Below are 57,231 nucleotides of genomic sequence, written 5' to 3'. Positions count from 1 at the left end.
CCATCGTGGAGACGCATCATCAATCTCGTCCCTTCCGACTTTTCGAGCGCAATTCCCCGCAGGACGACAGCAAGCGTCGTATCGCCGAACATGAAGCTGCGTGGCGCATTTGATTTCGACAGCAGGCCGTTGTCATCGTCGCAGATTTCCTGCGCCAGCCTAGGCCAGAAAAGATCGCCCCAATCTTCGCCCTCACAGGCGGCGACATCGGCGATATTGACGATTTCGATCAGCACGAGAGCGTGCGGAACGGCTGGGTCGAGCCGCGTCGCCGTCTCGATATGATCCTTGAGGGCGCGCCTGTTGGGCAGGCCTGTCAATGAATCCGTACGGGCTGCGGTTTCGCGGTTTTTCACCTCTTCACGCGCCCGCGCTTCGCTGCGGAGCAAAATGAAGAGGCAGGCGATCATCGGCAGGCCTACGGCGACCGCACCGATAGTGCGGCGGCCGATCGCGGTCAGAAACAGCGACTGGTCGATCAGGCCCAGACCGAATGACAGGGAAATGGCAAGTAGTACGGCAACGAACCGGACCGCGAAAACACCGAGAATATCCAGAATCCCGAGATCGCTGAGGCGGCGTTTGCTCATCCAGCCATACATCAGGATCCCGCAAGCCGATATGACCACCATATCCTGGAAGGCGGCGAAAAACAGAACGGGGCCGCCGAAAACGAAGCGCCCGGCGGCGACAAGTACAAGACTGATCAATCCGCCCTGCCAGGATCCCAGCACCCCCGCCATGAACAGGAGGTCCGAGCGGATATAGGGTTTGGAGGGCAGCTTGATGAATTCGGAGACCAGCAGCGTCAGCAAAAAACCGGCAGCGCCGAATATGATGCCGTAATAGACTTTGTAACGTGGGTCATCGAGGGCTATTTCTCGCCGCAAAAGGATCAGCACTGACACCATGCCGACGACGGCGGCGGCCTGGAGCAGCAGAAATGGAAGCTCGGCGGCGGATGCCGCCGCCTGGGTGGCGATCAATTCCATCATCTGCATATCCCCCGGTCATTATTGTTATGGCGCCGGCGTTCCGGCACTTGGCCTTCACAAATCCCGCTTTTGGCGGGACCATATTCAAATACACCGCAGACCGATCCGGCCGGCCTATGTTACCGGGGCGGATTCGGCACCGGCGAAGTCTTTCGAGCTCGCAATCGCCCCACTATGCCCGGTGGCCAGAACCAGCCGGTCACGGCCCTGACGCTTCGCCTCGTAAAGCGCAACATCTGCCCGGTTCAACATTTCCGATGTTATTTCCCTGCCATCGATCGAAACTGCTATTCCCAGACTGACAGTGACGATGGCGAGCCCGTCGGGACGGCTCGGATGCCTTATGGCCTCGTCGGACACGGCCAGTCTCAGCCTTTCCCCGACGGCAAGCGCTGCGGGCGCGGCGCAATTGTCGAGCAAAACCACGAATTCCTCGCCGCCATAACGCGCGACGAAACTTCTGTCGTCATCATCCTTGCGGAGCGCTCCGCGCAGTCTGCCGGCAATCATTCGCAGACAATCATCTCCCGCCACATGCCCCTCTGAATCATTGTAATTCTTGAAATAGTCGACATCGAGAAGGATGAGCGCCCGTGGCCTGCCGCCATTGCCGGAAGCGTTATCCGCCGCCTCATCAAAACTGCGACGGTTGCGGATTCCGGTTAGCTGATCGGTATGCGAAAGCTGCTTAAGCTCATGATTGGCATTTTGAATACGTTGCAGCAGCGTCTTTTCACGTAGTGACGCCAGATAATCCCGCCGATCAACTTCTTCGATGCGATAGGCCGCGAATAATGAAACAATGCTGATGCCGACCGAACACATGATCGCCGGCATTTTGGCCACCTCGCTCGTCACCGTCACATATTGCATGCCGATGATAAAAACGGCCATGCATCCGACCGTTCCCATAGCGGCAAACTGAAACGGTCCACGATGGATCGTATTCATGTAAAGGACGACCGTGACGATGCCCATGTAATATTCGCTCGCCGCCGCGGTCTGCGCATTAGCATATATGAACATCAGCGATCCGACGACGATAACACAACCCAGCGCGTGAAGCGCTTCATGGGTGATCGCATCGGGTCGTGACCGTACCGCATAATAGCGCGCGGGAAAATAAAGGAACAGGAGCGGCGTGATAATGAACAACCGGACGACGAGATCCAGCCAGATGATCTCGGGCACCAGCGTCATGTCGACGAATATGTACAGATTATAGAGGAGGATGCCGAAAACCAAACCATATGTATTGAATTGGCGATTGCTTTCGTTGACTTTCTGAACGAAACCGGACGAACGGTCATCATCAATTAAAAATGACATACACTTGCTCTTTTGAATCTATTCAAGAGAAATCTAAAATTCATAAAGTCATCATCGAATATTTACTGAATATACATTAAATCATTCCCATTAAAAACAAAAAATCAAAACTTCATACTTCGAGATAATATTTGCAAAATTTGGACATCATCCAATATAAATTCGCAATAACTGCTATTTGTGCTGCAAGTGCAAAGAACTGAAAAAACACTGACCCTGCGAGGCCGATCACCTTGCTCCTTTGATTGTTTCTGCTAAAAACTTGTAAAGTCACACTTTATCCCATGACGTACTCAAACAGGTTCCAGTCCATGTCAGCCACCAAGCTTGCCATTGTCGGCGTCGGCAAAATCGTTCGCGACCAGCATCTTCCAGCCATTGCAGGCAATCCGGATTTCGAATTGATCGCCACGGCGAGCCGCCACGGCACGGTGGATGGCGTGGCTTCCTACGGCACCATCGAGGCGATGCTGGAAGCTGTTCCGCAGATCGAGGCGGTATCGCTGTGCATGCCACCGCAATATCGTTACGAGGCCGCCTATGCCGCACTGAATGCGGGCAAGCATGTCTTTCTTGAAAAGCCGCCGGGTGCGACCCTTTCGGAGGTTCAGGACCTTGTCCGCCTTGCGGATTCCAAAGGCCTCTCGCTGTTTGCAAGCTGGCACTCGCGTTATGCGCCAGCGGTGGAAGCCGCAAAGGCGTTTCTCGCCTCGACGACAATCGACAATGTGCATGTGATCTGGAAAGAGGATGTGCGCCACTGGCACCCGAACCAGGCATGGATCTGGCAGGCGGGCGGTCTTGGCGTGTTCGACCCCGGCATCAATGCGCTGTCGATCATCACCCACATCCTGCCGCGCGCGCTGTTCCTGACCAAGGCCACCCTTGAGTTCCCGGAGAACCGTGACGCGCCCATCGCCGCCGACCTGCATTTTTCAGACGTGACGAAAATGCCGGTGCACGCCGAATTCGACTGGCGCCAGACCGGCAAGCAAAGCTGGGATATCGTTGCCGAAACCGCAGCCGGACGGATGGTTCTGTCGGAAGGCGGCGCGAAGCTTTCGATCAACGGCGAAGAGAAACTGTCGCAGCCGGAACGGGAATATCCGGCGCTTTACGAGCGCTTCGCGGAGATCATCAAGGCCGGCCGCTCGGACGTCGACCTTGCACCGCTAACCCATGTGGCTGACGCCTTCCTGCTCGGCCGCCACAAATTCGTGGATTCCTTCTACGACTGAGAAGGCCAAGGGGTTGCCGGAACCCAGATATATCAAAGGGCGCGGCTGACGAAGCGGTCGCGCCCTGATTTTTTGGCCTGATACAGCGCCTCGTCGACACTGCGCAAAAGCGTGGCACGGTCCGAACCCGCCTGCGGAGCGATTGCGCCGCCGATGCTGAGACGGGCGCCGACCGCCTGCCCGTCGACATCGAAGGGTTCGCGGAAAGCGGCCAGAAGCCGATCGGCCAGCCCGTTCATCACCTCAGATGTGCTGGGACGGGGGATGAAAATGGCGAATTCGTCACCGCCCATGCGCACCACCGTATCCTCGGCGCGGATCGCATTGCGAATGCGTGCGGCAGCGGCGGTCAGCACCCGGTCACCCGCCGGGTGGCCGAATGTGTCGTTGATCGTCTTGAAGCCATCCAGATCGAGATAAAGCACACCGAAGGCCTCGTTCTCCCGCAGGGCCGCGCCGAGCTGGCTGTCGACAATCGCCTCCAGCGCCTTGCGATTGTAAAAACCGGTCAGCGGATCGGTCATCGCCGCATCCCGCAATTCGCGCTCCGCCAGGCTCATCGTGAAATTGGCTTTCTGAAGACGCAGGAGTGCAGCCGCCAGCAATGCGAAATGCTTCAGATTGTCGATTTCGCCGTGGGAGAATTTTCTCGGCACCGTATCGACAAGGCAAAAGGCACCGACGACCAGCCCGGGTTCCAGCTCGATCGGAGCGCCGGCATAGGAACGCAATTCCGGACCGCCTTTTACATAGGACATGAAGCGGAAATCCGGGTGCTGGGTCAGATCGGAGATGACCACGACATCCTGCCTGGCGATGACGCGATTGCAGATAGACAGATCGCGCGGGCATTCCGAAAGCTGCATCCCCGCCTGTTCGGCAATATGGAGCCAATCTTCGTCGACGATATGCACGGCTGCGCGCGGTACGTCAAAAACCCCCTGCCCCAGTTGCGACAGCACTTCCAGTTCCGGCATTTCCGCATTCTTGAAGGACATGATTGATCGAACCGCGACCAAACGCTCGGTTTCTCTCTCCGGTCGCGATATCGCCTGTCCCATGCTCATGTCCTTCTGCTGTTTCACCCGTGGCAGCCGCCCTCGATCAGGGCATACGGATCAACCGGAACGCCTCGATCAAATCGGGCGCCCGTTTAAGGTGCGCTCCCTTTTGGCGCATAATGCAAAAACCGGCAGTTGACGCCACATGCGAATTTTCGCCGGTCTGTTTGCATATGGAACCAATTGCGCGGAAGCCCGATGCCACGCGATCAGGCCTTCTTCTGCCAGCGCCCTTCCGGCGATTGCTGCCAATAGGTCAAAGCATGACCTTCGGTCTTCAGCCTTTTCCAGTGATTTCTCGCCATTTCGAGTTGATAGGCATCATATCCGTCGAACATGAAAACGATGCGCTCATAGGCCTCCACCGCCGGCGGTTCGGCGCCATCGACCAGAAAACGCACGCTCGCCCCGTTGGCGTTGCCGACAGACGCCGTCAAAAGAATCGGCTGGCTTTGTGCTGCGGATGAGCTGTCCGTCGCGTGCGGCAGAAAACTGTCGTCACGGAAGGTCCAGAGATGGGTGTCGAGGAAATCGCGCCGCTCCTCGTCCACCGTCTGGATCGCGACCTTCCAGCCGCGTTCCAGCGATTTCTCGAGCAAAGGCGGCAGCGCATCCTCCAGCTTCGATTCCGTCAGATGGTAGAACAGAATTTCAGTCATCCGCAGACGTGCCGCTCCGCTCGCTTCAATCTTCGTAATGGGCGCGAACGAGCTCGTTCAGCAGACGCACGCCATAACCCGATCCCCAGGACTGGTTGATCTCCGTCAGCGGCGATCCCATGGCGGTGCCGGCGATGTCGAGATGCGCCCATGGCGTTTCGCCCACAAAGCGCTTGAGGAACTGCGCGGCGGTGACGGAACCTGCCAGACGACCCGAGCTGTTCTTCATGTCGGCGAACTTGGAATCGATGATCTTGTCGTAATCCTTGCCGAGCGGCATGCGCCATAGTTTTTCCGCCGTGACCTCGCCCGCCTGCGCAAGGCGCGTTGCAAGCTCGTCGTCATTGGAGAAAAGGCCGGCCTGAAGATTGCCGAGCGCAACCGTGATCGCGCCTGTCAAGGTGGCGAGGTTGATCATGAATTTCGGCTTGAACTGCTCCTTGGTGTACCAGAGCGCATCGGCCAGAACCAAACGGCCTTCGGCATCGGTGTTGATGATCTCGATGGTCTGGCCGGACATGGAGGTGACAATGTCGCCGGGGCGCTGGGCGTTACCATCAGGCATGTTTTCGACGAGACCGATCACACCGATCACATTCGCCTTCGCCTTGCGGGCCGCCAGCGCATGCATGAGGCCGGTGACAGCGGCGGCGCCACCCATATCGCCCTTCATATCTTCCATGTTGAGGCCGGGCTTCAGCGAAATGCCGCCGGTATCGAAAACGACGCCCTTGCCGACAAAGGCGATCGGCTCGTCCTTCTTGGAGCCGCCATTCCACTGCATGACCGCAAGACGGGGCGGACGCGCAGAGCCCTGCGCCACGCCGAGAAGCGCGTTCATGCCGAGCTTCTTCAATTCCTTCTCGCCGAGAATTTCGACTTCGACACCAAGCTTGCGCAGTTCTTCCGCCTTTTCGGCAAACTCAACCGGGCCGAGAACGTTCGGCGGCAGGTTGACGAGGTCGCGCGCCAGAATCACGCCGCCAGCAACGGCTTCGGACACGGCAAAGGCCTTTTCCGCTTCCTGGTGGGAGGCTGTGACGATGACGACCTCGACTTTCTTCGGGGTCTTTTCGTCGTCGGATTTCTTCTTGGTCTTGTAGGCATCGAAGCTGTAGGCGCGCAAAAGAATGCCAAGCGCGAAATCCGCAGCCGCCTGCGCGCCAACCTCGACGCCCGGAGCATCGAGGTAGATCGCAACCTTGTCGGCCTTTTTGAAGTTGGCGGCGGCGGTGCCGCCTGCGCGCAGCCAGTCATGCGCGACCAGTTTCGCGGGCTTGCCGAGACCGATGACGAGAAGTCGGTCGGCGCTCGAGCCCTGCGGCGCGATCACATCGAGTGTTGCCATCGATTTTGCGGAAAAGCCCGAAATCTTTGCCGCCCGGGCAATCACGCCGCCCGGATCGGCTTCGGATGCGCCGGCAGCAGCCTGTGCGTCACCCGACGCCTGCAACGTAACGGCAAGGGCGTTTTCAAGCGAGGCGGAATTGGCGAAAGAAATATCGAATTTGGCGGACATGTTTTCCTGCTCTTCGTGGACGACTTGCGTGGTGCGCCTGATCATGGCCTTTTCGGCCCGTGGCGCAACCCCGCATTTTTAAAGGCCTGGCTTCTTTAAAGGTCCATATTCTTTAAAGGAAAGGTATTTTTGTGGAATGCACGGTCACGTCATGAAACCGACAGCTTGTTCCACAAAAAGACACAGGCTGCGGAAAAATCGTCGCGCAAAACATATTTGTGAGCATGTCGGAATAGCCAATTGCAAATGATGCGATTAGATAAGCGGAAATCCGGCGGGCGATCGCACGGGAAAACAATGTCGAACAGGGCCGTATGAAGCTTCTCGAGAACTATATCCTGCGGCGGACAACGCAGATGTTTCTGGTCGCGCTGCTGCCAGTGCTCGCGATCATATGGACCATCCAGGTTCTCCAGAGAATCAATCTCGTCACCGATACCGGCCAGTCGATGGGCTCCTTCATGGCGCTCGCGACAATGATTCTCCCGACGCTGATTCCCGTTGTCCTGCCTTTCGCCCTCGTCATCGGCATCACCCAGATATTCACGGCGATGAACAATGATTCCGAGCTTGCCATCATCGATGCGGCAGGTGCGCCGCGTTCGATCATGTTTCGCCCGGTTCTCATTCTGGCCGCCGTTCTGAGCGCGCTTTCCTTTACCATCACCAATTTCATCGAGCCGCCTGCGCGAAGCTCCGCACGACAGATGGTGGCCGCGGCCTATGCCGACCTCCTGTCCTCGGTGATCGAGGAAAAGACCTTCCGCACCATTCAGGACGGCCTTTACGTGCAGATCGCCCAGCGCCAGGGCCGTATCCTCAAAGGCCTGTTCGTCGCCGACCGTCGCGATCCGAATTTCGACCTCATCTATTACGCCAAGGAAGGCATGATCGATGAAAGCGGTACGTCGCTGACCATGCGCGACGGCGAAGTGCAGCAGAAGACGCCGGACGGCAAGGTTTCGATCGTCAAGTTCCTGTCTTATGCTTTCGATCTTTCGACGATGTCGGAAAAGCAGGATTCGGAACCCTCGCTTTCTCCCGGCGATGCGAGCCTCGGTTTCCTTCTCTCGCCCGACGAAAACAATGCGAGTTACAAGCGCTCACCGGAAAACTTCCGCAGTGAATTGCACAAGCGGTTGTCGGACTGGATGTTCGCATTCGCTTTCGCGCTGATCTCGCTGGTCATCGCCGCCGATGCCCGTTCGCATCGCGAGGCGCGCATGCACCCGATGGTCGCTGCGCTGGTGACGGCATTCATGCTTCGCTGGCTGGGCTTTTATGTTACCAATCAGGTCAAGCAGAGTGCGGCCTTTATTCCGCTGGTCTATGCCGTGCCGGGTCTCAGCGGCGCCGCTGCCGCCTTCATTCTCATTACGGGCCGCAAGCCGAAAATGCCGAAGGTCATCGCCGATGCGGCTGGTCGTCTGCGCCGTCTTTTCTCCAGCCGGCTGGCACGAAGCTCGGGGAGCGGTAACGCATGATTTTCAACACGCTGGCCCGCTATTTCCTGAAACGATATCTGATGACGGCCGTCTGGTTCGTGCTCGGTGTATCGTCGATCATCTATCTTGCAGACTTCAGCGAAACGGCCCGGCGCATGTCCGGCCTGCCCGGCTATACCGTTCCGGCAGCGCTCGGCCTGACCGCGCTTCGCCTGCCGCTGATCCTGCAGCAGACCGTTCCCTTCATTGCGCTCTTCGTCGGCATGACGACGCTGATTTCGCTCAACCGGCGTTACGAGTTGGTTGTCACGCGCGCAGCCGGCATTTCCGCCTGGCAATTCATCCTTCCCTTCGTCCTCGGCTCCGTCCTGATCGGCATTCTGTCCGTCGTCGTCCTCAATCCCATTGCCGCCTGGGGCCAGAACCGGTCGCTGGCGATGGAGGCGGGCCTGCGCAACGAAGCCAATGGCGGACGCCAGCAGGAGATCGTTCCGTGGATGCGCCAGGCAAGCGGCGGCCAGGACACGATCATCGGCGCCAAGAGCTTCGAGGACAACGGAACCCTGCTTCTCGACGTGGTTCTCATCCACCTCGACAAGGACGGAAACATCGTCTCGCGGCAGGATGCCAAGTCGGCAAAGTTGGAAGATGGTTACTGGCTTCTTAACGGCGTTACGGAAACGCGCGCCGGGCATGTGCCAGTTCGGCAAGAGAGCGTGCGGATCAGTACCAATCTGAGACGGGAATTCGTCCAGGAACGGATGACACAGACGGAAACCGTTGCTTTCTTTGACCTTTCTCACAAGATCGAAGTTGCAAAGTCTTTTGGACTATCTTCAAAGGCGCTTGAGACGCAGTATCATTTCCTGCTATCGACGCCCCTGCTTCTGGTTGCGATGACCTTGATCGCCGCGACCGTTTCATTAAAGTTCAGCCGCTTCGCCCAGTCGCGCTCCGTGATTCTGGGTGGAATCGTTTCCGGCTTCGTGCTTTATGTAGTAACCGTGCTCGTAAGGGCATTCGGGAGTGGTGGTGTTGTCCCTCCCACCGTCGCGGTCTGGGTTCCAGTTATCGTGGCGTTGGCTTTGGGGGCAACCATTCTGCTTCATCAGGAGGACGGCTAGTGGCGGTATATGACCGCGGGAATATCAGGCGGCTTTGGACGGCCCTTCTGACAGGTGCCGCTGTGTGCGCGTATTTGGCATCCAGCCCGGTCGCTTTCGGCCAGGATGGATTGCTCGCGTCGGCAAGCCAAGACGATTCGAAACTCCTGCTTACAGCAAATGAACTGACCTATAATCGCGATTCCCAGCGCGTGATCGCGAAGGGCGTGGTTCGCATGAAGTATTCGGGCTACCGCATGGTGGCCCAGCAAGTGGAATACAATCAGCAGACCGGCCGCGTGATCGCCCATGGCAACATCGAATTGATCGAGCCCGGCGGTAACAAGATTTATGCCGACGAGATGGATGTCACTGACGATTTCGGTCAGGGCTTCGTTAATGCGCTGCGCGTCGAGACCCCGGACAATACCCGTATCGCGGGCGAAAGCGCCGAGCGCCTCGAAGGCGATCTGATGGTCCTCAACAACGGCGTTTATACGGCCTGTCTGCCTTGCGCCGCCAAGCCTGAGAAAGCGCCGCTGTGGCAGGTCAAGGCCGAGCGCGTCGTTCAGGATGGAAAGACCCATACGATCCGGCTCGAAAAGGCGCGCCTGCAGCTTTTCGGCCATTCGATCGCCTATGTGCCGTTCCTGACGGTTCCCGATAATACGGTGAAGCGGAAGTCCGGCTTCCTGTTCCCGCAGATGAGCATCACCGACAATCTCGGTTTCGGCATCGGCGTGCCCTATTTCCAGGTCCTTTCCGACACATCGGATGTCACTGTCACGCCGACCTATTACACGACGCAGGGTCTGCTTTTGCAGGCGGAATTGCGTCAGCGTTTCGAAACCGGCATGCACACGCTCACGATTGCCGGCATCAGCCAGCAGAAGTCCGATACTTTCACGGCCGGAACCAGCGACGCGCTCAACGATAATCGTGGCATGATCGCCAGCAAGGGTGACTTCACCATCAATCCCCGCTGGGCATTCGGCTGGGATGCAATGGTGCAGACCGACAATAACTTTTCGCGCACTTACGGGCTGAAGGGTTACAAAAACGACGTTCAGACCAATCAGATCTATTTGACGGGCACGGGTGAGCGGAACAGCTTCGACGCACGTGGCTACTATTTTAATGTTCAGGATACGGACAATACCGAATCCCTGGAGCGCAAGCAGGCTATCGTTCATCCGGTCGTCGACTACCGCTATTTCGTGCCGGATCCGATCTATGGCGGCGAGCTTTCGCTGACGACAAACCTGACCAGCATCACCCGTCTCAAACAGGATGCCTACGCGCTCGGAGGCTATTCACGCTTCAACGGGCTTGAAGGTGATTACACGCGTCTTTCCACCGAAGCCGAGTGGAAACGCACCTTCACGATGGATAGCGGCCTGCAGATCACGCCAATTCTGGCCGCACGCGGTGATGCGATGTGGACAGACATGTCACCGGCAAGCTTCACCTCCGGTGGCACATCCTATGCCTATCAGGGCATGATGCATGACGACGCAGCGTTTCGCGGCATGGTTACCGGTGGTCTGGAAGTGCGTTATCCCTGGCTCTTCACGGCGCTCAACAGCAGCCACGTAATCGAACCGATTGCGCAGATTTTCGTGCGTCCGAATGAGCAATATGCCGGCCGGCTTCCCAACGAGGATGCGCAGGCCTTCGTGTTTGACGCGACCAACCTGTTCGAGCGCGACAAGTTCTCCGGTTTCGACCGGATCGAAGGCGGCACGCGCGCCAATATCGGTTTCCGTTATAACGGCACCTTCGACAATGGCTACGGCGTTCGCGCTATTGCCGGCCAGTCCTTCCATCTGGCAGGCGACAATTCTTTCGCCTCCTACGATCTCGTCAATGCAGGCGCCGATTCCGGCCTCGAATCCGACCGTTCGGACTACGTCGCCATGGCGGCTTTCGATGCGCCGATCGGCCTTTCGCTGTCGTCGAGCCTGCGTCTCGACAAGGACGATCTCGACATCAACCGGTCGGAAACGGGCATCAGCTATTCGGACCGCCGCCTCACAGGCAAGCTCAGCTATACGCAGGTCAAGGCACAGCCGAAATATGGCTATAACGAAGACCGCGATATCATCCAGGCGTCAGGTACATTGCGCATGGACGACAACTGGTCGCTGTTCGGCTCGATCAATTACGATCTGAACGGAAAGTTTGCCGCCGAACGCCGCATCGGCATTGCCTATCAGGATGAGTGCACGATCCTGACGGTCAGCTATTCCGACGAGGGCAATATCAATTCCAGCCGGCAGGCCGCCAATGACTGGTCGATCAATGCCCGCCTGGCTTTCCGTACGCTTGGCGATGTCAGCATCGGTTCTGCAAACGAAGACTGGGCCGATATGGATATCGGCTGGAAGCCGAACAATTACTGAGTTTAAAGGCAGATCGCACAGCATTGCGGTCTGCCTTTTTGCCATTTGGCCAGTAAAAGTCACGGTTTTGCCGCAACAACACGCCAGTGTCGGCTTGGCATAAGACCATATCGGGTTTTCTTTCAACAACCGACACATTGCCGTTTTGCGGATCACGATGGTATATACGTGGCAAATTCGCGGTGCGGATGCACAGGTGCAGGTCTGAAAGGCCGGGGTGCAGAATTACCCCATCGTCAGACAGAACAGATTGGCGGGACGGGAAACAGGACCCTGACCGACGAAAGGGAGAAGGACATGATGAATTTCGGAAAGACGGCTTTGCGTGGCGCTGCTTTTGCCTTTGCGATATTCGCCGTTCCCATGGCCGCTGTGCCCTATGCTGGCCAGGCCTTCGCCGATAACACCGTCAAGATCGTCGTCAACAAGACCCCGATTACCAATGACGATATTGCCAAGCGCGTCGCCTTCCTGAAGCTGCAGCGCCAGTCCGGCAATCTCAATGAAAAAGCCCGTGAGCAGCTCGTCGACGAAGCGCTGAAACGCGAGGAAATCGGCCGCGTGAAAATGTCGGTCAGCACCGAAGACGTCGATGCCGCTTTTGCGCGTTTTGCCGGCAACAACAAGATGACCCCGCAGCAATTGACCAAGGTGCTGTCGCAGGCTGGCGTCGGCGCCGACCATTTCAAATCCTTCATTGCCGTACAGATGAGCTGGCCGCGCCTCGTCAACGCCCGCTACGGTGCACGTGGCAAGATGTCGACGCAGGATCTCGTCACCCGCCTGAAGGAACGTGGCGACAAGCCGGTCACAACGGAATATTTCCTGCAGCAGGTGATCTTCGTCATCCCGGAATCAAAGCGCAACTCCATCACCGGCAAGCGCAAGTCCGAAGCCGAAGCCTCGCGCAAGCGTTATCCCGGCTGCGATCAGGCCATGACCTTCGCTGCGACCATGCGGGACGTGGCGATCAAGGATCTTGGACGGATTCTTGCGCCCGAACTGCCGGAAGACTGGAAGGCGCTGGTGGAAAAAACCAAGGAAGGTGGCACCACCGGCACGCGCGTGACCGAAAAGGGCGTCGAATATCTGGCGATCTGCAAGCAGCGTCAGGTTTCCGACGATTATGCTGCGGAAATGGTGTTCAAGTCCGAAGACCTGATGAAGGCCAAGGAAGGCGAGAACCCGAACGAAAAGAAATATATGGATGAGCTGCGCAAGAAGGCGCAGATCGTCAACACCTGATACGAGAGCCGGTCTTTCCGTGACACATGCATCCCTGCCGCTTGCCCTGACACAGGGAGACCCAGCCGGTATCGGCCCCGATATCGCCATCACCGCCTGGGCCAGGCGCCGGGAAAACGGCGTAGCGCCCTTCGTCTTCATCGGCGATCCGAATGTGGTGGCGAGCCGCGCGGCGCTGATAGGCATCCCGGTCAAAATCGAGACCTGCGATGCCGCGAATGCCGTCAGCCTGTTCGATGACGCTTTTCCCGTGCTTCCTCTTCCCGTCGGCTTCGAGGTTCAGGCAGGCCAACCGCATGTCGGTGCGGCCCATGCAACGATCAAGGCCATCGAGACCGCCGTTTCCCTGACGGTCGAGGGCAAGGCTTCAGCCGTGGTTACCAATCCGATTGCCAAGTCCGTGCTTTACGAGGCGGGTTTCGGTTTCCCCGGCCATACGGAATTTCTCGCCGATCTTGCCTTGCGTCTTACCGGCAAGCAGGTGACACCGGTCATGATGATCGCCGGACCCAAAGTCCGTGTCGTGCCGGTGACGATCCATATTCCGGTCAAAGATGTGCCGGTGGCGCTGACCGAAGAGCTTATCGTCACGACCTGCCGAATCATCGATGCGGACCTCCGGCAGAAATTCGGCATCGAGGCGCCGCGTCTGGCGGTTGCCGGTCTCAACCCGCATGCGGGCGAGGACGGTGCGCTCGGCACCGAGGATCGCGACGTGGTTCATCCCGCGACCATTCGGTTGCGGAAGGACGGGATCGATGCTTTTGGCCCCCTGCCCGCCGATACGATGTTCCACGATGCCGCCCGCCGGCGCTATGATGTCGCCGTGTGCATGTATCATGATCAGGCGCTCATTCCGGCCAAGGCGCTCGGCTTTGACGATTCCGTCAATGTCACGCTCGGCCTGCCCTTCATCCGCACTTCGCCCGACCATGGCACAGCCTTCGGCATTGCCGGTCAGGGTATTGCCAATGAGGCGAGCCTGGTTGCGGCACTGAAGATGGCGGCGGAGATTTCCGCCCGCAGCCGGGTCAGCGCATAATGGCGGCCATAGACGGACTGCCGCCGCTGCGCGATGTCATTCAGCGGCATGGACTGGATGCGAAGAAATCGCTTGGGCAGAATTTCCTGTTCGATCTCAACCTCACCCAGAAGATCGCCAGAACGGCAGGACCGCTTGAGGGCGTGACGGTCATCGAGGTCGGCCCCGGACCGGGCGGCCTTACCCGCGCCATTCTTTCGCTCGGCGCCAAGAAGGTCATTGCCGTCGAACGTGACAGCCGCTGCCTGCCGGCGCTCGCCGAAATCGAAGCGCATTATCCCGGACGTCTCGAAGTCATTGAGGGCGATGCTCTCAAGACCGATTTCGAGACGATGGTTCCTGCCGGTGAACCCGTGCGGATCATCGCCAATCTGCCTTACAATGTCGGCACGCAATTGCTCGTCAACTGGCTTCTGCCGAAAGAATGGCCGCCCTTCTGGCTTTCCATGACGCTGATGTTCCAGAAGGAAGTCGGCCAGCGCATCGTGGCGGAAGAAGGCGACAACCATTATGGCCGCCTCGGCGTTCTCGCCGGCTGGCGCACGGTATCGGAAATGGCCTTCGACGTTCCGCCGCAGGCCTTCAGCCCGCCGCCAAAGGTCACCTCCACCGTTGTGCACCTGCTGCCGAAGGAAAAGCCGCTTCCCTGCGATGTCGCAAAGCTCGAAAAGGTAACCGAGGCCGCCTTCGGCCAGCGTCGCAAGATGCTGCGCCAGAGCGTAAAAAGTCTTGGTGGCGAGGCGCTGCTGGAAAAGGCGGGCATTGATCCGACACGCCGGGCGGAAACGCTGTCGGTCGAGGAATTCGTGATATTGGCGAATAGCCTGTAAGTTCCAATGCCATGCGAAGCGTTGGCGACGCGCGGTAGGGAAGTCGAATAGAGGGACGAGCGCATGGAGAATGCCGGCTTTCGCTACAAGCTCGACCCTCCTGCCAACGATCCTGATTGCGCGGTCGTGTTACTGCATGGGTCTGGCCGGACGGAAGATGATCTTGTTTCGTTTGGCCGCTCTGTCTTTCCCAATGGAATTCTCTTTGCACCGAGAGGCGCGATCCCCTGGGAAGACGGGTTCGCATTTTTCCGCAGGACGCCCGACAGGCGGCTGGATCTCGACGATCTGAAACATCAGGCCGAGAGCCTTTGTCGGTTCGTCGACGTCGTGTTTCAGAAGACGGGAGAGCGTCCCTTCCTCGTTGGATATTCGAACGGGGCGATCATCGCGGCTGAAACGCTTTATCAAAATCACCGTCTGTCGAGAGGCGCCATTCTGCTTCGACCGCTATCGCCGCGGCATGGCCAGCATTTTCCGGCCCTGACCGGATATCCCACGCTTCTGCTTGCGGGCACCCATGACGAGCGGCGGCACCCTTCGGATGCGCCGTATCTGGCAGATCAGCTTGAAAAAGCAGAGGCCACTGTTGTGCTGGAGACGATCACCACGGGTCATGGCTGGGCGCCAGATGCGGCAGACGAACGCCTGTCCCGTCAATGGCTATATGATCATCAAACAGGCTAGGTATTGCGGCCTGAGCGCAGCGATCAGAGCTGCGGCTCTTCCTCCAGCAACGCGCGCACGAAATCGAACATGCCGTGGCGGCGGTCGCGGCGGACGCGTTCAGCCTTGACGATCGCCTCGATCGCCTCGAAGGCGGCCTGCAGGTCATCATTGAGGATGACATAGTCATAATCGCGCCAGTGCTCTATTTCGGAGCGAGAATTGAGGAGCCGGGTCTTTATCACTTCTTCGGTATCTTCGGCGCGGCGGTGCAGGCGCGATTGCAGCTCTGTCATGGTCGGCGGCAGGATGAAGATGGACACGACATCCGCCTTCATCTTGTCCTGCAGCTGTTCGGCACCCTGCCAGTCGATATCGAACAGCATGTCGCGTCCGGCAGCCATTGCCACTTCCACCGGCTCGCGCGGCGTGCCGTAAAAATTGCCGTGAACTTCCGCCCACTCCAGCAGTTCTTCGTTATCGCGCATGCGCTCAAAATCGCGCTTGGAGATGAAGTGGTAGTGGATGCCTTCTATCTCGCTATGACGGCGCGCGCGCGTGGTGACGCTGACGGACAGGCTGATATTCTTGTCCTTTTCGAGCAGGTTGCGGGCGATCGTGGATTTGCCTGCGCCCGATGGCGACGAAATCACCAGCATCAGCCCGCGGCGAGCAATCGTGACGGGGGAATCGTTCATCGGGACCATGGGTCTACTCCAGATTTTGGACCTGCTCGCGGAACTGGTCGATAACCACTTTCAGCTCTATGCCTGCTGCGGTTACCGCACTGGCGTTCGATTTGGAACAGATTGTATTCGACTCGCGGTTAAATTCCTGTGCAAGAAAATCGAGCTTGCGGCCGACAGGCCCGCCATTTTTCAAAAGCTCGCGTGATGCCTGTACATGGGAATGCAGCCGGTCGATCTCTTCACGCAGATCGGCCTTGGTGGCGATCAGCGCCGCCTCCGCGTGAAGACGGTCACGATCAAGCCCGTGCATGCCCTCGCCGATCAGGGCGATCTGCTGGGCAAGCCGTGCGGCGATCTGTTCGGGCTGGCGGGAAGGATCGTTTTCAATGATGGCGGCAAGCTGTTCGATCCTGTCGATATGGCCGGAGAGGATGGCAAACAGGGAAGCACCTTCCCGCTCGCGCATGTCCTTCAGCTTTTCGACGGCGGCGGCAAAACCGGCAAGTACATCACTGTTGCGCGCCGCCTGCGCCTCGGCGTCATCTTCCGCCTCGCGAAAATCGACCAGACCGCGCAGCGACAGCAACGTATCGAAGCTCAATGGCTTGTCGTCAACGACATCACCAAGCTCTTTCTTCAGGGCGAGAACCGCCGCAAGGGCATCGCGGTTTATCACCGCTTCCAGCCGGTTTTCCGCAATAGACAGCGTCAATCCCGCCTGGATATTGCCGCGGGACAGATGCGCACCGGCGATCTCCCGCAGGCTCGTTTCCAGCGCTTCCAGACCGGTCGGCAGACGCAGGCGCACATCCAGACCCTTGCCATTGACCGAACGCAGCTCCCACGCCCAGCGGTAACGGCCGAATGTTCCCTCGCTGCGCGCGAAACCGGTCATCGATTGCAATGTCATCGTTGGAAAGCCCCCATCATGCCTTTAAAAAACCGGGCCTTGCGATCACAGGGCCCGGTCAGGATTATCAGTTGTTAGCGGGTTTTTCCGCCTCTGCGCCGCCGGGCTGACCATCCACGGCAACATCGGGATTGGCGCCGGCGGCCGCCTTTTCCGCTTCGATCTTACGCCAGCGGCGCACATTGGCGTTGTGCTCGTCCAGCGTCTTGGCAAAGACGTGACCGCCCGTGCCATCAGCCACGAAATAGAGGTCGTCGGTACGCCATGGATTGGCGACAGCCTCAAGTGCGGCACGTCCCGGATTGGCGATAGGAGACGGTGGCAAGCCCTTGATAACATAGGTATTGAACGGCGTCTGCTTCTGCAGGTCCGACTGGTAGATCGGCCTGTCGGACGGCTTGCCGTCACCGCCGAACAGACCATAGATGATCGTCGGGTCGGATTGCAGGCGCATGCCCTTCTTCAGACGGTTGTAGAAGACGGAAGCCACATGGGCGCGCTCGTCATCCTTGCCGGTTTCCTTTTCCACGATAGAGGCGAGCGTCACGAATTCCTCGACCGTCTTGATCGGCAAATCGGGGTCGCGCCGCTCCCAGATCATGTCGATCAGCTTGTCCTGCGCGGCACTCATCTGGTTGATGATTTCCTCGCGCTTGGTGCCGCGGGTGAAGCGGTAGGTATCGGGGCGCAGGCTGCCTTCCGGCGGCAGGGCCGAGGGCAATTCGCCGTCCAGCACTTCATCTGCTCCAAGACGCGCGAACATCTGCTTGACGGTGAGGCCTTCGGGAAGGGAGACGGAGTAAAGAATCGACTTGCCGGATTCCAGCAGCATCATGATGTCTTTCATCGATGCGCCGGCCTTGATCTCGTATTCACCCGCCTTAAGGGTCTGGTCCTTTTGCAGGTAGCTGCCGGTCATCAGGCGGAAGACACGGGCGTTCGAGACGACATCGTTACGCTCGAGATTATTGGCGATCTCGATGAGACCGGCGCCGTTGCGCACCGTGAAATGCGTGTTCGTCTGCAGCGGGCCTGGCTCCTGGAACGCATTGATCATGTAATAGAAGGCTGCAATGGCCAGAACGCAGACGGCAACCGCAAGCGTCATCAGGAAATTCAGGAAGATCACCAGCTGGCCATGGGCCTTGCGGGAGCGCTTCGGCGGCGCCGGCACCTTTTCCGGCCGCAGCGCTTCCGTCGGGGATTTCGGAATGATCGGGCCGCGATTGCCTTCGCCCGCACCGTTTTGTCCCTGGCTGTTCTGGTTCGTGTCGCTCACCGTCGGTCCTTTTCAGTTCGGCGTTGTCAGCGCTTTTTGCGCAGGTAATGCGGCAAAAACAGGTTCGGAATGTCTTCCTGCACCACATAGAGATATCGTGAAGTCGTCTTTGTCTTGCTTCACGAATCGTCGTTTCGGGCAAAGCCGGTCAAGGGAAGCTGTTTGCAGCGGCAGATCACCCTGAAACGGCAACCAACTTTCCATAAACGACTACAATATCGGCGCGAAAATCGAAATGGCTTTCGCAGGCCGCAATGCGTTCTTCAAATGAAAGAGCGCGCCTCATGCGCCCGGCGGGAGGGAGCCGCACCCGCTTGAAACGGTCTGCGGCACCGGGTCGCAACCGCGACGGCAAGAGCCGCCGCGATTAATCTTCTGGTCCCCGCATGTCCTTACCCCAAAACCGCTGCGCATTTTTGGGAGACATGGTCTAGGCTTCGTAACGGCGCAGTACGAGGGAGGCGTTGGTGCCGCCGAAACCGAAGGAATTCGAGAGCGCCACATTGACCTGACGCTTGCGCGCCTTGTGCGGCACCAGATCGATCTTCGTTTCCACATCGGGATTATCGAGGTTCAATGTCGGCGGTACGATGTTGTCGCGGATCGCAAGCGTCGCGAAAATGGCTTCGATCGCACCCGCCGCACCGAGAAGATGGCCGGTGGCCGATTTGGTTGACGACATCGAGATCTTCGGGGCCGAATCGCCCACGAGCCGCTCGACGGCGCCAAGCTCGATCGTGTCGGCCATGGTGGAGGTGCCGTGGGCGTTGATATAGTCGATATCGTCAGGCGTGAGACCTGCGCGCTTCAGCGCCATCGCCATGCAGCGATAGGCACCCTCGCCGTCCTCGGACGGAGCCGTGATGTGGTAGGCGTCACCGGAAAGGCCATAACCGACGACTTCGGCATAAATCTTCGCGCCGCGCGCCTTGGCATGTTCCAGCTCTTCCAGAACGACGATGCCCGCACCTTCACCCATGACGAAACCATCGCGGTCACGGTCATAGGGGCGCGAGGCCTTTTCCGGATTGTCATTGTGCTGGGTGGAGAGCGCCTTGCAGGCGGCGAAACCGGCAAGCGCAATGCGGCAGACCGGCGATTCGGCGCCACCCGCGACCATGACGTCGGCATCGCCGAAAGCGATCAGCCGGGCGGCATCGCCAATGGCGTGCGCGCCGGTCGAGCAGGCCGTCACAACGGCATGGTTCGGTCCGCGCAGCTTGTGGCGGATGGAGACCTGGCCGGAAACGAGGTTGATCAGACGGCCGGGAATGAAGAATGGAGAAATGCGGCGCGGACCCTTGTCGCGCAACGTATAACCCGCCTCGACAATGCCTTCCAGACCACCAATGCCGGAACCGATCAGAACGCCTGTCGCGATCTGGTCCTCGTCCGTTTCGGGATGCCAGCCGGCATCGGCAAGCGCCATGTCGGCGGCGGCCACGCCATAAAGGATGAACGGATCGATCTTGCGCTGTTCTTTGACTTCCATCCAGTCGTCGGCATTGAAAGTGCCGTTGGAGCCATCGCCGACGGGAATGCGGCAGGCGATCTTGGCTGGCAAGTCTTCGACTTCGAATTCAGTCACGAGACGGGCGCCATTCTGGCCGGCCAGCAGCCGCTCCCAGGTCACTTCCGTTCCGCATCCAAGAGGAGATACCATGCCGGTACCGGTGATAACGACACGCCTCATCGCCAACGCTCCGCCCTTATCCAAATCATCGGTCTTTTGCAGCGCCTGGCGCCATGGAACGCGGCGCAAGCGACGATGCAATATTTTTCAGTTTTCGCATGACACCCGCCGCAGACCGGTTGCGGTCGAAAGGTCGGATATCAGCCAGTACGCGCACCATTGTCGGCGCGTGCCGTCTCACGATAAAATATTGGCCCGGACAAGCCGGGCCAAGACGGGAGGGTATTTCACCTCCCCACGAAGGTCGATCAGGCCTGTGCCTTCTCGATGAACTTGACGGCGTCGCCGACAGTCAGGATCGAGTCAGCTGCGTCGTCGGGAATTTCGACGCCGAATTCTTCTTCGAAAGCCATGACCAGTTCAACGGTATCGAGCGAATCAGCGCCCAGATCGTCAATGAAGCTGGCGCCTTCAACAACCTTGTCGGCGTCAACGCCAAGATGATCAATTACAATTTTCTTTACGCGTTCTGCGATATCGCTCATGTCGGTTTCCTCGACCTTTATTTTGAAGGGAATGCCTCGCGGCACCCTGCCCTGTTAGAGCCCTCATGCGCCGTTCAAATCCGGCACTGCGGGCAAACCCGTTCAACCCGGTCCAAGCTAGACATCGTCACGCAAAATCGCAACGGCTTCCTGTCTCTCCGGGACGACTGTTCACAGTCTTGGCCCGCTTAACACGGTTTCAACCGGTCGAAAAGCCTGAAAACGCGCTAAGCACAGCGTATGACAGGCAATTTCGCCGGAAACCGGCCGGCGGGGCCTTGCGGCGCCATGCACCCAAGAAGGTGCTTAAACAGCGCCGCAATCCTTTTAACGACGGCCTTGAGCGCCGTCAGATCATCGCCATGCCGCCGTTGACGTGCAGGGTCTGGCCGGTCATGTAGGCGGCTTCATTGGAAGCCAGATAAAGAACGGCCGAAGCGACTTCGGCACCGGTTCCCATACGCTTCATGGGAATGGCGCCCATGATGGCGTCTTTCTGCTTGTCGTTCAGCTTGCCGGTCATGGCGCTTTCGATAAAGCCCGGCGCCACGCAGTTGACGGTGACGTTGCGGGTGGCGATTTCCTGCGCCAGCGACTTCGAAAAACCGATCATGCCGGCCTTGGAGGCGCAATAGTTTGCCTGACCGGGATTGCCGGTGACGCCGACGATGGAGGTGATGTTGATGATGCGGCCGAAACGACGGCGCATCATCGGATGCGTCAGCTCGCGCGTCAGGCGGAACATCGCCGTCAGGTTCACCTCGATGACACTGTCCCAGTCCTCGTCGCTCATGCGTACGAAGAGGCCGTCCTTGGTGATGCCGGCATTGTTGACGAGGATATCGACGCCTTCCAGCTCGGCTTCGGCCTTTTCGCCGAGCGCCTTGACCTCGGCGCGGTCGGCAAGGTTCGCCGGGAAAATTTTGACGCGTTCGCCAAGTTCCGCCGCCAGCGCTTCGAGCTTTTCAACGCGCGTGCCGTGCAGGCCGACGGTTGCGCCCTGGCTGTGCAGAAGGCGGGCGATTTCTTCGCCGATGCCGCCGGTCGCGCCGGTTACGAGAGCCTTGCGGCCTGTCAGATCAAACATGGTCCGTTCCTTCTTTAGAGCAATTCCGCAAAAAGCCTTTTAGCGGTTTTGCATCGGGAATTATCGTAAAACAGAAAGCCGTTACGGGCGTAAGCCTGTTCTCAGCCGATGAGAGTGGCAAGCAGCTGATCGATATCGGCGGCGCCGTTGACGGCCACGCCGTTCACCGTCTTGTCGATGCGGCGGGCAAGGCCCGTCAGCACCTTGCCGGAGCCGATCTCATAAAGCTGCGTCACATTGTTGGCGGCGAACCATTCAACCGTTTCGCGCCAGCGCACCTGGCCCGTCACCTGCTCAACCAGCAAGGCGGCGATCTCATTGGCGTCGGAAACGGGAGCGGCGCGCACATTGGCGATAACCGGCACGACCGGGTTGTTCTTTTCGACGCTCGCCAGCGCCTCGCGCATCGCTTCTGCGGCAGGCGCCATCAGCGCCGAGTGGAAGGGCGCGGAAACCGGCAGCATGATGGCGCGCTTAGCGCCCTTTTCGGAAGCGATGGCCGCAGCCTTTTCAACCGCAGCCTTGGATCCGGAAATGACCAGCTGGCCGCCGCCATTGTCATTGGCGATCTGGCAGATGCCAAGAATGGCGGCCTCCCCGCAGATCGCCGAAACCGCATCATGCTCCAGCCCGATGATCGCCGCCATGGCGCCCTCGCCAACCGGAACGGCGGCCTGCATGGCATTGCCGCGGATGCGAAGAAGACGGGCGGTGTCTGCAATCGAGAAGGTGCCGGCGGCACAGAGCGCCGAATATTCGCCAAGCGAATGGCCCGCAACAAAAGAGACGGCGTCGGAGAGCTTCAGGCCGCGCGCTTCCAGAACCCGCATGACCGCCATGGACACCGCCATGAGCGCCGGCTGGGCATTCGCCGTCAGCGTCAGCGTTTCCTCCGGGCCATTCCACATGATGTCGGAAAGCTTCTGGCCAAGCGCCTCATCGACTTCCTCGAAGACGGCGCGCGCCTCTACATAAGTGTCGGCGAGTTCCTTGCCCATGCCGACGGCCTGGCTTCCCTGACCGGGAAATGTGAATGCAATACCCATGGGATGTGGTCCTTCTTGTCTGGCCTTGCCTTTATTCTTTCGGACTTCCATTCACATTCCCGCCCGCGAAGTCAAGGCTTGAAGCCCTCGGACAGCCCCACTCGCGGGGTTTTGCCGACCTATTTTCCGCATTCTTTTCATCATATTTTTTCTTGCACTGCGGCAATTCCCCATTACTTTCATGCCACTTTTCAAAACATCTCGCCAGGTACCGGGACATTTCCATGAAACAGAGACTATTGGGCCGCACGGGTATTTCCGTGTCCGAAATTTGCCTTGGCACGATGACGTGGGGCACGCAGAACACCGAAGCCGACGCGCATGCGCAGATGGATTATGCCGTTGAGAACGGTGTCAATTTCTTCGATACGGCCGAACTTTACCCCACCACGCCGGTTTCCGCCGAAACCCAGGGGCGCACAGAAGACTATATCGGCACATGGTTTGAAAAGACCGGCAAGCGCGACCAGGTCGTGCTCGCCACCAAGGTTGCCGGCTCCGGTCGCGACTATATTCGCGGCGGCCGCGACATCGACGCCGCAGCCATTCGCGAGGCGGTGGATACAAGCCTCAAGCGCCTGAAGACTGACTATATCGACCTCTACCAGATCCACTGGCCGAACCGCGGCACCTATCATTTCCGCGGCGCCTGGAGCTTCGACGCCTCGGGTCAGGAAAAGCAGCGCACGCTCGCCGAAATCACCGAGAAGCTCGAGACGCTCGGCGAACTGGTGAAAGCCGGCAAGATCCGCGCCATCGGCCTTTCCAACGAGAGCGCCTGGGGCACCCAGAAATATATCGACATCGCCGAGGCCCACGGCCTGCCGCGCGTCGCCACCATCCAGAACGAATATAACCTTCTCTATCGCAGCTTCGATCTCGACATGGCGGAAGTCGCCCATCACGAGGATGTCGGCCTGCTCGCCTATTCGCCGCTGGCGGCGGGGCTGCTTACCGGCAAGTACCAGAACGGCGCACGCCCGGCGGGTTCGCGCGCCACCATCAACAAGGACCTCGGCGGTCGGCTGCAGCCGTTTCAGGAAGCACCGGTCAAGGCCTATCTGGAGCTTGCGGCCCAGCATGGCATCGATCCGGCAAAGCTCGCCATCGCCTTCTGCCTCACGCGCCCCTTCATGGCCTCGGCCATCATCGGCGCCACCACGATCGAGCAGCTGAAGGTGGATATTGCGGCGGCCGACGTGACGCTGTCGGACGAGGTGCTGAAGGGGATCGCGGCGATCCACCGGCAATATCCGATGCCAATCTGACAGGATAATGGCGCGCTTTTTCGCCCCTTGCCCTTGCATTCCGGGCAAAATTGCGTATAAGCGCGCTGTTCACAACACCCGGTCCAATTGGCTGGTGGCTGAACGGAGGGCTGGTTTCGGTAACGAAACAGCAGGAACCATAAGGTTTTTCCGGCCTCCCGTGTCTCCGCTCTCGACCGTCTCGAACAACGCTTTTCTTGCTTTAAGGCTTTACCGCCTACCCAAGAGCAGTCGTTGAGGCTTAGCGCCGTTGCCGGGTGAAGGACGAAACGCAAGAAAGGCAAAGCTTAAATGGCTCTTTACGAACACATCTTCCTTGCCCGGCAGGATATTTCTGCCCAGCAGGTCGACGCACTTGTCGAGCAGTACAAGGGCGTTATCGAATCGTTCGGCGGTAAAGTCGGACGCGTCGAGAACTGGGGTCTGAAGTCCCTCACCTACCGCATCAAGAAGAACCGCAAGGCTCACTACGCTCTCATGGACATCGACGCTCCGGCGGCTGCAGTTCATGAAGTCGAGCGCCAGATGCGCATCAACGAAGACGTTCTTCGCTACATGACCATCGCCGTCGAAGCCCACGAAGAAGGCCCGTCCGCGATGATGCAGAAGCGCGATCGCGACGACCGTCCGCGCCGTGACGGCGACCGTCCGGACCGTGGCCCGCGTGAAGATCGTGGTCCGCGCGCACCGCGCGAAGGTGGCTTCGGCGACCGCGAAGACCGTCCGCGCCGTCCGCGCGAAGACCGTGCATAAGAAGGAGTTTTGACCAATGGCTGACGCATCCTCTTCCCAGGCACGCCGCCCGTTCCACCGTCGTCGCAAGACGTGCCCCTTCTCCGGCGCAAACGCTCCGAAGATCGACTACAAGGACGTTCGTCTCCTGCAGCGCTACATTTCCGAGCGCGGCAAGATCGTTCCTTCCCGCATCACGGCCGTTTCCCAGAAGAAGCAGCGCGAACTCGCCCAGGCGATCAAGCGCGCCCGTTTCCTCGGCCTGCTGCCTTACGTCGTAGCGTAATGAATTGAAGCGAGGCTGCGTTTCGGCGCGGCCTCGCTTTCTCCTTTGAAGCTACTGCCTTCTAAGCAGTAGGTTGAAGGCTTCCAAATCCTTCCGCGTTGGGCGCGGATCGATACCAAAAAACCCATGTTGGGGATGAGGCTCTCAGGAGCGATCCTCTAACTGCTTTAGTTTCAGCAGGACAGCGAAGTGCAAAAGTTGAACCAGACAGTGCTGATCACCGGCGTTCTCGCCGGCATATGCGCCGCGTTTCTAACGCTTGGCGCAACGGCACAGTCGTCCTTTTCCTTCCTGCTCTATGCCGGTTCGGCCATGCCCATCTTCATCGCCGGCATGGGCTGGGGCAACCGCGCCGCTGTCGTTGCGATCATCACCACGGCCATCATCGGCGCGCTTGTCATGTCGCCGCTGTTTGCGCTGACCATCGCGATCTTCACGCTGATCCCGGCGGGCTGGCTTTCGCATCTCGCCAATCTGGCACGCCCGGCCTCCGAACTTGGCGGTCCGGATGATCTGCTTGCCTGGTATCCGCTCTCCGGCATCGTCCTGCATCTTTGCCTCCTGGTTGCGGTTGCCGTCGTCATTCTTGGCTGGATGATCGGTTACGGCCCTGATCTCGTCGCCCGCATGGTCGATATCATGATGACCTCGGTGCAGAACCGCGAGCCGCTGTTCGAACCCAATGCCGAGGCGCTCGCCCAGACAAAATCGCTGCTGGTGCTGATGCTGCCGATCGTTCAGGGCGGCCTGTGGGTCATCCTTCTGTTCGCGGCCTATTATTTCGCAACCCGGCTGGTTGGTTCCTTCGGCAAGGGCCTTCGCCCGCGTGAGGACATTGCTTCCGCGCTGCGCATGCACCGCAACGCGATCTTCATTTTTCTGGCCGGCATCGTGGCCATGTTCTTCGGCGGCGTCGCCGCCATGGTTGGCGCCGTCATCTGCGGCACCTTCGGCGCAGGCTTCCTGATGGCAGGTTATGCCTCGCTGCATAAAAAAGCGCGCGGAAAGGACTGGCGTCTGCCGGTTCTTATCCTCGCTTATCTCTCGGCGGTCTTTGTCTTTCCGCTGTTCATCATTCTCGTGCTCGGCTTGAGCGACGTGCGCAGCACGATCTCGCTGACGCCTGCACGGAAAACCGACAATACGAACGAAACCAACAACTAGAAAGGATCAAGAAGATGGACGTTATTCTTCTCGAACGCATCAACAAGCTCGGCCAGATGGGCGAAACCGTCAAGGTTCGCGACGGTTACGCCCGTAACTTCCTGCTGCCGCAGGGCAAGGCGCTGCGCGCCAACGCCGCCAACAAGACCCGTTTCGAAACCGAGCGCGCAACGCTTGAAGCCCGTAACCTCGAGCGCAAGTCGGAAGCCCAGAAGGTTGCCGAAGCACTCGAAGGCAAGTCCTTCATCGTCGTCCGTTCGGCTGGCGAAACCGGTCAGCTGTACGGCTCTGTTGCTGCTCGCGACGTCGTTGAAATCCTGGCTGCCGAAGGCTTCAACATCGGCCGCAACCAGGTTGAACTGAACACGCCGATCAAGACCATCGGCCTGCACAACGTCACCCTGCACCTGCACGCCGAAGTCGAGCTTCAGGTCGAGCTGAACGTTGCCCGTTCCGCCGAAGAAGCCGAGCGTCAGTCCAAGGGCGAAAGCCTCACCTCCGCCGACGCCATCTACGGCGTTGACGAAGACGCCCTGCGTCCGGAAGACTTCTTCGATCCGGAAGCAGACCGCGACGGCGACGACGAATAAGATTTGGCCTAGCGGCCGAAGAAAAACCCCGGATGGAAACATCCGGGTTTTTTTGTTTGTGGGTTGGAGTTTGCCGTTGGATACCCCCCTCTGCCCTGCCGGGCATCTCCCCCTCAAGGGGGGAGATCGGCAAGCGGACGGCTCCCTGCCTATGGAACGGGCGAGTGCGGCATATCGATCTCCCCTTTTGAGGGGGAGATGTCCGGCAGGACAGAGGGGGGTGCCCACCATCCGCACCCTCAACGCCCACTACCTCGCCGCCGTCTCAGCCCCCTCCGGCGCCACGCTTTTGTCCACATGCACGACCACCGACATGCCCGGCGACAGATCCGCCGCCAGCGGCTGATCCGCATCAATCGCGATGCGCACGCCGACACGCTGGGCGATCTTCACGAAATTGCCTGTCGCATTGTCCGGCTTGATGACAGCGAATTCCGATCCCGTGGCGGGCGAGAACCGCTCGACGCGGCCGTTGAGCTTGCGGCGATGCAGGGCATCCACCGAGATCGTCACCGGCTGGCCGACCTGCATGCCGGAAAGCTGGGTTTCCTTGAAATTGGCGATGACCCAGACATCATGCGGCACGACCGCCATCAATTGCGTTCCCGCCGTGACATATTGACCGGTGCGCACGCCGATTTCACCGAGCCTGCCATCCACCGGCGCATGAATCTCCGTATTGTCGAGGTCGATCTTCGCAAGTTCCACCGCAGCTTCGGCATTGGCGACAGCCGCCTGCAACGAACTGCGATTGACGATGATCGTCTGCAGATCCTGTCGCGAGACCTCGAGGGCTGCTTTCGCCTGCGACAGGGATGCGCGCGCCTTTTCAAGCGCGGCATGCGCCTCTTCCTGAAGGCTTGAGGTTCCGACACCGCTCTTGATGAGATTATCCTGCCGGTCGGATGCAAGCTGCGCCTGCTTCAGAGAGGCCTCGGCGGCATCGACAGCCGCCTGGCTGGAAAGGATATTGGCATTGGCAGCGTTTTCCTGCTGACGGGAATTATCGAGCGCCGCCTTCTGCGTATCGAGCGTGGCGGCCGCCTGTGCCTGTTTCTGGCGGTAGATGCGGTCATCGATCTTCGCCAGCAAGGTGCCCTTCTTGACCTCCTGATAGTCCTTCACAGGCACGTCCACGACGTAACCGCTGACCTGCGGGCTCATGGTGGTGACGTAACCGCGCACGAAGGCGTTGTCGGTCATTTCAACGGTGGAGAGGAACGGCGGCAGCCGCCAGGCGTAAAGCACCAGTGCCACGCCGGCGAGGCCGCCGAGCAGGACGAGAATGGAAACGGGGGTAAAAAACTTCTTCAGCATTGTATCACTCTTGGAAGGTTCAAGACTGTTGTGCCGGTGCGGCATCGACATTGTCCCTCAGGAGGAACGGGCGGATGCGCAGCCATGCAAGGTGGATCAAAAGCGCGACGAGCGCCAGCGCCGAAACAACGGAGATCAGCAGGAACGTATCATTATAGGCAAGCACATAGGCCTCCTTGCTGACCTGCTGGCCGAGAAGGGAAAGCCCCTCGGCCTTCAGCAGCGCCGGGTCGGTGATGACATGGCTGTAGGCGCCGGAAAGCTGGGATACGCGCTGGGCGACTACGGGATTGGTGAGCAGGACATTTTCCACCAGTATATTGGAATGGAATTTTTCGCGCAGTGTCACGAAGCTACCGAGCAGCCCGGTCATCAGCATCGAACCCGTGATCTGGGTGAACAGGAAGATGGTGATGAAATTCACCAAGTAGGGTGCACCTCTGGCAAGGGCCGCGGCAAAACCCTTGGACATGACGGGCGGCAGGAACATGGCCGCCCCGAAGGCAATCATCATCTGGCTGAGATACATTTCGCCCGGCCGCGTCAGATTGGTGGACTGGCTGTCCATTAACGAGCCGGCGGCGATCAGCGCCAGCGCAATCACATGCGCCGTATCCACGTATTTTGTCAGCATCAGCCAGGCGCAGGCCGCACCGCCAAGCACCGTCGCCAGCAACACCAGCGCATAAAGCGTCGTCGTCTGGTCGTTCAGCAGGCCAAGCTGCTGGTAGAAGCTGACCGCTGTTGAGGATTGTTCGGAAGAAACCGCGCGATAAACGAGCAGCACCGCAATAATATGCAGGTTGGTCTTCGAAAAAATCCAGCGCAGGTCGAGCAGCGGGTTTTTGCGCGGCAATTCGATGAAGGCCATGAGGGTCAGGAGCGCGATCGACGTTGCCAGAAGCACGCCCAGCCACCATGTTTCGAACCACCAGTAGAACCGGCCAAGGGTAAGCATGACCGCAAGACAGCCGAGACCGCCCGCAAACAGCAGATAGCTCAGAATGTCCATGCGCTCGATGACTTTCGCACGCGGCGGCGGCGTGACTTTCAGCACATAGATCATCGCGAAGGAGATCAGCGCAAACCCCACCTCCATGGAATAAAGCGCGTTCCAGCCATCGATTTCCAAAAGAGAGGGCGAAACGATGCGGGCGACGGGTGCCGACAGCAAGGTGCCGGTCAGCGCGATGCTGAAACCGAGCGAGAATTTCCGCGCGGGCGGAAAGGCTTCCAGAATGTAGAGAAAGCCGAGCGACGAAATCGGCGCGGCGGCCATGCCGCTGACGAAACGGATAACGATGGCCGAATGCAGGTCTGTCACGAAGAGGTTTAGGCAGGAAGCGACCACAAAGGCGATGATCGAGAGTTCGGCAAAGGGCCGCAGGCCATATTGCGCCCTGATCTTGAAGAGAGCGATGGAAAATGTGGCATAGGGCGCCATATAGGCGGCGGAGAGCCATGCCACTTCCGCCACTGTTGCGGAAAACTCGCCCTGAAGCTGGTAGATATTGGCCATGACGAGGTTCATGCCCAGACCCTGGGTGATGAAGAACGACAGGCCCGCGAAGATGAAGCACAGCCGCAGCCACACCGGCCGTTCTACCGGTTGCGGCGCGGCGGGAACGGCAGCTTCCGGCGCGGTCTCGCTTGTACCTGCATCGCTCAGCGACGTGCTGGCCTGCTCTTCCGGAATGTCGTCCGGCTTGACGGTCGCTTCTGTATTTGCGGGAGCGGCCTCATCCGTTGTCTGCGGCAACACGGTGCTCACGATTGCACCCTCCCGCTTGCCAGATTTTGCAGATTGGCGGAAAGCCGGCGCATGACATCAAGCGCCATTGCGAGTTCCTGCGAGGAAATATCGGCAGCGATTTCCGAACGCAGCGATTTCGCCACCGCCTGCACCGTCTGCGAGGTCTTCTCTCCTTCCGCTGTCATGTGAATGCGTTTGGCGCGGCGGTCGTTTTCGTCGGAGCGGCGTTCGATGAGGTTCTGTTTCTCCATGCCATCCAGCACACGCACCAAGGTCGGGGTCTCGATTTCCATTTCCTCGGCAAGTTCAGTCTGGGTTAAAGGCCCGCGCCGCGACAGGGCAAAAAGCGCACGCGCACGCGCCAGCGTCAGGCCGCTTTCCCCTACCCTCGCGTCGAAAAACGCGCGCAGTTTGCGGGTAAAAGCGGAGACTTCATCGAGGAGCTGTTCCTTGTCGGTCTCGCGGGACATATCAGCCAGCCTTATAATTAGCACACTACTTATTTTCTGCCTATTTATTCGTAAGCCTGACGATTTTCAAGTTTCTTTCATGCCGGGTCTGCCATGCGGTAAACTCATGGCAGCGAATCACGTTGCCGGGAAATGCCGGCACCTCGTTCCCGCCCGCCTGTGGATTGCTGGGGACAACTGAAGATGTGATCCAGCTTTTCAGAACGGACGTCAGCCTGCCGTATAGTGTTGCAACAATATCATTGACTGCCATGCCCCAGGAAGCCAAACCCGAGGTTTAAGGACAAGGCAAAGGGAGATCGCGCAAACCATGAACGACGCTGTGAGAAAGATCACCCCCGCGCAGCCGGCGGAACCGCATTACCGCGAAGCGCCGAACAACATCGAGGCCGAACAGGCGCTGCTCGGCGCCATCCTCGTCAATAACGACGCCTATTACCGCGTGTCGGACTTCCTGAAGCCCGTGCATCTTTACGAACCCTTGCATCGCAAGATTTTCGAGGTGGCGGGCGATATCATCCGCATGGGCAAAACCGCCAATCCGGTGACGATCAAGACCTTCCTGCCGGCCGACGACAAGATCGGCGACCTGACGGTGGCGCAATATCTCGCGCGCCTGGCGGCGGAAGCCGTCTCCATCATCAATGCCGAAGATTACGGCCGCGCGATTTACGATCTGGCGCTGCGTCGCGCGCTGATCCAGATCGGCGAGGATGTCGTCAACATCGCCTATGACGCGCCGCTCGACATGCCGCCGCAGGCACAGATCGAGGACACCGAGCGCCGCCTGTTCGAACTGGCGGAAACCGGCCGTTACGATGGCGGCTTCCAGTCGTTCAACGACGCAGTGGCGCTGGCGATCGACATGGCGGGGGCCGCCTTCGAGCGCGACGGCAATCTCTCCGGCATCTCCACCGGCATTCACTCGCTCGACGCCCGCATGGGCGGTTTGCAGCGTTCCGACCTTATCGTGCTTGCCGGTCGCCCGGGTATGGGCAAGACCTCGCTTGCCACCAACATCGCCTATAACATCGCCGCGTCCTATGATCAGGAAGTGCAGCCCGATGGTTCGTTCAAGGCGAAAAACGGCGGTGTCGTCGGCTTCTACTCGCTCGAAATGTCGTCCGAACAGCTGGCCACCCGTATCATTTCCGAGCAGACCGAAGTGTCGTCCTCGAAAATCCGTCGCGGTGACATTACCGAGGCCGATTTCGAAAAGCTCGTCGCCTGCTCCCAGATGATGCAGAAAGTGCCGCTTTACATCGACCAGACCGGTGGTATCTCCATCGCCCAGCTTTCCGCCCGCGCCCGTCGCCTGAAGCGCCAGCGCGGCCTCGATGTCCTTGTCGTGGACTATATTCAGCTGATGACCGGTGGCGGCAAGGGCGGCGAAAACCGCGTGCAGGAAATCACCCAGATCACCACGGGCCTGAAGGCGCTTGGCAAGGAACTCAATGTTCCCATCATCGCGCTGTCACAGCTCTCCCGTGCGGTGGAAAGCCGCGAGGACAAGCGCCCGCAGCTTTCCGACCTGCGTGAATCGGGCTCCATCGAGCAGGACGCCGACGTGGTGATGTTCGTGTTCCGTGAAGAATATTATGTGAAAAACATGGAGCCGCGTGACCCCGGCGATGTGAAATATGCCGAATGGGAAGCACATTTCGACCGGGTGAAGGGCACGGCTGATGTCATCATCGCCAAGCAGCGCCACGGACCGACCGGCACGGTAAAGCTCGCCTTCCAGTCCGAATTCACCCGCTTTGCGGATCTGGCCGACCCGAGCTTCAGCCAATACGAAGAGCATTGATCCCATATGGATATTTGAGGGCAAATGGTTTCGCCCTCAACCTATGCCTCAGGTTTGGAATGGAACGAACGGAGTCTTTTCAGGACCTTGGCCGTATTGTTTCACAATCCGATTCCGCGCAGCAGCGCGACGCTGACGACGCCGAGTGTGGCGGCTGGCAGCAGGCTGAGGCGGAGTGCCGCGATTGCGGTTACCGCGCAGGCAATTGTTTCCGCCAGTCCGCTTGCCAGCGCCGTCGGCGTGACGACGGCCATCAGAACGGCAGGCGGAACCACACCGAGCGCCTTTTTCAGACGCGGTGTCAGGGTGAAATGACTGACCAGCAGCAGACCGCCAAGACGCGTGGCGACGGTTGCCGCCATCATGGCCAGAATCGCCAGCAGGGTATTCATATCGAGCGTCATACCGGCTGCTCCGCCTGCTCTTCATGACCGAAGGCCGCGACGGCAAGCCCCGCCAGCGCGCCGGCTGCAATATACCAGGCGCCCGGAACCAGCGTATGGGTGAGATAGGCGGCGGCGGCACTTGCCAGCAGCACGAAACCGGTTTCCCTGCCCTTCCAGAATCCCATGAGTAGCACGATGAAGACAGCCGGGAAGGCGAAATCCAGACCGATCACGGACATGTCACCCAAGACAGAGCCAAGCAGCGCGCCTGCCAGAGTGGCGAGGTTCCAGACGAGATAGATCGATAGCGCGGCCCCGGTGAAGAAGGCCGCCGTCAGCCTGCCGGCAATGACCCTGAATTCCGACAGCGCCCAGGATTCGTCGGTCAACACCAGCATGGCCGCGTATTTTCGCCAGCCGGTAAAATCGTCCAGCTTGCCGGCGATGGAGGCGCTCATCAGCACGTGGCGCAGATTGACCAGCAGTGCTGCGAAACCGAGCGCGCTCCAGCTTGCCGGATGCATCCACAGATCCATGGCCACAAATTGCGAGCCGCCGGCAAAGACCAGCAGCGACATCAGCGAGGCTTCCAGCGGCGACAGGCCCTTGCCAATGGCGACCGCGCCGAACACCACGCCAATCGGCACCATGGCGACAAGCAGCGGGGCGGCGGCCCTCAACCCCGCGCCGAATTCCGAGCGCTTTTCCGATACGAACATCGCATTCTCCCTTGCAGAAGAAGGCGATTACGCCCGGCAAGCCACCTCGTCTTGAACGAAAGTGACATTGTGGCGAAGAAACGCGGGCGGGATCACGCCACGCGGAATTGCCCTGGCGTGACGCCGGTGCGCGCCTTGAAATGCCGGGTAAAATGCGCCTGATCGGCAAAACCGCACAGCGCCGCCACTTCGGCCGGCGTCTCACCCGCACGCAGAAGACGGCGCGCCTGCCGGATGCGCACATCCGTCAGATAGGCGTGCGGGGTGATATGAAACTCCTTGCGAAAGGCGCGGATAAGGTGGGCGCGACTGAGGCCGGCAATCGAGGCCAGTTCCTCAAGGCCGATATCGGTCTCGTAATTGTCGGAAAGATAATCCCTCGCGGTATGGACCGCGGTTTTCTCGCGGGTTTTGACGGGCAGGATGATGGCGCTGCCGTGCCTGCCGAACAAGGCGGCGAGAACCGAGAACATGCCCTCATCCGCTTCCAGAGCGCCGGACCCGGCCTCCAGCCGGCGATGCGCCATCTGGAAAGCGATGGCCATCTGTGGATCGCGCGGCAGAAACCGGGGGAAAGACGGCGTGCCGTGAAAGGCCCTGCCCGTCACATCCTCGATAATGTCGCGCAGCAGCAATCTGTCGGGATAGATCATGCGGTAGCGATAACCGCCGCCGCCCGGCGCGCCATCGTGAATCTCGTCCGGGTTGATCAGATAGAGATGACCCGGCCCCGTCTGTTCGGTGGTGCCCTGAATGGTGGAAATCTGCGAGCCGCTTTCAATCGCGCCGATGGAGAAGGTGTCATGCGCATGTGGGGAATATTCATGCGTCAGGAACGTCGCGCTCAGACATTCCATGCCGCCAAAATGCCGGTCGCGCCAGAAACGCGTGGTTTCCGTCGCGGCAATAGGCATGACATCTATGGCCTGTTCCTGCGAAACATTGTGCATAGAAGGAGTTTAAAGCATTCGGTCATTACCGTCTTGAACAAAAGTGCTAGGGTCTGGCCGGTTCCAAATCAACCGGACGCATGGCATGACAGACGACTTCGAAGATACATTTGCTGAGAACGAAACCGACGCTTTTGAACACGCGCCACTGAGGCTGACCGTTGATCTCGGCGCGCTCGCCGATAATTGGCGGGACATGAAGAAGCGGTCCGGCGAGGCGCGGACGGCTGCTGTCGTCAAGGCCGATGCCTATGGTCTCGGTATCGAGGATTGCGGGGCGACGCTTTACCATGCCGGCGCGCGCGATTTCTTCGTGGCGACGGTGGCCGAGGGGGCGACGCTGCGTTCCTATGCCCCCGAAGCGCGCATTTTCGTGCTGTCAGGCATATGGCAGGGTCAGGAACGTCAGGTCTTCGACAATGATCTGGTGCCGGTTCTGGCCTCGGAGGAGCAGCTTTCTTTCTGGATGGCGACGGTTGCCGAGCGCGGCGACCACCCCTGCGCGCTGCATGTCGATACCGGTTTCAACCGCCTCGGACTGCCGCTCGAGGACGCGCTGTTTCTGGCCGACGACGTGACGCGGCCGGCGAGTTTCGACCCGGTTCTGGTGCTGTCGCACCTCGCCTGCGCCGACACGCCCTCCTCGCCAATGAACAGGGTTCAACTCGAATCATTTCGAAAGGTTAGCGCCGCTTTCGAAGGAATCGAATCAAGCCTGTCGGCTTCTGCCGGCATCTTTCTGGGACATGACTATCATTTCGATCTCACCCGCCCCGGCATCGCGCTTTATGGTGGCGAAGCGGTCAATGACGTGGTCAATCCGATGCGGCCTGTCGCCAAGGCCGAAGCGAGGATCATCCAAATTCGTGAGGCGGGCGAAGGCCAGACCGTGAGTTATGGCGGCACTTTCCTGCTGAAGCGCGCAAGCCGCCTTGCCATCGCTTCCGTGGGTTATGCCGATGGATACCAGCGTTCGCTTTCCGGCTCAGGCATTCCGCTGCGCGAAATGGGCCATGGCGGTGCCTATGGCGTCGCCAACGGCCACAGGGTGCCGGTCGCCGGCCGTGTGACCATGGACCTCACCATTTTCGACGTGACGGACATTCCGGCCAACGCCATCCGTGCCGGCGACTATATCGAGCTTTTCGGTCCCAATGTGCCGGTCGATGAGACCGCGCGGGCGGCCGGCACCATCGGTTACGAGATGCTGACGGGGCTTGGCCTGCGTTACGAGCGGCAATATCTGATGGCCGACGACTGAGCCGCGCCTTTAGCCCTTGGAAAGCGGCGGCGACCTGTGCTAGAAGAGAACAAAAGGAGATCGAAATGCCCGAAATCCATTTGAGCGAGCAGGACGAGAAGTTCATCGAGGAGCAGGTGGCGGCGGGCATCTACAGCGATGCGGACGCAGTTATTCATGCGAGCCTGCAATTGCTGAGCAGTGACGAGGGACGACTCGCGGAGCTCCGGAAGATGATTCACGAAGCTGACGCAGAGTTCGAACGGGGTGATTACGTGACCTTTTCGACGGATGATGATCTGACCGCCTACATCATCGAACGCGCCAGAAACGAAAAGTGACGAAGGCCCGCATCTATTCCCTGTCATCGCGTGCCATTCGTGATCTTATCGATCTCTATAAATTTCTGGAGGACAAAAATCCGGTCGCGGGCGAACAACTAGTATCGGCCATAGAGCGGAAAATCCGGGATACAGCCCGGCTGGGTCTGACCGGAGTTTCCCGTGACTGGATCAGCAGCGGTCTTCGTGCCGTAAATCACAAAAATCGCTGCATCTATTTTCGTGTAAAAGAAAACGAATTGCGCATATTGCGCATCGTCCACGGCCATCAACACATTGGCGCTGAAGACGTAGAAGAAGAAAACTGACATAACATGGCCAAAGCCAAGACCCAATTCGTGTGCCAGAACTGCGGCACGGTTCACACCCGCTGGGCGGGAAAATGCGAAGGCTGCGGCGAGTGGAATACCATCGTCGAGGAAGACCCGATGGGCGGCATCGGCTCCGGGCCGGGCAAGGTGCCGAAGAAGGGTCGGCCTGTCACCCTCACCTCGCTTTCAGGTGAAATCGAGGAGGCGCCGCGTATCCCGACCGGTATCAGCGAACTCGACCGGGCGACCGGCGGCGGTTTCGTGCGCGGTTCGGCGGTTTTGATCGGCGGCGATCCCGGCATCGGCAAATCGACGCTCCTCATGCAGGCCGCAGCGGCTCTTTCGCGGCGCGGGCATCGCATCATCTATGTCTCTGGTGAAGAGGCGGTGGCGCAGGTGCGTCTGCGCGCGCAGCGTCTCGGGGCTGCGGAAACCGATGTGCTGCTGGCGGCGGAAACCAATGTCGAGGATATTCTCGCCACGATTTCCGAAGGCAAGCGGCCCGATCTCGTCATCATCGATTCCATCCAGACGCTGTGGAGCGATACGGCCGATTCCGCCCCCGGCACGGTGACGCAGGTGCGTACCGGCGTGCAGGCGATGATCCGTTTCGCCAAGCAGACCGGCGCGACCATGGTGCTCGTCGGCCATGTCACCAAGGAAGGCCAGATCGCCGGCCCTCGCGTGGTCGAGCACATGGTCGATGCCGTGCTTTATTTCGAAGGCGACCGCGGACATCATCATCGCATCCTGCGCACCGTCAAGAATCGCTTCGGGCCGACCGATGAAATCGGTGTGTTCGAAATGTCGGATCGCGGCCTTCGGGAAGTCTCCAACCCCTCCGAACTGTTTCTCGGCGAGCGCAACGAAAAGTCGCCGGGTGCTGCGGTTTTTGCCGGCATCGAGGGCACGCGACCCGTGCTTGTCGAAGTGCAGGCGCTGGTCGCTGCCACGTCGCTGGGTACGCCGCGTCGCGCCGTGGTCGGCTGGGACAGTTCCCGCCTCGCGATGATTCTGGCCGTGCTGGAGGCTCATTGCGGCGTGAAGCTCGGCCAGCATGACGTTTATTTGAATGTCGCCGGCGGCTACCGTATTTCCGAACCGGCCGCCGATATGGCGATTGCCTCGGCGCTGGTTTCCTCGCTTGCCGGTCTTGCCCTTCCCGCCGATTGTGTTTATTTCGGCGAAATCAGCCTGTCGGGTGCGGTTCGGCCGGTCTCGCATACGGGCCAGCGATTGAAAGAAGCTGAAAAACTTGGCTTTTCCGCCGCACTTCTGCCTTCTGCTTCGGCTGAATTGCCGAAAGGCGGCAAGGGGCGCTGGACGGAAATCGAAAGCCTTCCGGACCTCGTGGCCCGCATCGCCGGCTCCGGCAACCGGTTCAAACAGGTTGAGGACGACGAATATTGATCCTTTCGCCAAGGGAAACAGTGGTGTAAGAGGATCGCAAAATTGGCAAGGCAGCGTCTGACAAGGCGTCGCACCTCCGGAGTTGGTATATGCCCATTACAATTTTCGACGGCATCGTCATCGCCGTTGTTCTTTTCTCCGCCCTTCTTGCAATGGTGCGCGGTTTTTCACGCGAGATTCTGTCGATTGCAAGCTGGGGCGGCTCGGTCGCCGCTGCCTATTATCTTTATCCGGTCCTGCTGCCCTATGCGCGCAACTATACCGATGACGACAAGATCGCCATTGCCGGTTCGGCGGGCGTGGTCTTCCTCGTCTCGCTGATCGTGATTTCCTTCATCACCTCGCGCATTGCCGATTTCATCATCGACAGCCGCATCGGTGCGCTGGATCGCACGCTCGGTTTCCTGTTCGGCGCGGCGCGCGGCATTCTGCTGCTTGTCGTCGCGGTCGCCTTCTGGAACTGGCTGGTGGATGTGAAGACGCAGCCGGAATGGGTGACACAGGCGAAGTCCAAGCCCTTCCTCGACGGGCTGGTGGGCAAGCTGGAGGCGGTTCTGCCTGACGATATCGAACCGCAGATCCGCGCCCGCATCCTCGGGAAACCACAGGAACCGACAGCCACGCAGGCGCCTGCGGAAGATGTGCCGGCAACAAATCCGCCGGCAACGAATAATTGACACAGTGTCGCGCCTTGCAATGCATGCAAGGCGCGCTATTTGTGCTAAATATCAAGCACGACACAGACGGACCGACCGGGGGAAATACTCACCGGAGAGGTCTTTCTTTTTTTCTCGGTAGAGAGCAAGGGCAAGCCGGATGATTGAGCCGCTTTCGCATTCCCCGTTCCCTGGGGCCACTTTCAAGGAAGAGATCGACGGCGACACGCTGCATGAAGAATGCGGCGTGTTCGGCATTCTCGGCCATGCCGATGCCTCGGCGCTGACTGCCCTTGGCCTGCATGCGCTCCAGCATCGCGGCCAGGAAGCGGCGGGCATCGTCTCCTTCGATGGCAAGCGCTTCCATCAGGAACGCCACATGGGCCTTGTCGGCGATCATTATACCGATCCGGTAACCCTTGCCCGCCTGCCCGGCTCCATCGCCATTGGCCACACCCGTTATTCCACGACCGGCGAAGTGGCGATGCGCAACGTGCAGCCGCTGTTTGCCGAACTGGAAGAAGGCGGCATTTCCATTGCCCATAACGGCAATTTCACCAACGGCCTGACGCTTCGCCGCCAGATCATCGCCACCGGCGCCATCTGTCAATCTACCTCCGATACCGAAGTCGTCCTTCACCTCATCGCCCGCTCACGCCACTCCTCCACCGCCGATCGCTTCATCGACGCCATCAGGCAGATGGAAGGCGGTTATTCGATGCTGGCAATGACGCGCACCAAGCTGATCGCCGCGCGTGACCCGATCGGCATCCGCCCGCTGGTCATGGGCGAGCTTGATGGCAAGCCGATCTTCTGCTCGGAAACCTGCGCTCTCGATATCATCGGCGCGAAGTTCGTTCGCGACGTGGAGAACGGCGAAGTCATCATCTGCGAAATCCAGCCTGATGGTTCGATCACCATCGATGCGCGCAAGCCCTCGAAGCCGCAGCCGGAGCGTCTCTGCCTGTTCGAATATGTCTATTTCGCCCGTCCCGATTCCGTCGTCGGCGGCCGCAACGTCTATACGACGCGCAAGAACATGGGCATGAATCTTGCCAAGGAAGCGCCGCTGGAAGCCGATGTAGTGGTTCCGGTTCCCGATGGCGGCACGCCGGCAGCACTCGGTTTTGCGCAGGAAAGCGGCATTCCCTTCGAATACGGCATCATCCGCAACCATTATGTCGGCCGCACCTTCATCGAGCCGACGCAGCAGATCCGTGCTTTTGGCGTCAAGCTCAAGCATTCCGCCAACCGGGCGATGATCGAAGGCAAGCGTGTGGTGCTGGTGGATGATTCCATCGTGCGCGGCACGACCTCGGTGAAGATCGTGCAGATGATCCGCGAGGCCGGCGCCAAGGAAGTGCATATCCGCGTCGCCAGCCCGATGATCTTCCATCCGGATTTCTACGGCATCGACACGCCGGACGCAGACAAGCTGCTCGCCAACCAATATGCCGATGTCGAGGCGATGGCGAAGTTCATCGGCGCCGATTCGCTGGCCTTCCTGTCCATCGACGGGCTTTACCGCGCCGTTGGCGGGGAAAACCGCAATCCGGCCCGTCCGCAGTTCACGGACCATTATTTCACTGGTGATTATCCGACCCGCCTTCTCGACCAGAATGGCGAGGCGATGGGCAGCAAGATTTCCATGCTGGCCAGCAACGGCTGATACGCCTCACACAAAGCGGCCATCCGGCTTCCGGTGGCCGCTTTTTTCTTGCCTTTTGTTCAGGCCCTCGCCTGCGACGATATAATCGCTTGTGAAAGGCCCGTGGCGCTTCGTAGAAGGAAGCGCAATCATTTTCGGGGGGACCATGACTATCGATCTCAAGGGCCGCATCGCTCTCGTTACCGGCGCTTCGCGCGGCATCGGCTATTTCACGGCGCTGGAACTCGCCAAGGCCGGCGCGCATGTCATCGCCTGCGCCCGCACGGTGGGCAGCCTTGAGGAGCTGGACGACGCCATCAAGGCCGTCGGCGGCACGGCGACGCTCGTTCCCTTCGATCTTTCCGACATGAAAGCCATCGATGCGCTGGGCGCGAATATCTTCGAGCGCTGGGGCAAGCTCGATATTCTCGTCGCCAATGCCGGCGTTCTCGGCGTGATCTCGCCGGTCGGCCATATCGAGGCGAAAGTCTTCGAAAGGGTCATGAACATCAATGTCACCGCCACCTGGCGGCTGATCCGCTCGGTCGAGCCGCTGCTGTTGAAATCCGATGCCGGCCGCGCGCTCATCCTGTCCTCGGGCGCCGCCCACAGCTGTCGCCCCTTCTGGGGTGTCTATTCCACCTCCAAGGCGGCAGTCGAAGCGCTGGCCCGCACCTGGGCGGCGGAAACGCAGAAGAGCGCCCTTCGTGTCAACAGCATCAATCCCGGTGCGACACGCACGGCGATGCGTGCGCAGGCGATGCCCGGCGAAGACCCGGCCACCGTGCCGCATCCATCAGAGGTGGCCGCGGCCATTCTTCCGCTCGCCTCGCCCGATCTGACCGAAACCGGCAAACTCTTCCTCGTGCGCGAGGGAAAATTCGTGGACTACCGCCAGCCGGAGTGAATATTTTCCGCTCGGAGCGGCGATTTGGTCACCACGGTTGCTCTTGACCGGGCCGCACCGCCACGCCATAAAGCAAGATATGAGAACGATGATCTGCACCTGCTGCTGAGATTTTTTTTGCTGGTTCGCCACCGGCCAGATCGTTTTCGTCTCCCGCAAGGTCAAGAAAGATAAACGTTCCGGCCAGGATAATATTCTGCCTTTAGGGAACTGCCGCATGTCCTTGCGCCTGAAATTTCACAATACACTCACACGCGAAAAAGCGGAATTTGCACCGATCGACGCTGACAATGTGCGCATGTATGTCTGCGGCCCGACGGTTTATGATTTTGCCCATATCGGCAATGCGCGCCCGGTCATCGTGTTCGATGTTCTCTACCGGGTGCTGCGCCACGTCTTTGGCGAAGACCATGTGACCTATGCCCGCAACATCACCGACCTGGACGACAAGATCAATGCGCGGGCGCTGCGCGACTATCCGCATCTGCCGTTGAACGACGCCATTCATGCGGTGACGAAAAAGACCGCCGACCAGTTCCATGAGGATGTGGCCACGCTCGGCTGCCTTCCGCCGACCGTCGAACCGCGCGCCACCGACTACATCGCGGAAATGATCGACCTCATCGAGAAGCTGATCGCCCGCGGCCATGCCTATACGGCTGGCGGCGAAGTGCTGTTCGATACCCGCTCGATGGCCGACTACGGCCAGCTTTCCAAGCGGCCGCTGGACGAACAACAGGCCGGCGCACGCGTGGCGGTGGAAGCCCACAAGAAGACCCCCGGCGATTTCGTGCTGTGGAAACTGTCCTCGGATAATGAACCGGGCTGGGAAAGCCCGTGGGGCCGCGGCCGTCCGGGCTGGCACATCGAATGCTCGGCCATGGCCGGTCGCTACCTCGGCGAGGTCTTCGATATTCACGGCGGCGGGCTCGACCTTATCTTCCCGCACCATGAGAACGAAATCGCGCAATCGCGCTGCGCCAATGGCACGCATGTCATGGCCAATGTGTGGATGCACAACGGCTTCGTGCAGGTGGAAGGCCACAAGATGTCGAAGTCCGAGGGCAACTTCGTGACGATCTATGAATTGCTGCACACGGAGAAATTCGGCGGCCGGAAATGGCCGGGCGAGGTTCTGCGCCTTGCCATGCTGATGACGCATTATCGCGAGCCGATCGATTTTTCGGTGAAGCGTCTGGAAGAGGCCGAACGCCTGCTCGCCAAGTGGCCAGCAGCGGAAGCCTCCGATGCTGCACCGGACGACACCGTGCTCGAAGCGCTTGCCGACGATCTCAATACCGTTGCCGCCGTGCAGGCGCTGCATGCGCTGGCGCACGCCGCCAATCTGGACCCATCCAGGCTGCCCGCCTTTGCGGCGAGTGCTGCCCTGCTGGGTGTCCTGCCGAAGAAAGCGGAAATGGACGAGGCCATCGTTTCGGCCGTCGATGCGCTGGTGCAGCTGCGTCTGGAAATGTTGAAGGCGAAGAACTTTGCGGAAGCGGATCGTTTGCGTGATGAGCTTTCCGAGAAGGGCATTCAGCTGAAGGATGGCAAGGACAAGGAGACCGGGGAGCGGACGACGACGTGGGAGTTGAAGCGGTAATTTACTGCTGCGGCTTGCGGCTTACCCCCCTCTGCCCTGCCGGGCATCTCCCCCACAGGTGGGGAGATCAATCGCGGTGACCGCTCGCCCAACTCTGACGCTGCGGATGGAGCGGGGAGTGTGCTTCTAGCCTATCTCCCCACCTGTGGGGGAGATGCCCGGAAGGGCAGAGGGGGGCCGACGGTCACCACAATCCGCTTGCGGTTTTGAGTTACCTCAACCAATCTAAGTTGAGGCACTAAACAGCGAGCCAAATCATGCCGCATGCAGACGTCGATCCGATGCATCGCCAATATGCGAAGCAGATGCGTAAAGTCATGACGGATGCCGAGCTGAAGCTCTGGAATGCCATTCGCGCTCATCGCCTTGAACGACTAAGTTTTCGCAGACAAATGCCGATTGCCGGCTTTATCGTTGATTTCGCCTGCTCGGATCATCGTCTGATTGTTGAGGTAGACGGTTCTCAACACACATCTGAAGCGGCACTGCGCTACGATCAGGCAAGAACTGCGCGGCTTCAGGAAGACGGCTGGACAGTCCTCCGTTTCTGGAACGAGGATATCCTCAGAGACATCGACAATGTCTGTCTCCACATTATCCGAACGGTGAAGGAGGACCGACCATGACGACATATACCGGCGGATGCCAGTGCGGCGCGATCCGTTTTCGCGCCTCCGGTGAACTGAAAGACAGTTCCATCTGCCATTGCCGCATGTGCCAGAAGGCTTTCGGGGCCTATTACGCGCCGCTGGTTTCGGTGCGCGGCGTGGAGTTTGAATGGACCCGGGGAGAGCCGAAACGTTTCCAGTCCTCCAGCGTCGTCAAGCGCGGTTTCTGCCCTGAATGCGGCACGCCGCTGACCTATGAAGCGCCCGATGGCGTGGCAGTGGCGGCCGGGGCCTTTGACGATCCCGCCGCGCTGCCGCCGACCATTCAGTGGGGCGTGGAGCGCAAGATCGATTTCGTCGACACGCTTCACACGCTGCCTGCCGTCGCCACCGAGGACGACCTGACGCAGGTGGATTACCTCGCCGATCTCGTGTCCTACCAGCATCCCGACCACGACACTGAAAACTGGCCACCGGAGAACAGATGATGAGCGAAGCGGGATTTTCCGGCGGTTGCCAGTGCGGCGCGGTGCGTTTCCATGCGGGCAAGCTCGGCCGGGCCTCCATCTGCCATTGCCGCATGTGCCAGAAACATTTCGGCAATTTCTTCGGCGCGCTGGTCAGCGCCGATCAGGCGCATCTGACCTGGACACGCGGCCAGCCTGCCCTTTTCCGCTCCTCGGGAAAAATCCATCGCGGTTTCTGCAACAAATGCGGCACGCCGCTGACCTATCATTATCCCGGCGGCGTGGAAATCGCCATCGGCGCTTTCGATGAGCCGGAGCGGATCGAGCCGCAGGTGCAGGTCAATTTCCACAGGCGCATGCCGTGGATCGAGCAGCTGTTCGGCAAACCGGCCGTGGAACAGGGCGTGGACGAGGCGGAGATCACCTCCTATCAGCACCCGGATCACGACACGCAGGTCTGGCCGCCGGAAGACGAGCGCGCATGAGCGGAGCCGAGGGTTTCAGCGGTGGATGTCAGTGCGGCGCGGTGCGTTATCGGATAGGAGGCGGTCTTCGTTATCCGCATCTGTGCCATTGCCGCATGTGCCAGAAGGCATCGGGCAATTATTTCATGCCGCTTGCCGCAAGTACGCTTACGCAGTTTGAAATGACCCGCGGCGAAGCGGCGTGGTTCCAGTCCTCCGATCACGTGCGCCGCGGTTTCTGCGGCCGGTGCGGCACGCCCCTGTTCTACGACATGCCGGGCGCCGATTTCATCAATATCACCCTCGGCTCGCTGGACGAGCCGCAGCGGGTAAGGCCCGAGGCGCAATCCAATCTCGCCGGCAAGATGCACTGGTTCGGCGCACTCGATGGCTTGCCGGTCGAGCCGGAACCTGCAACGGATAACCGTCCCCCTCGGGTGAACAACCTGCAGCACCCGGACCATGATACGGCCGAATGGCCAGCGAAGGATGATGACCCATGACCGAAGAATTGCGCGGCTTTTACCCCGAGATAGAACCGTTCGAGACCGGCATGCTCGACGTCGGCGACGGCCACACGATCTATTGGGAAAGGGTTGGCACGCGCGGTGGAAAACCGGCGGTATTCCTGCATGGCGGTCCGGGCGGCGGGGTGAACCCCACGCATCGCCGCGTTTTTGATCCGGCCCTTTACGACGTCATCCTGTTCGATCAGCGCGGCTGCGGTCGCTCCACGCCGCATGCGGAGCTTGAAGCCAACACCACATGGCATCTCGTTGCCGATATCGAAAGGCTGCGCGAACTCTGCGGCTTCGAAAAATGGCTGGTTTTCGGCGGCTCCTGGGGCTCGACGCTGGCGCTCGCCTATGCCGAGACCCATCCCGACCGCGTCAGCGAACTGGTTTTGCGCGGCATTTACACCGTCACCAGGCCGGAGCTGGACTGGTATTACCAGTTCGGCGTTTCCGAAATGTATCCCGACCGCTGGGAAAACTTCATCGCGCCCATCCCGGAAGCCGAGCGTGGCGAGATGATGCAGGCCTATAACCGCTATCTCACCGGCGCTGATGAGGCAAAGAAGCTGGAATGCGCCAAGGCATGGAGCCAGTGGGAAGGCGCGACCATCGCGCTCGTGACAGATCCTGACCGTGTCGAGGATTTCGGCGAGGACAAATATGCCATCGCTTTCGCCCGCATCGAGAACCATTTCTTCGTGAATGGCGGCTGGCTGGAAGAGGGGCAATTGCTGCGCGATGCCGGCAAGCTCAGCGATATTCCGGGCGTCATCGTCCATGGACGCTACGACATGCCCTGCCCGCTGAAATATGCCTGGCAGCTGGCCAAGGCCTGGCCAAAGGCCGATTTCCATATCGTCGAGGCCGCCGGACATGCCATGAGCGAACCCGGCATTCTTGACCAGCTGATCCGCGCAAACGACCGGTTCGCAGGAAAATAATCAGTTTTTTCAGATACTTGAAACGACCGGATGAGACAATGATTCACGCGGGTTTTCGGGCGTGGATCATCCCTCCGGTCGTGAAAATCGCCTGTTTCGAGAGCAATACGCCTTTTATTCATGCAGTTTTTCTCATGAACCCTTCACGGAAATGAATTGGCTCCCGCCACGCCGATCCGCTATGAAAGGACAATCCGAACAATTTGGCGGTACTCCCATGGCACTCGACAAAACGCTCCCGGCCCAAGAGGGCGGCGACAGCGCGCGCGGTTTTGCTTTCGCGCTTTCCGCATATCTGCTGTGGGGGTTTCTTCCCCTCTACATGAAAGCGGTCGCGCATATTTCGCCGATCGAGGTCATCGTTCACCGCGTCATTTGGTCGGTACCGATCGCGGCGGCGGTGCTGATTGCACTCGGGCGGACAACGGAAATCAGGGCGGCGCTGAAGAACCCGAAAATGCTTGCGATGGCGAGCCTGACGGCCGCCCTTATCAGCATTAACTGGGGCGTCTATATCTGGTCTATCGGCGCCGGTCGCGCGCTTGATGCCGCCCTTGGTTATTTCATCAATCCGCTGTTCAGCATCTTCCTCGGCGCAGTGCTTCTGAAGGAAAAACTCTATCCGGCGCAGATCGCCGCCATCGTTCTGGTGGCGCTTGCGGTCGCGATCCTCACCTGGCATGCGGGCAGCCTGCCATGGGTTTCCATTGTGTTGACCGTCTCCTGGGGTTTTTACGCCTTCTTCCGCAAGACATTGCCGATTGGTGCGACACAGGGCTTTCTGCTGGAAGTCATGCTGCTGTCCATCCCGGCCGTCCTGGTCATGGCATGGCTGGGCTTCAGTGGACAGGCGCATTTCATGGCGGGCAATGCGACGGACACCTGGCTTCTGGTCGCCAGCGGCCTCATCACCGCCGTTCCGCTCATTCTTTACGGCAATGGCGCGAAACTCCTGCGGCTCTCGACCATTGGCATCATGCAATATATCGCACCGACGATGATCTTCCTGATCGCCATTTTCATCTTCAAGGAGCCTTTCGACATGGTGCGGATGGCGGCCTTTGCGATGATCTGGCTGGCGCTGGCGATCTATACCGGTTCGAGCCTGATGCGGCTCAAGCGGTAAAACAGGCGTCGTCGATCTCCGTCCTCATTCCTGTGCCTGTCTCGGGAATGAGGAAATCTGCGCTCAATAATCCATCAGCAGCTGCGGGTTCGCTTCATAACCGAAACGCGGCTTGACGCCGAGAAGTGCCGCCGTCTGGGTGACGATTTCGCGGATCATGGGTGCTGCCGTCGAGGCTGCCGTACGGCCGCCGTTTTCGCCCGTCTTCGGCGCATCGATCATCGACAGGACCACATATCTCGGCTTGTGCATCGGAAAGGCGGCAACGAAGCTGTTGAAGTTGATGTCCTTGGCATAACGGCCGTTGATAACCTTGTCGGCGGTGCCGGTCTTGCCGCCCACGTGAAATCCCTCGACCTGCGCACGCCTGCCCGAGCCCTTGATGCCGTTCCAGTTGAAAAGATAACGCATGTCGGCGCTAGTCTTGCCATTGATGACGGCACGGGAAATCACGGCGGCCTCCTCCCTGGAGCGCGACAGGAAGGTCGGCGAAATCAGGTTTCCGCCATTGATGAGCGCTGCGGCGGCAACCGCCGTCTGCAACGGGGTGGTGGCGATGCCGTGCCCGAAGGAAATAGTGACGGAATTGATCTTCTTCCATGTCCGCGGCTGGGTGGGCATGGCGACGCCGGGCATCTCCGTTTCCATGCGCGACAGAAGCCCGAGTTTCGTCAGAAACTGCTGATGGCTTTCGACGCCAACCATGTCGGCAACCGCCGCCGTGCCGATATTGGAGGAGTATTGAAATACTTCCGGGATTGAAAGCGGGCGGTTCCTGCCCCAGAAATCCTTGATGGTGAAGCCGCCAATGCGGATCGGCCGCGTTGCGTCAACCACCGAATTCAACGTGATCGCGCCTGCATCCAGCCCCATGGCCAGCGTGAAGCTCTTGAAGGTGGAGCCCATCTCGAAGGTGGCGTTGCTCATCCGGTTGAACCAGCCTTTTTCATACTCCCTGTCGATGCTGCCATCGGCAAGGGTACGGGACGGTTCGTTCGGATCGTAATCGGGCACCGAGGCCATGGCCAGCACTTCGCCCGTTTCCACATCCACAATCACCGCACCGGCCGCTTCCGCCTGATAGTCGTTTTTCGCCTTCACGACGATCTCACGGACGATATTCTGCACCCGCAGATCGATCGACAGTCTTACCGGCTCCAGCGCCACGCCGCTTGCAAGACCGGTTGCGCGCAAATCGGCCAGACCCTGCTGGTCGAGATAACGCTCCATGCCGGCAAGGCCCTGATTATCGACATTGACGTGGCCGATGATATGCGAGGCCGTGGGGCCGCCGGGATAAAAACGCCGCTTTTCCGGCCTGAAGCCGATGCCCGGTATGCCAAGGTTCAAGATATCCGCCTGCTGTCGCGGCGTGAGCTGGCGTCGCAGCCATTGGAAGCCGCTGTCCATACGCAATCTGCGATGTGTCTCGCGCCAGTCGAGATTGGGAATGACGGTTGCGAGCTTTTCGACGACTTCATCGGCGTCCACGACCCTGCGCGGATCCGCATAAAGCGATACCATGTTGAGATCGGTCGCCAGCAACCGGCCATTGCGGTCCACAATATCGGGGCGGGATGCGACTGCGGTCGCGCCGCTATTGATCCAGGCGGTCGTGACAGGTTCGGCAAAACCATATTGAACAAGGCGCGCGGCAACCACACCATAAAGGACCGCGAAGACCGCGATGAGCAACCCGAGCCGCATTTTCGCATCGACCCTGCGGCGGGCGGCGGAGCCGAGGATGGCCTCCCTGCTCCGCAGTGGACTTCTTTGAATAATGAAATGCGCCCGGCTTTTTAGCCGCACCACAAAAGCAATCATTTCCGATAACACCCACGCTCTTGGCGGCGAAACAAATTTCGCGGTCAACCAACGCCTTGTTGACGCTGGCACAGGATCGGTCACGGGGCCATGAAAAGAGCGGGCGGGGCAATGCCGCAGTTAAAACTGTATTAATATACACTTAAAATTATAACGAACCGCTTGGCGGCTCGTTAACGCTCTTTTGCTGAGTGATGGAGATCGTTACCCCGAAACCGCTGCCCACGCTGGGGCCGCATGGATTACAGGCGGGATATGACCGAAGGATCGCCTTCAGGGTTCTGCTGCGCCAGCGCCCGGTCGATGATGGCGGGCACGATGTCCTTCACCTCGTCGATGACGAGCGGGTTCAGAAGATGGGCGCGGTGAATGAAGCCCTGGTCGCGCATGTGCTGCACCAGTTCCAGCATCGGGTTCCAGAAGCCGTTGATATTGGCGAAGACCATCGGCTTGGCGTGGCGGCCGAGCTGCGCCCAGGTCATGATCTCGACGATCTCCTCCAGCGTGCCGACGCCGCCCGGCAGCGTCACGAAGGCATCCGAGCGCTCGAACATCATATGTTTGCGCTCATGCATGTCCTTGGTGACGACAAGCTCGTTCAATTGTCCGAGAGAATGGCGCGTCGCCTCCATATCGACCAGAAACTCCGGTATGATGCCGGTTACTTCGCCGCCATTGGAAAGAACGCCGCTGGCAACCGCACCCATGATGCCCTTGGTGCCGCCGCCATAAACGAGGCGAATGCCGTTTTCGGCAATGGATTTCCCAAGCGCGCGGCCGGCCTCCATGTGAGCCGGATCACGTCCGGGCTGGGAACCGCAATAAACGCAGATGGATCGAATCGCTGTATTTTTGTCCGTCATGAGGGGAAGGAACAATGCAGGATGCGGCGCGTCAAGAAAATTTGGGAAATCCCTTGCAAATGTGGCCTTTTGCCCACACGCCGCTTGTCTGGGGCAAGGTAAGACGCTAGCAATCTCAACTTGTGTGAAACGCTTGAAATACCCGGAGATTCCAGGATGAAAAACAATAAAGCCGGTTTGCTGGCGCTGATCGTGTTGGGGATTGCGTCCCTGCTCATGATCTTTTTCGTCCTGCCGAGGATTTCCAATGACGGCAAACCGATCGGCGATGCCATCAACGAGGCGGGCAATGCCGTGAAGAACAGCGTCGAAATGGGCAGCGACAAGGCCGGAGACATTCTGTCCGACGCCGCCCAGGAGACCGCCAATATTGCCGACAAGGTCGGGCGTCTCGCCGCTTCCGCGACCCAGTCGATCAAGGATCTGACTACACTTTTCGCCGATAGCAAGGTTCCTTCCGACGCCGATTTCGCGACAGCGCGCAAGAAGGTCGAGGCATCGCTCAAAGAACTGACCAACATCGAAATTCCTGAAACGCTGGATGAAACCACGTCGCGGCTGATCACCACGGCCCGTTCGGCGGCCGAACGCACCACGGCGTTCCTGCGAGGCCTGCCCGACAGTGCGGCGGCGGCGGCAGCACAGGTGCGTCGCCTGGCAGGCGTTTTTGCCGGCACCGATGATGGCGCAGCCCAGCCGGCGCAGCCCGCAGCGGCCCCCGCTCCCGGCGATGCCGCCCAGGCCACGCCCGGCGCGCCGACTTTCGACGTCTTGCGCGTCGAGCCGGATGGCTCGGCCGTTGTCGCGGGCAAGGCACAGCCCGGCGCGAAGCTCGAAATTCTCAGCAACGGCAAGGTGATCGCGCAGACGACGATCGACGGCACCGGTGATTTCGCCGCCGTTTTCGACAATCCCCTGCCCCCCGGCGATCATGAGCTGGTGCTGCGCTCGACCGACGCGAGCGGCAAGGCGACGCAATCGGAAGAAGTCGCAACCGTTTCCGTGCCCGAGAACAAGGCGGGCGAACTTCTGGCCATGGTTTCCAAGCCCGGCAAGGCAAGCCGCGTGCTGGCAATGCCGGAGGCCGCACCTCCAGCCCTTCAGCCCCAGCAAGCCGCGCAATCGCAGCAGCCTGCGGCAACCTCCGAAACAGGCGCCAGCAACACGCCCGCCCCTGCCGCCGGCGCCACGGCTCCGGCCGCTGCGCCGCTGACATCGACCGTTCAGGTCAGCGCCGTTGAATTCGAGGGATCGAAGATTTTCGTTGCCGGCTCCGCGCCTGCTGCCTCTACGGTGCGCGCGCTGGTCGACGACAAGGAAATCGGCAAGACCACGGCGGAAGCCTCCGGCCATTTCGTCATCGAGGGCAATGTCGATCTGACTGTTGGCAGCCATATCATCACCGTCGAAGAGCTGAATGCCGACGGCACGGTGAAGGTGCGCGTGCGCGTTCCCTTCGAGCGTCCGCAGACCGATCAGGCGACCGTCGCCATGCAGGCACCTTCCGCCGCCACGGCGACCGCTGCACCCGTTGAGAACCAGAGCACGGCAAGCGACCGCGCTGCCTTCGAAAAGCTGCGCACCGATGTTGCGAAGGCTTTCGGCATTCTCTCAAATCTCTATAAGGATCAAGCCACGCCTGCACTCGACCAGGCAATTGCCGGCCGCTCCGCCGTGGTGATCGGCCTGAAGTCGCTCTCCGAGTTCCGTACTGCCGCAGCCACCGAACCGGCCTTCACCGCCTTTGCGGGCGACATCGCGGCCAAGGCCCGTCAGTTGCTGACATCGGTCGAGGCATGGCCGAACGACGTGGCGGCAATCGGCAAGGGCATCGCTTCGCTCGCAAGCCGCCTTGCCGAACTCCACATTACGGCGCCGCCCGCTCCCGCGCCGCAGGCACCTGCCGGTCCGCAGACCTTCGAACAGGCGCCGCTGGCCGAAAGCCAGAACAGCGTCATCATCCGCCGCGGCGATACGCTGTGGCAGATTTCCCGCCGCGTTTATGGACAGGGCGTGCGTTACACCACGATCTATCTCGCCAATGAGGACCAGATCAAAAACCCCGACCTGATCGAGCCCGGCCAGATTTTCGGCGTGCCGAAAGAGGCTCTGCCGAATGCTGAGGAACTTCACCGCAAGCGGCTGAAGGGCGGCTCCTGAGTATTTGAATCGTTGCGGTGAACCCGCGACGATCCTATCTGTGACACGCGCGGCGGCTTGACCAAAGCCGCCGTCCTGCTGTCGGCTTCCGGCAGTGACCGGAGAGAATGATGGCCACGAAGAAAAAACCATTTCGGCGGATTCCAGCAACCCGACCCAGACGCTGATCAATCTCTGGCCCTATATGTGGCCGGAGGGCCGCTGGGACCTGAAGATGCGGGTGGTGTGGGCGACGATATTCCTTGTTGTCGCCAAGCTGGTTCTGATTGCCGTTCCCTATTTCTTCAAATGGGCGACGGATGCCCTGAATGGCAAGCTCGACATGGCAGGACTGGTTCCGGCCTTCCTGCTCGGCGCGGTCGCGCTGGTCATTGCCTATAATCTGACGCGGCTGATCCAGGTCGGGCTCAACCAGCTGCGCGATTCGCTGTTTGCCAGCGTCGGCCAGCATGCGGTGCGCCAGCTCGCCTACAAGACCTTCGTGCACATGCACCGGCTTTCCCTGCGTTTCCATCTGGAACGCAAGACCGGCGGGCTTTCGCGTGTTATCGAGCGTGGCACCAAGGGCATCGAAACCATCGTCCGCTTCACCATTCTCAACACCGCCCCGACCTTCATCGAATTCCTGCTGACCGCCATCATCTTCTGGGCGTCCTACGGCTTTTCCTATGTGCTGGTCACGGTCATCACCGTCTGGGCCTATATCTGGTTCACCGTCCAGGCCAGCAACTGGCGCATCTCCATTCGCCGCGCCATGAACGACAGCGATACCGACGCCAATACCAAGGCGATCGACTCGCTCCTGAACTTCGAGACCGTCAAATATTTCGGCAATGAAGAGATGGAGGCGAAACGCTTCGATGTCGCCATGGAGCGTTACGAAAAATCGGCGATCTCGATCTGGACCTCGCTCGGCTGGCTGAACTTCGGCCAGGGCGTGATCTTCGGTATCGGCTCTACCGTCATGATGGTGATGTCGGCCCTTGCCGTGCAGCGCGGCGAGCAGACCATCGGCGATTTCGTCTTCGTCAATGCCCTTCTGCTGCAGCTTTCGGTGCCGCTGAACTTCATCGGTTTCGTCTACCGCGAAATCCGCCAGGGCCTGACCGACATCGAACAGATGTTCGAGCTTCTGGAGGTCGAGGCCGAGGTTACCGACAGGCCGGATGCAAAACCCCTCGCCAGCGGGCCCGGCGCGATCTCGTTCCGCGACGTGCATTTTGCCTACGATCCCGAGAGGCCGATTTTGAAGGGTGTTTCCTTCGATGTACCGGCAGGCAAGACGGTGGCAATCGTCGGGCCTTCGGGTGCGGGAAAATCGACGATCTCGCGGCTGCTTTACCGTTTCTACGATATTCAGGAAGGCGCGGTCACCATTGACGGGCAGGATATTCGCGACGTGACGCAAAAAAGCCTGCGCTCGGTAATCGGCATGGTTCCGCAGGATACGGTGCTGTTCAACGACACGCTCGCCTATAACATCCGTTATGGCCGCCCTTCGGCGACGAATGAGGACATCACGGCCGCAGCGGATGCAGCACAGATCAGCGCCTTCATCGGCAAGCTGCCGGAAGGTTACGCCACCATGGTCGGCGAACGGGGCCTGAAGCTGTCGGGCGGCGAAAAACAACGCGTGGCGATTGCAAGAACTATTCTGAAAGCGCCACCGATCCTCATCCTCGACGAGGCGACTTCAGCACTCGACACCCACACCGAACAGGAAATCCAGAGCGCGCTCGATATCGTCTCGAAAAACCGCACCACACTGGTCATCGCTCACCGCCTCTCCACCGTCATCCACTCGGACGAAATCATCGTTCTGAAGGAAGGGCTCATCGCCGAACGCGGAACACACGCCTCGCTGATGGCGCATAACGGCCTCTATGCCTCGATGTGGAGCCGCCAGCGCGAGGCGATCCGGGCGGAAGAGATGCTGCGCCATGTTCGCGAAACCGACGATCTGGGTGTGGTCGACCGCGGCGAACCCGCGCATTGACGGTCAGAAACCCCGGGGAACTTGGGGTGTTACGGCAACCGGCCATTGCCGGGCGGGACGTTTGGCTGTAACCAGCTAGGCAAAATTTGTCGTATTGCCGTGTGGATCGTGTCGTATCACGACCATATATGGACGCGACAGACGGCAACCGGAGCAAGGAATCTCATGAATCTGTTCGACACCATTCGCAACACCATCGTACCGATCCACAAGGAAGGTTATGTCTTCGTCGCCGCCTTCTTCGTCGCATCGCTGGTGCTCGGCTGGATTTCCGAACCGCTGTTCTGGGTCGGTCTCGTGCTGACGGCCTGGTGCGCCTATTTCTTCCGTGATCCCGAGCGTGTGACACCACAGGATGACGATCTGATCATCAGCCCCGCCGATGGCAAGGTCTCCGCCATCCAGACCGTCGTTCCGCCGCTGGAGCTGGAACTCGGCAAGGAGCCGATGGTTCGCGTTTCCGTGTTCATGAATGTTTTCAACTGCCACGTGAACCGCGCGCCGGTGCGCGGCCGCATCGTCAATGTCGCCTATCGTCCCGGCCTGTTCCTCAATGCGGAAGTGGACAAGGCCTCCGAAGACAATGAGCGCAACGGCCTCGTCATCGAGACCGCCCATGGCAAGGTCGGCGTCGTGCAGATCGCCGGCATGGTCGCGCGCCGCATCGTCTGCTGGGTCAAGCCAAATGAACCGGTTGATGCCGGCGAGCGTTTCGGTCTTATCCGTTTCGGCTCGCGTCTCGATATCTTCCTTCCCGAAGGTTTTCAGCCGCGCGTTTCGGTGGGCCAGACGGCGATTGCGGGTGAAACCGTGCTTGCCGAATTCGGCTCCGCCAAGGGTCCGGTCGTCAGCCGCCGCGGCTGACGGGAAACGGCAACAGGAAGGGCATGCGCATGGAAACGCCGATCTCGGAGCCACAACAGAACGGAAAACCTGAGGGCCGCAACGATAGCGGCCGTGGGCCGCGCCTGAGGGAAATTCCCTTTCGCCTCGTGGTTCCCAACCTCATCACCGTTCTGGCCATCTGTGCGGGCCTGAGCGGCGTTCGCCTCGCCATTGAAGGCCGCTTCGAGCTGGCCGTCGGCATGGTGCTGCTCGCCGCCTTCCTCGACGGCATTGACGGGCGTATCGCCCGCATGATGAAGGCGACTTCCAAATTCGGCGAACAGATGGATAGTCTGGCCGATATCGTCAATTTCGGTGTCGCCCCTGCCCTTGTGGTCTATGCCTACCTTCTCGACCAGGCGCGCTCGATCGGCTGGATCGCCGCCCTGATCTACGTCATCGCCGCCGGCCTGCGCCTGGCCCGCTTCAACGTCATGATAGAGCGGCCGGTCAAAGCCCCCTGGCAGAACGAGTTTTTCGTGGGCGTGCCGGCCCCGATGGGCGCCATGCTGGTGCTTCTGCCCGTCTATCTCGGTTTTCTCGGCGTGGAGCCGGGCAAGCCTTTCGCTTATATCGCTGCCGCCTATACCGTACTGATCGGTTATCTTCTCATCAGCCGCCTGCCGGTCTGGTCGGGTAAATCCGGCACCAGCCGCATCCGCCGCGATCTGGTGCTGCCGGTGATCCTCGTCGTCGTGCTTTATGTGGCGATGCTGATGAGCTTTACCTGGGAAGTGCTGGTTCTGACCGTTGCCGCCTATCTCGTTTTCATTCCCATCAGCGCCAGCCTCTGGCACCGCCGCTATGGAACGCTGACGATCGGGGAAGACGCGCATGATGACGCCAATGGCGGAAACGGCCTCGATCGCGGTATTTGAAACCGCAGGTATTATTTTTCCCGCACGAACCAGCACTTGATGTGACGCAAAATGTCGCAGCCCAAAAAGCCGGCTTCGGTTCGTTTCGCCTCGAATCCGTCAAGATTACCCTCGAAAGAGGTGGTTCACACGCATCGAAACGGCGATTGGCGTGAATTGTGGAGAAAGAGAAATGACGAACGAGACGAAGGCACAGCCGCAGGCGAAGCCCGACCTCAACAGCCACTACCGACCGCTCGGACTGAAGGCCGTTGCGGCCGCAGCCCTGATGCTGAAACGCAAGCCAGCCGCCAAAACTGCCTGAAAACATTCGCTTTTCTTAAAAGCTCACCGTCTTCGGCCGCTACTGGCCATGCGACGGGTCACAGTGAATTCAAAAACATCCCGATAAAGGCGCGGCGCTAATATTAGCGCCGTTTCCATTTATACGTCATCGATAAGAAACCGCATAAACCGGCTTGCTTGATAAAGTTCCCCAATCCGTAACGAAGCTGCAACGAAAACGAAGTAGACTATTCGACTTCCACGGGACGACTGTACGGATGGTCTCGTATCGATTACTGGGCATCAAAAAATTTTCTACTTTAGCGATTCTTCCTGCTACAGCGAATAAGGCCGATCTCCGATGCTGCTGATGCGCGGTATGGGACCAAGTCGGGTGTTGCGGGAAAAACCACGAAGACGGGCCATGGGGGGCTTCATAAGGCATGCAGGATAAAATCCTTCTGATTGAAGATTCCGTTGCTCTTTCCATGCTGCTGAAGTCGCGGCTTTCGGAAGAAACCGCAGCCGAGGTTGTCCATTGCGACAGCATGGCACAGGCCGATACCCTGCTGCGCGCCCATGATTTCACGCTGGCGCTGACGGGTCTTAATCTGCCCGATGCACCGAAGGGTGAAATTCTCGCACTTCTCTCCGACCACAAGGTGCCCGCCATCGTCTTCACCGCCACGGTGGATGAAGAGGCACGCAAGCGTTATGCCGAAAAGAAGATCATCGACTACATCGTCAAGGATGGCCATCGCACCGTTGATGCCGTCGTCAAAACGGTCGACCGGATTTTGACAAACAGGCTGTTTTCCGTGCTGGTGGTGGATGATGCGCGCACCGCGCGCTCCGGCCTCGTGGAAATTCTCGAGCGGCAGAATTTCAAGGTCAGCGAGGCTCATTCCGGCAAGCGGGCGCTGGAAATCCTGTCACAGGACCCGTCGATCCAGCTCGTCATCACCGATTATCATATGCCCGATATGGACGGCTATGAGCTGACGCGCCGTATCCGCGACAGCCGTTCCTCGGAAGATTTGCGGGTCATCGGCATATCCTCGTCCACGGACCGGCTGCTTTCGGCAAGCTTCCTGAAAGCCGGAGCATCGGATTTCGTCTACCGCCCCTTCGTGCCGGAAGAGCTGCAGTGCCGCATCGACAACAATATCGAAACGCTGAAACAGCTCAAACGGCTGCGCGAACTGGCGGAGCGGGACCACCTTACCGGCCTGCCGAACCGCCGCTCCTTCTTCGAGCGGACGCGGGCGCTGATGGATGTCATCAACGATAATGACGAGAACGGCGCGGTCGCCATTCTCGACATCGACCACTTCAAGAAGATCAATGACACGCTGGGACACGATGCCGGCGACAGGGCGCTGAAGAAGCTCGCCGAACTGCTGCATGACATGTGCCATGAACAGCGCCATATTCCCGCGCGCCTTGGCGGCGAGGAATTCGCCGTCTTCCTGCGCGGGCTGGATGCGCATGCAGCCTATCAATTTTGCGAGGATCTGCGCGGCGCCGTCGAGAGCAATGGCCGCCAGCTGAGCGGCAGCAGCATGGCATTGACGATTTCCCTCGGCGTCGTGGAAATCGAAAAGGGCGAACCCTTCGACAACCAGCTGAATGCCGCAGACCAACTACTCTATCTTGCCAAGGCAAATGGCCGCAACCGCGTCTATTCCGACATCATGATCCAGGAAGGGCTGCAGAAGATCGGGCGGAACGGGTAAGCCTTTCTGAACAAGATATTCTTCTGTGGGACCGAGCGCGCGCCACTTGTTTCTTCTCCCCGCCGGGGAGAAGGTCGCGGCAGCGGGATGAGGGGGCGAGCTCTCCGCATATCGCTGGCGTTGCCCCCTCATCCGACCCTTCGGGCCACTCGTATAACTTCGTATAATGTATCGCTATACGAAGTTATTACGAATCTCTATAAGGATCAAGCCACGCCTGACA

Annotated in this window: 54 protein-coding genes (1 of these 54 cut by a window edge); 34 read left to right on the top strand and 20 right to left on the bottom strand. The window is 59.6% G+C overall.

Features of this window, described 5'->3' with window-relative positions:
* A protein-coding gene (locus AGR13A_RS05290) for an EAL domain-containing protein (RefSeq protein WP_080836575.1) crosses the window boundary here: on the bottom strand, window positions 1-995 show its 5' portion. It extends 946 nt beyond the left edge of the window; only the first 995 of its 1,941 coding nucleotides appear in the window; its start codon is at window positions 993-995; its stop codon lies beyond the left edge, outside the window.
* A 114-nt stretch (window positions 996-1,109) separates the two neighbouring features.
* Window positions 1,110-2,324, bottom strand: coding sequence for a GGDEF domain-containing protein (locus tag AGR13A_RS05285; RefSeq protein WP_080834063.1), 1,215 nt, complete (start codon window positions 2,322-2,324; stop codon window positions 1,110-1,112).
* Between the two features lie 311 nt (window positions 2,325-2,635).
* Between AGR13A_RS05285 and AGR13A_RS05280 the strand changes: the two genes are divergently transcribed.
* Complete coding sequence (locus tag AGR13A_RS05280) at window positions 2,636-3,562, top strand: Gfo/Idh/MocA family protein (RefSeq protein ID WP_080834061.1); 927 nt, start codon at window positions 2,636-2,638, stop codon at window positions 3,560-3,562.
* A 32-nt stretch (window positions 3,563-3,594) separates the two neighbouring features.
* Here the strand turns inward: AGR13A_RS05280 and AGR13A_RS05275 are convergent, their stop codons facing one another.
* From AGR13A_RS05275 to AGR13A_RS05265, 3 genes are all read right to left on the bottom strand, one after another.
* On the bottom strand, window positions 3,595-4,623 hold the full coding sequence (locus tag AGR13A_RS05275) for a sensor domain-containing diguanylate cyclase (RefSeq protein WP_080836573.1): 1,029 nt from the start codon (window positions 4,621-4,623) through the stop codon (window positions 3,595-3,597).
* A 209-nt stretch (window positions 4,624-4,832) separates the two neighbouring features.
* Entirely contained in the window at window positions 4,833-5,282 is a 450-nt protein-coding gene (locus AGR13A_RS05270; RefSeq protein ID WP_035217932.1) for a DNA polymerase III subunit chi, read from the bottom strand.
* A gap of 25 nt (window positions 5,283-5,307) precedes the next feature.
* Complete coding sequence (locus tag AGR13A_RS05265) at window positions 5,308-6,801, bottom strand: leucyl aminopeptidase (RefSeq protein ID WP_080836571.1); 1,494 nt, start codon at window positions 6,799-6,801, stop codon at window positions 5,308-5,310.
* A gap of 314 nt (window positions 6,802-7,115) precedes the next feature.
* Here AGR13A_RS05265 and AGR13A_RS05260 point away from each other — a divergent pair, with 314 nt between their 5' ends.
* The 7 genes from AGR13A_RS05260 (at window position 7,116) to AGR13A_RS05230 (ending at window position 15,555) form a co-directional block, all read left to right on the top strand.
* A complete protein-coding gene (locus tag AGR13A_RS05260) occupies window positions 7,116-8,285 on the top strand; it encodes an LptF/LptG family permease (protein ID WP_035217934.1) in 1,170 nt (389 codons plus the stop codon).
* On the top strand, window positions 8,282-9,370 hold the full coding sequence (gene lptG, locus AGR13A_RS05255) for an LPS export ABC transporter permease LptG (RefSeq protein WP_035217936.1): 1,089 nt from the start codon (window positions 8,282-8,284) through the stop codon (window positions 9,368-9,370). Before AGR13A_RS05260 ends, lptG begins: the two co-directional genes overlap by 4 nt.
* A complete protein-coding gene (locus AGR13A_RS05250) occupies window positions 9,370-11,751 on the top strand; it encodes an LPS-assembly protein LptD (RefSeq protein WP_035217938.1) in 2,382 nt (793 codons plus the stop codon). The genes lptG and AGR13A_RS05250 overlap by 1 nt, the downstream gene beginning before the upstream one ends.
* Before the next feature lie 297 nt (window positions 11,752-12,048).
* Entirely contained in the window at window positions 12,049-12,996 is a 948-nt protein-coding gene (locus AGR13A_RS05245) for a SurA N-terminal domain-containing protein (protein WP_080834058.1), read from the top strand.
* Between the two features lie 19 nt (window positions 12,997-13,015).
* Window positions 13,016-14,038 (top strand): 4-hydroxythreonine-4-phosphate dehydrogenase PdxA, encoded by a 1,023-nt coding sequence (gene pdxA, locus AGR13A_RS05240; RefSeq protein ID WP_080834055.1) that lies wholly within the window; start codon window positions 13,016-13,018, stop codon window positions 14,036-14,038.
* Entirely contained in the window at window positions 14,038-14,868 is an 831-nt protein-coding gene (gene rsmA, locus AGR13A_RS05235; protein WP_035217944.1) for a 16S rRNA (adenine(1518)-N(6)/adenine(1519)-N(6))-dimethyltransferase RsmA, read from the top strand. Before pdxA ends, rsmA begins: the two co-directional genes overlap by 1 nt.
* 63 nt (window positions 14,869-14,931) lie before the next feature.
* The gene (locus AGR13A_RS05230) at window positions 14,932-15,555 is read left to right on the top strand and encodes an alpha/beta hydrolase (RefSeq protein ID WP_080834052.1); all 624 of its coding nucleotides are present in this window, start codon (window positions 14,932-14,934) and stop codon (window positions 15,553-15,555) included.
* A gap of 23 nt (window positions 15,556-15,578) precedes the next feature.
* Here AGR13A_RS05230 and gmk read toward each other — a convergent pair whose 3' ends face one another.
* From gmk to fabD, 7 genes are all read right to left on the bottom strand, one after another.
* On the bottom strand, window positions 15,579-16,241 hold the full coding sequence (gmk, locus tag AGR13A_RS05225) for a guanylate kinase (protein WP_035217948.1): 663 nt from the start codon (window positions 16,239-16,241) through the stop codon (window positions 15,579-15,581).
* Window positions 16,242-16,245: 4 nt separating this feature from the next.
* On the bottom strand, window positions 16,246-17,133 hold the full coding sequence (locus AGR13A_RS05220; protein ID WP_080834049.1) for a YicC/YloC family endoribonuclease: 888 nt from the start codon (window positions 17,131-17,133) through the stop codon (window positions 16,246-16,248).
* 67 nt (window positions 17,134-17,200) lie between these two features.
* Complete coding sequence (mltG, locus tag AGR13A_RS05215) at window positions 17,201-18,412, bottom strand: endolytic transglycosylase MltG (protein ID WP_035217954.1); 1,212 nt, start codon at window positions 18,410-18,412, stop codon at window positions 17,201-17,203.
* A 430-nt stretch (window positions 18,413-18,842) separates the two neighbouring features.
* Window positions 18,843-20,105: a beta-ketoacyl-ACP synthase II gene (fabF, locus tag AGR13A_RS05210; protein ID WP_080836569.1), complete on the bottom strand. Its 1,263-nt coding sequence runs from the start codon at window positions 20,103-20,105 to the stop codon at window positions 18,843-18,845.
* A 248-nt stretch (window positions 20,106-20,353) separates the two neighbouring features.
* Complete coding sequence (locus AGR13A_RS05205) at window positions 20,354-20,590, bottom strand: acyl carrier protein (RefSeq protein WP_003502080.1); 237 nt, start codon at window positions 20,588-20,590, stop codon at window positions 20,354-20,356.
* A 349-nt stretch (window positions 20,591-20,939) separates the two neighbouring features.
* Window positions 20,940-21,677 (bottom strand): 3-oxoacyl-[acyl-carrier-protein] reductase, encoded by a 738-nt coding sequence (gene fabG, locus AGR13A_RS05200; protein ID WP_080834047.1) that lies wholly within the window; start codon window positions 21,675-21,677, stop codon window positions 20,940-20,942.
* 101 nt (window positions 21,678-21,778) lie between these two features.
* A complete protein-coding gene (gene fabD / locus AGR13A_RS05195; protein ID WP_139786020.1) occupies window positions 21,779-22,723 on the bottom strand; it encodes an ACP S-malonyltransferase in 945 nt (314 codons plus the stop codon).
* A gap of 224 nt (window positions 22,724-22,947) precedes the next feature.
* On the opposite strand from fabD, the gene AGR13A_RS05190 reads away from it, so the two are divergent.
* From AGR13A_RS05190 to rplI, 5 genes are all read left to right on the top strand, one after another.
* Window positions 22,948-23,991 (top strand): aldo/keto reductase, encoded by a 1,044-nt coding sequence (locus AGR13A_RS05190; RefSeq protein WP_080834043.1) that lies wholly within the window; start codon window positions 22,948-22,950, stop codon window positions 23,989-23,991.
* A gap of 291 nt (window positions 23,992-24,282) precedes the next feature.
* Window positions 24,283-24,744 carry a 30S ribosomal protein S6 gene (rpsF, locus tag AGR13A_RS05180; protein WP_003496829.1) on the top strand — a complete coding sequence of 154 codons (462 nt, stop codon included), beginning with the start codon at window positions 24,283-24,285 and terminating at the stop codon, window positions 24,742-24,744.
* Window positions 24,745-24,760: 16 nt separating this feature from the next.
* Window positions 24,761-25,009: a 30S ribosomal protein S18 gene (rpsR, locus tag AGR13A_RS05175; RefSeq protein ID WP_003502063.1), complete on the top strand. Its 249-nt coding sequence runs from the start codon at window positions 24,761-24,763 to the stop codon at window positions 25,007-25,009.
* A gap of 189 nt (window positions 25,010-25,198) precedes the next feature.
* Window positions 25,199-26,173, top strand: a complete 975-nt coding sequence (locus tag AGR13A_RS05170; protein ID WP_080834041.1) for a DUF2232 domain-containing protein — start codon at window positions 25,199-25,201, stop codon at window positions 26,171-26,173.
* Window positions 26,174-26,187: 14 nt separating this feature from the next.
* Window positions 26,188-26,763: a 50S ribosomal protein L9 gene (rplI, locus tag AGR13A_RS05165; protein ID WP_003496836.1), complete on the top strand. Its 576-nt coding sequence runs from the start codon at window positions 26,188-26,190 to the stop codon at window positions 26,761-26,763.
* A 249-nt stretch (window positions 26,764-27,012) separates the two neighbouring features.
* Here rplI and AGR13A_RS05160 read toward each other — a convergent pair whose 3' ends face one another.
* Genes AGR13A_RS05160 through AGR13A_RS05150 form a run of 3 tightly spaced genes read right to left on the bottom strand, consistent with a single transcriptional unit; the run spans window position 27,013 to window position 30,303 of the window.
* A complete protein-coding gene (locus AGR13A_RS05160; RefSeq protein ID WP_080836562.1) occupies window positions 27,013-28,080 on the bottom strand; it encodes an HlyD family secretion protein in 1,068 nt (355 codons plus the stop codon).
* Between the two features lie 19 nt (window positions 28,081-28,099).
* Window positions 28,100-29,851 (bottom strand): MFS transporter, encoded by a 1,752-nt coding sequence (locus AGR13A_RS05155; RefSeq protein WP_167377415.1) that lies wholly within the window; start codon window positions 29,849-29,851, stop codon window positions 28,100-28,102.
* On the bottom strand, window positions 29,848-30,303 hold the full coding sequence (locus AGR13A_RS05150; protein WP_003496842.1) for a MarR family winged helix-turn-helix transcriptional regulator: 456 nt from the start codon (window positions 30,301-30,303) through the stop codon (window positions 29,848-29,850). The genes AGR13A_RS05155 and AGR13A_RS05150 overlap by 4 nt, the downstream gene beginning before the upstream one ends.
* 310 nt (window positions 30,304-30,613) lie before the next feature.
* On the opposite strand from AGR13A_RS05150, the gene AGR13A_RS05145 reads away from it, so the two are divergent.
* Entirely contained in the window at window positions 30,614-32,110 is a 1,497-nt protein-coding gene (locus tag AGR13A_RS05145) for a replicative DNA helicase (protein WP_080834039.1), read from the top strand.
* A gap of 101 nt (window positions 32,111-32,211) precedes the next feature.
* On the opposite strand, the gene AGR13A_RS05140 is transcribed toward AGR13A_RS05145, so the two are convergent.
* The 3 genes from AGR13A_RS05140 to AGR13A_RS05130 all read right to left on the bottom strand — a co-directional run bounded on the left by AGR13A_RS05140 (window position 32,212) and on the right by AGR13A_RS05130 (window position 34,165).
* On the bottom strand, window positions 32,212-32,514 hold the full coding sequence (locus AGR13A_RS05140; RefSeq protein WP_035217976.1) for an AzlD family protein: 303 nt from the start codon (window positions 32,512-32,514) through the stop codon (window positions 32,212-32,214).
* Window positions 32,511-33,215 (bottom strand): AzlC family ABC transporter permease, encoded by a 705-nt coding sequence (locus AGR13A_RS05135; RefSeq protein ID WP_080834037.1) that lies wholly within the window; start codon window positions 33,213-33,215, stop codon window positions 32,511-32,513. The genes AGR13A_RS05140 and AGR13A_RS05135 overlap by 4 nt, the downstream gene beginning before the upstream one ends.
* A 92-nt stretch (window positions 33,216-33,307) precedes the next feature.
* On the bottom strand, window positions 33,308-34,165 hold the full coding sequence (locus AGR13A_RS05130; protein ID WP_167377414.1) for an AraC family transcriptional regulator: 858 nt from the start codon (window positions 34,163-34,165) through the stop codon (window positions 33,308-33,310).
* Between the two features lie 85 nt (window positions 34,166-34,250).
* On the opposite strand from AGR13A_RS05130, the gene alr reads away from it, so the two are divergent.
* From alr to rarD, 14 genes are all read left to right on the top strand, one after another.
* A complete protein-coding gene (gene alr / locus AGR13A_RS05125; protein WP_080834035.1) occupies window positions 34,251-35,426 on the top strand; it encodes an alanine racemase in 1,176 nt (391 codons plus the stop codon).
* A 65-nt stretch (window positions 35,427-35,491) separates the two neighbouring features.
* Window positions 35,492-35,746, top strand: coding sequence for a type II toxin-antitoxin system ParD family antitoxin (locus tag AGR13A_RS05120; protein ID WP_003520710.1), 255 nt, complete (start codon window positions 35,492-35,494; stop codon window positions 35,744-35,746).
* Window positions 35,743-36,054: a type II toxin-antitoxin system RelE/ParE family toxin gene (locus AGR13A_RS05115; protein ID WP_080834033.1), complete on the top strand. Its 312-nt coding sequence runs from the start codon at window positions 35,743-35,745 to the stop codon at window positions 36,052-36,054. The genes AGR13A_RS05120 and AGR13A_RS05115 overlap by 4 nt, the downstream gene beginning before the upstream one ends.
* Window positions 36,055-36,060: 6 nt before the next feature.
* Window positions 36,061-37,467: a DNA repair protein RadA gene (gene radA / locus AGR13A_RS05110; protein WP_035217985.1), complete on the top strand. Its 1,407-nt coding sequence runs from the start codon at window positions 36,061-36,063 to the stop codon at window positions 37,465-37,467.
* A gap of 89 nt (window positions 37,468-37,556) precedes the next feature.
* Window positions 37,557-38,144, top strand: coding sequence for a CvpA family protein (locus AGR13A_RS05105; RefSeq protein WP_003520707.1), 588 nt, complete (start codon window positions 37,557-37,559; stop codon window positions 38,142-38,144).
* Between the two features lie 139 nt (window positions 38,145-38,283).
* Entirely contained in the window at window positions 38,284-39,792 is a 1,509-nt protein-coding gene (purF, locus tag AGR13A_RS05100; RefSeq protein ID WP_080834031.1) for an amidophosphoribosyltransferase, read from the top strand.
* Between the two features lie 145 nt (window positions 39,793-39,937).
* On the top strand, window positions 39,938-40,678 hold the full coding sequence (locus AGR13A_RS05095) for an SDR family NAD(P)-dependent oxidoreductase (RefSeq protein ID WP_080834029.1): 741 nt from the start codon (window positions 39,938-39,940) through the stop codon (window positions 40,676-40,678).
* A gap of 217 nt (window positions 40,679-40,895) precedes the next feature.
* Complete coding sequence (cysS, locus tag AGR13A_RS05090) at window positions 40,896-42,281, top strand: cysteine--tRNA ligase (protein WP_080834027.1); 1,386 nt, start codon at window positions 40,896-40,898, stop codon at window positions 42,279-42,281.
* A 257-nt stretch (window positions 42,282-42,538) separates the two neighbouring features.
* Window positions 42,539-42,907, top strand: a complete 369-nt coding sequence (locus tag AGR13A_RS05085; RefSeq protein WP_078054102.1) for an endonuclease domain-containing protein — start codon at window positions 42,539-42,541, stop codon at window positions 42,905-42,907.
* Window positions 42,904-43,377 carry a GFA family protein gene (locus AGR13A_RS05080; protein WP_003520697.1) on the top strand — a complete coding sequence of 158 codons (474 nt, stop codon included), beginning with the start codon at window positions 42,904-42,906 and terminating at the stop codon, window positions 43,375-43,377. Before AGR13A_RS05085 ends, AGR13A_RS05080 begins: the two co-directional genes overlap by 4 nt.
* Window positions 43,377-43,841: a GFA family protein gene (locus tag AGR13A_RS05075; RefSeq protein WP_080834026.1), complete on the top strand. Its 465-nt coding sequence runs from the start codon at window positions 43,377-43,379 to the stop codon at window positions 43,839-43,841. Before AGR13A_RS05080 ends, AGR13A_RS05075 begins: the two co-directional genes overlap by 1 nt.
* Window positions 43,838-44,323, top strand: a complete 486-nt coding sequence (locus AGR13A_RS05070; RefSeq protein ID WP_080834024.1) for a GFA family protein — start codon at window positions 43,838-43,840, stop codon at window positions 44,321-44,323. The genes AGR13A_RS05075 and AGR13A_RS05070 overlap by 4 nt, the downstream gene beginning before the upstream one ends.
* Window positions 44,320-45,276 carry a prolyl aminopeptidase gene (gene pip / locus AGR13A_RS05065; protein WP_080834022.1) on the top strand — a complete coding sequence of 319 codons (957 nt, stop codon included), beginning with the start codon at window positions 44,320-44,322 and terminating at the stop codon, window positions 45,274-45,276. Before AGR13A_RS05070 ends, pip begins: the two co-directional genes overlap by 4 nt.
* Before the next feature lie 217 nt (window positions 45,277-45,493).
* On the top strand, window positions 45,494-46,402 hold the full coding sequence (gene rarD, locus AGR13A_RS05060) for an EamA family transporter RarD (RefSeq protein ID WP_035217999.1): 909 nt from the start codon (window positions 45,494-45,496) through the stop codon (window positions 46,400-46,402).
* A gap of 63 nt (window positions 46,403-46,465) precedes the next feature.
* Here rarD and AGR13A_RS05055 read toward each other — a convergent pair whose 3' ends face one another.
* Both AGR13A_RS05055 and AGR13A_RS05050 read right to left on the bottom strand, forming a co-directional pair.
* Entirely contained in the window at window positions 46,466-48,226 is a 1,761-nt protein-coding gene (locus AGR13A_RS05055) for a peptidoglycan D,D-transpeptidase FtsI family protein (protein WP_080834020.1), read from the bottom strand.
* A 242-nt stretch (window positions 48,227-48,468) separates the two neighbouring features.
* A complete protein-coding gene (locus tag AGR13A_RS05050; RefSeq protein ID WP_065115288.1) occupies window positions 48,469-49,089 on the bottom strand; it encodes a TIGR00730 family Rossman fold protein in 621 nt (206 codons plus the stop codon).
* 156 nt (window positions 49,090-49,245) lie between these two features.
* Between AGR13A_RS05050 and AGR13A_RS05045 the strand changes: the two genes are divergently transcribed.
* From AGR13A_RS05045 to AGR13A_RS05025, 6 genes are all read left to right on the top strand, one after another.
* Window positions 49,246-51,249, top strand: coding sequence for a LysM peptidoglycan-binding domain-containing protein (locus AGR13A_RS05045; protein WP_080834019.1), 2,004 nt, complete (start codon window positions 49,246-49,248; stop codon window positions 51,247-51,249).
* Between the two features lie 94 nt (window positions 51,250-51,343).
* Window positions 51,344-53,245 carry an ABCB family ABC transporter ATP-binding protein/permease gene (locus tag AGR13A_RS05040; RefSeq protein ID WP_080834017.1) on the top strand — a complete coding sequence of 634 codons (1,902 nt, stop codon included), beginning with the start codon at window positions 51,344-51,346 and terminating at the stop codon, window positions 53,243-53,245.
* A gap of 165 nt (window positions 53,246-53,410) precedes the next feature.
* Window positions 53,411-54,109 (top strand): phosphatidylserine decarboxylase, encoded by a 699-nt coding sequence (locus AGR13A_RS05035; RefSeq protein WP_003496881.1) that lies wholly within the window; start codon window positions 53,411-53,413, stop codon window positions 54,107-54,109.
* A 29-nt stretch (window positions 54,110-54,138) separates the two neighbouring features.
* Window positions 54,139-55,008: a CDP-diacylglycerol--serine O-phosphatidyltransferase gene (pssA, locus tag AGR13A_RS05030; RefSeq protein WP_080836559.1), complete on the top strand. Its 870-nt coding sequence runs from the start codon at window positions 54,139-54,141 to the stop codon at window positions 55,006-55,008.
* Window positions 55,009-55,180: 172 nt separating this feature from the next.
* Window positions 55,181-55,312 (top strand): hypothetical protein, encoded by a 132-nt coding sequence (locus AGR13A_RS25095; RefSeq protein ID WP_003496883.1) that lies wholly within the window; start codon window positions 55,181-55,183, stop codon window positions 55,310-55,312.
* 403 nt (window positions 55,313-55,715) lie between these two features.
* The gene (locus tag AGR13A_RS05025) at window positions 55,716-57,008 is read left to right on the top strand and encodes a GGDEF domain-containing response regulator (RefSeq protein ID WP_080834015.1); all 1,293 of its coding nucleotides are present in this window, start codon (window positions 55,716-55,718) and stop codon (window positions 57,006-57,008) included.
* The last annotated feature ends 223 nt before the right edge of the window (window positions 57,009-57,231 follow it).

The sequence above is a fragment of the Agrobacterium genomosp. 13 str. CFBP 6927 genome (assembly GCA_900012615.1).
GTDB lineage: Bacteria > Pseudomonadota > Alphaproteobacteria > Rhizobiales > Rhizobiaceae > Agrobacterium.
The sequence above is the reverse complement of the archived record's forward strand: the minus strand, read 5'-3'. Positions and strand labels throughout refer to the sequence as shown.

Excerpts from the sequence above, each read along its gene's own strand:
- AGR13A_RS05285 (WP_080834063.1), bottom strand. The coding sequence starts at position 2,324 with ATGTCATTTTTAATTGATGATGACCGTTCGTCCGGTTTCGTTCAGAAA.
- AGR13A_RS05280 (WP_080834061.1), top strand. The coding sequence starts at position 2,636 with ATGTCAGCCACCAAGCTTGCCATTGTCGGCGTCGGCAAAATCGTTCGC.
- AGR13A_RS05275 (WP_080836573.1), bottom strand. The coding sequence starts at position 4,623 with ATGGGACAGGCGATATCGCGACCGGAGAGAGAAACCGAGCGTTTGGTC.
- AGR13A_RS05270 (WP_035217932.1), bottom strand. The coding sequence starts at position 5,282 with ATGACTGAAATTCTGTTCTACCATCTGACGGAATCGAAGCTGGAGGAT.
- AGR13A_RS05265 (WP_080836571.1), bottom strand. The coding sequence starts at position 6,801 with ATGTCCGCCAAATTCGATATTTCTTTCGCCAATTCCGCCTCGCTTGAA.
- AGR13A_RS05260 (WP_035217934.1), top strand. The coding sequence starts at position 7,116 with ATGAAGCTTCTCGAGAACTATATCCTGCGGCGGACAACGCAGATGTTT.
- lptG (WP_035217936.1), top strand. The coding sequence starts at position 8,282 with ATGATTTTCAACACGCTGGCCCGCTATTTCCTGAAACGATATCTGATG.
- AGR13A_RS05245 (WP_080834058.1), top strand. The coding sequence starts at position 12,049 with ATGATGAATTTCGGAAAGACGGCTTTGCGTGGCGCTGCTTTTGCCTTT.
- rsmA (WP_035217944.1), top strand. The coding sequence starts at position 14,038 with ATGGCGGCCATAGACGGACTGCCGCCGCTGCGCGATGTCATTCAGCGG.
- AGR13A_RS05230 (WP_080834052.1), top strand. The coding sequence starts at position 14,932 with ATGGAGAATGCCGGCTTTCGCTACAAGCTCGACCCTCCTGCCAACGAT.
- gmk (WP_035217948.1), bottom strand. The coding sequence starts at position 16,241 with ATGGTCCCGATGAACGATTCCCCCGTCACGATTGCTCGCCGCGGGCTG.
- AGR13A_RS05220 (WP_080834049.1), bottom strand. The coding sequence starts at position 17,133 with ATGACATTGCAATCGATGACCGGTTTCGCGCGCAGCGAGGGAACATTC.
- fabF (WP_080836569.1), bottom strand. The coding sequence starts at position 20,105 with ATGAGGCGTGTCGTTATCACCGGTACCGGCATGGTATCTCCTCTTGGA.
- AGR13A_RS05205 (WP_003502080.1), bottom strand. The coding sequence starts at position 20,590 with ATGAGCGATATCGCAGAACGCGTAAAGAAAATTGTAATTGATCATCTT.
- fabG (WP_080834047.1), bottom strand. The coding sequence starts at position 21,677 with ATGTTTGATCTGACAGGCCGCAAGGCTCTCGTAACCGGCGCGACCGGC.
- fabD (WP_139786020.1), bottom strand. The coding sequence starts at position 22,723 with ATGGGTATTGCATTCACATTTCCCGGTCAGGGAAGCCAGGCCGTCGGC.
- AGR13A_RS05190 (WP_080834043.1), top strand. The coding sequence starts at position 22,948 with ATGAAACAGAGACTATTGGGCCGCACGGGTATTTCCGTGTCCGAAATT.
- rpsF (WP_003496829.1), top strand. The coding sequence starts at position 24,283 with ATGGCTCTTTACGAACACATCTTCCTTGCCCGGCAGGATATTTCTGCC.
- rpsR (WP_003502063.1), top strand. The coding sequence starts at position 24,761 with ATGGCTGACGCATCCTCTTCCCAGGCACGCCGCCCGTTCCACCGTCGT.
- rplI (WP_003496836.1), top strand. The coding sequence starts at position 26,188 with ATGGACGTTATTCTTCTCGAACGCATCAACAAGCTCGGCCAGATGGGC.
- AGR13A_RS05160 (WP_080836562.1), bottom strand. The coding sequence starts at position 28,080 with ATGCTGAAGAAGTTTTTTACCCCCGTTTCCATTCTCGTCCTGCTCGGC.
- AGR13A_RS05150 (WP_003496842.1), bottom strand. The coding sequence starts at position 30,303 with ATGTCCCGCGAGACCGACAAGGAACAGCTCCTCGATGAAGTCTCCGCT.
- AGR13A_RS05145 (WP_080834039.1), top strand. The coding sequence starts at position 30,614 with ATGAACGACGCTGTGAGAAAGATCACCCCCGCGCAGCCGGCGGAACCG.
- AGR13A_RS05140 (WP_035217976.1), bottom strand. The coding sequence starts at position 32,514 with ATGACGCTCGATATGAATACCCTGCTGGCGATTCTGGCCATGATGGCG.
- AGR13A_RS05135 (WP_080834037.1), bottom strand. The coding sequence starts at position 33,215 with ATGTTCGTATCGGAAAAGCGCTCGGAATTCGGCGCGGGGTTGAGGGCC.
- AGR13A_RS05130 (WP_167377414.1), bottom strand. The coding sequence starts at position 34,165 with ATGCACAATGTTTCGCAGGAACAGGCCATAGATGTCATGCCTATTGCC.
- alr (WP_080834035.1), top strand. The coding sequence starts at position 34,251 with ATGACAGACGACTTCGAAGATACATTTGCTGAGAACGAAACCGACGCT.
- AGR13A_RS05120 (WP_003520710.1), top strand. The coding sequence starts at position 35,492 with ATGCCCGAAATCCATTTGAGCGAGCAGGACGAGAAGTTCATCGAGGAG.
- radA (WP_035217985.1), top strand. The coding sequence starts at position 36,061 with ATGGCCAAAGCCAAGACCCAATTCGTGTGCCAGAACTGCGGCACGGTT.
- AGR13A_RS05105 (WP_003520707.1), top strand. The coding sequence starts at position 37,557 with ATGCCCATTACAATTTTCGACGGCATCGTCATCGCCGTTGTTCTTTTC.
- purF (WP_080834031.1), top strand. The coding sequence starts at position 38,284 with ATGATTGAGCCGCTTTCGCATTCCCCGTTCCCTGGGGCCACTTTCAAG.
- AGR13A_RS05095 (WP_080834029.1), top strand. The coding sequence starts at position 39,938 with ATGACTATCGATCTCAAGGGCCGCATCGCTCTCGTTACCGGCGCTTCG.
- cysS (WP_080834027.1), top strand. The coding sequence starts at position 40,896 with ATGTCCTTGCGCCTGAAATTTCACAATACACTCACACGCGAAAAAGCG.
- AGR13A_RS05085 (WP_078054102.1), top strand. The coding sequence starts at position 42,539 with ATGCCGCATGCAGACGTCGATCCGATGCATCGCCAATATGCGAAGCAG.
- AGR13A_RS05080 (WP_003520697.1), top strand. The coding sequence starts at position 42,904 with ATGACGACATATACCGGCGGATGCCAGTGCGGCGCGATCCGTTTTCGC.
- AGR13A_RS05075 (WP_080834026.1), top strand. The coding sequence starts at position 43,377 with ATGAGCGAAGCGGGATTTTCCGGCGGTTGCCAGTGCGGCGCGGTGCGT.
- AGR13A_RS05070 (WP_080834024.1), top strand. The coding sequence starts at position 43,838 with ATGAGCGGAGCCGAGGGTTTCAGCGGTGGATGTCAGTGCGGCGCGGTG.
- pip (WP_080834022.1), top strand. The coding sequence starts at position 44,320 with ATGACCGAAGAATTGCGCGGCTTTTACCCCGAGATAGAACCGTTCGAG.
- rarD (WP_035217999.1), top strand. The coding sequence starts at position 45,494 with ATGGCACTCGACAAAACGCTCCCGGCCCAAGAGGGCGGCGACAGCGCG.
- AGR13A_RS05055 (WP_080834020.1), bottom strand. The coding sequence starts at position 48,226 with ATGATTGCTTTTGTGGTGCGGCTAAAAAGCCGGGCGCATTTCATTATT.
- AGR13A_RS05050 (WP_065115288.1), bottom strand. The coding sequence starts at position 49,089 with ATGACGGACAAAAATACAGCGATTCGATCCATCTGCGTTTATTGCGGT.
- AGR13A_RS05045 (WP_080834019.1), top strand. The coding sequence starts at position 49,246 with ATGAAAAACAATAAAGCCGGTTTGCTGGCGCTGATCGTGTTGGGGATT.
- AGR13A_RS05035 (WP_003496881.1), top strand. The coding sequence starts at position 53,411 with ATGAATCTGTTCGACACCATTCGCAACACCATCGTACCGATCCACAAG.
- pssA (WP_080836559.1), top strand. The coding sequence starts at position 54,139 with ATGGAAACGCCGATCTCGGAGCCACAACAGAACGGAAAACCTGAGGGC.
- AGR13A_RS25095 (WP_003496883.1), top strand. The coding sequence starts at position 55,181 with ATGACGAACGAGACGAAGGCACAGCCGCAGGCGAAGCCCGACCTCAAC.
- AGR13A_RS05025 (WP_080834015.1), top strand. The coding sequence starts at position 55,716 with ATGCAGGATAAAATCCTTCTGATTGAAGATTCCGTTGCTCTTTCCATG.